The organism is Methylosinus sp. shoA (assembly GCF_059718125.1).
Map to the genome: position 1 here is coordinate 903,692 of NZ_AP046091.1, position 56,792 is coordinate 960,483.

Below are 56,792 nucleotides of genomic sequence, written 5' to 3' on the forward strand. Positions count from 1 at the left end.
TGGCGGCGACGAAAATTCTCGCTGGCAACTCCAATCGCGCTCTCGCCGAAACTATTGCCGCCTATCTCGGCGTTCCGCTGTGCCGCGCGCAGGTGCGGCGCTTCGCCGACATGGAGGTGTTCGTCGAGATCCAGGAGAATGTGCGCGGGCAGGACACGTTCATCGTGCAGTCGACCTCGGCGCCGGCGAATGATCACATGATGGAGCTGCTCATCATGATCGACGCGCTGAGGCGGGCCTCGGCGCGGCGCATCACGGCGGTGCTGCCCTATTTCGGCTACGCCCGGCAGGACCGCAAGCAGGGGCCGCGCACGCCGATCTCGGCGAAGCTCGTCGCCAATCTCATCACCCGCGCCGGGGCGGACCGCGTGCTGACGGTCGATCTGCACGCCGGGCAGATCCAGGGCTTCTTCGATATTCCCACCGATAATCTGTTCGCTGCGCCGGTCATGGTCGCGGACATCAAGCAACGCCAGAATCTGCGCGACGTGACGGTGATCTCGCCGGATGTGGGCGGCGTCGTGCGCGCGCGCGCCCTCGCCAAGCGCATCGACGCGCCGCTCGCCATCGTCGACAAGCGGCGCGAGCGCGCGGGCGAGTCCGAGGTGATGAACATCATCGGCGACGTATCCGGCCGCAATTGCATCCTGATCGACGACATCGTCGATTCCGGCGGCACTCTGTGCAACGCCGCGGAGGCGCTGCTGGCCGAAGGCGCGAATTCCGTCTCCGCCTATATCACTCATGGCGTGCTGTCGGGCTCGGCGACCGCGCGCATCGCCGCCTCCAAGCTGAAGGAGCTGGTGCTGACCGATACGATCGCGGCGACCTCGGCCGTGCAGGAGGCGCGCAACATTCGCGTCATCCCGATCGGCCCGCTGATCGGCGAAGCGATCGCCCGCACGGCGCGCGAAGAGAGCGTGTCCAGCCTGTTCGATTGACGGGGGCGTCTCCCCGGCTCGCCGATTGCCCTACTTCCGCGCCCAGGCGTCGAGCGCGTCGAGGAAGACGCGCTCGCCGGCGGGGCCTTTCTCCAGCGCGATCGTCGCCGCGCGGCCGTTCTCGAGCTGCATCGGCAGGTCGATGATCAGCGGCGCGCGCAGCAGCGTCAGATTGCGCGCCTCGGGATTGCCGGGCAGAAGGCCGATGAGAAAATTGTTCTCGGTGATCGGGACCAGGACGCCCGCCACCTGCTCGCCCGACTGCGCCTCGGGACGGCGCATCTGGAGAGACGCGATGGTCTTCACCCCCTTGAACTCGCCGCCCGGAGCGAATTGGAACGACACGTTGATCGTGTGCGAGGCGGAGAGCGCCGGATCGAGATTCTTCTGAATGACGAGCGCGGCTTTCAGCTGCGCGCCGGGAATATCGATGTCGCCGCGGATCGCCGGGGTCAGCGCCTGTCCGGCGCCGGCCGGCAGGCTCTCGAGCCGCCAGATCACAGTGCCCGGAAAGGTCTTGACCTTGCTCGCCTCCTCGGGCGCGGCGACCCACAGCTCGGCCTTCTGAGCCACGGCGACGGGCTGGGCCTTCTGCGCCTGTTCCGGCGTCTTGCCGGTCTCGACCGGCGCCGCCGGCTCGCCGCCGACGCGGTCGGCGAGTTTGCTCCCCTCCGCGGCCTCCTCGCCGGTTTGCGGCTCCGGGGTCAATTTGGCGAGATCCTCGGGCCGCTCGCGGAATTGCAGCGCCAGCAGCGCCACCAGCGCGACCACGGCGGCCAGCACGCCTCCGATGACCAGAATGCGCCGCGAATTGCCCGCCGGCTCGGGCAGAGAGGGAAGCGGCGCGGCCGGACGCTGCGGCGCCGAGGGCGGCGGCCCCTCCTCCCGCGCGGGCTCGGCGCGCGGCGGCGCTTCCGGAGCCGGCTGCGGCGCCGCGGCCGGCGCGCGCGGACCGGACGGCGGCTCGGACACAGCAGAGGCCGGCGGCTCGGCCGGTAGGGGCGGCGGCGGCGGGAACACGGGCTCCTTGCGCTCGGCGCCGCCGGCCGCGGCGCGAACCGCCTCCAGCTCCACTCTCGCAATGGCTTCGTCGAGCGCGCGGCCCTCGGCCTCTATGTCCTCCTCGGCGACCGGCGGCTGAATGCCGCGCAGCTGCTTGAACAGCGCCTTGCGCGCGCGCTCATAGACGGCTTGACGCGACTCGGGCGCAGATTGCGGCAGAGCGGCGACCGCGCGGGAGAGCAGCGAATAGTAGTCGGCCATGCGACTTCAAGAGCATTTCGGGCGATTCGCGTCAATCCTCGAACGGATTCTGCACGAGAATCGTGTCGTCCCGTTCCGGACTCGTCGACAGGAGCGCGACCGGAGCGCCGATCAGCTCCTCGATGCGCCGCACATATTTGATCGCCTGCGCCGGAAGATCGGCCCAGGAGCGCGCGCCGCCAGTCGTCCCCTGCCACCCCTCGATCGTCTCATAGACCGGAACCACGCGCGCCTGCGCCGCTTGCGAAGCGGGCAGACGGTCGATGCGGGCGCCGTCGAGAAGATAATGGGTGCAGACTTTGATTTCATCGAGGCCGTCGAGAATATCGAGCTTGGTCAAGGCAATGCCGTCGATCCCGGAGGTCTTGACCACCTGCCGCGTCAGCACGGCGTCGAACCAGCCGCAGCGACGCCTGCGTCCGGTGTTGGTGCCGAACTCGCGGCCGCGGTCGCCGATCAGCGCGCCGATGGCGTCGGTGAGCTCGGTCGGGAAGGGCCCGCCGCCGACACGCGTCGTATAGGCCTTGGCGATGCCGAGCACATAGCCGATCGCGCCGGGTCCGAGGCCCGAGCCGCTCGCCGCCGCGGCCGAGACCGTATTGGAGGAGGTGACATAAGGATAGGTGCCGTGGTCGACGTCGAGCAGCACGCCCTGGGCGCCCTCGAACAGGATGCGCTTGCCGGTGCGACGCTGCTCGGCCAGCAGCTCCCAGACTGCATCCATGAACGGCAGGATCTTCGGCGCGGCGCTGAGCAATTCTTCGCGCAGGGCGGCCGGCTCGATCTCGGGAAGGCCCAGTCCGCGCCGCAGCGGATTGTGATGGGCGAGCAGCCGCGTGATCTTGTCGTCCAGCGTATCGGGCTCGGCGAGATCCATCACGCGGATGGAGCGGCGCCCGACCTTGTCTTCGTAAGCGGGGCCGATGCCGCGCCTGGTGGTGCCGATCTTGACGCCGTTGCCGGCGGCCTCCTCGCGATGCGCGTCGAGCTCGCGATGCAGCGAGAGGATGAGCGGCGCGTTCTCGGCGATCTTGAAATTGTCCGGGCCGATCTCGACCCCCTGCTCGCGCAGCCGCTCGATCTCGCCGATGAGGAAATGCGGGTCGACGACGACGCCATTGCCGATGACGGAGAGCTTTCCGGGCCTGACGATCCCCGAGGGGAGCAGGGCGAGCTTGTAGGTCTTGCCGTTGATGACGAGCGTATGGCCGGCGTTGTGGCCGCCCTGGAAGCGCACCACGACATCGGCCTCGAGCGAGAGCCAGTCGACGATCTTGCCTTTGCCCTCGTCGCCCCATTGGGCGCCGACCACGACCACATTCGCCATGGGCTCCGCCTCGAATCCCCATAGAACGCGCGAAAGCCCCGGCGCGTAACGCCGGGGCTCGTTACCGCGATGATTTAGCGCAAAATGCGGGGTGAGGTCAAAGGGCTCGCCAGGAACATGTCGAGACTTGCGCCGACGCCGCGAACTCCGCCGCTGCGCCCCGCGCTTCCAAGCGCCGCGTCCACGGCGGCGCCGAAGCCGCGGCGAGCCGAGCTGCGGTTTCGCCGACAGAACGCGGAGACCATTTTTCAGCAGCGTCTCGCCGCACGAGGCGCGACGGGGCGCGCCTCAGGCTGTCCGCATTCCCCGCGCTGCGCTCAGAGCGTCGCACGGCCTCGACGAGCAGACAGTCGAAGACGTCCGCTTCGGACGGCCTCGAACAGGCCGCGCGCCGGCCGCTCCGACGCCATGCCGGCGAGCATGGCGATCACGAACACGATGATCTGCGGCTCGAGGAAAGCGAGACCGACGATCGCCGGCCCCGGACACACGCCCGCGAGCCCCCAGCCGAGGCCGAAGATCGCCGCGCCGGCGAGAAGCGGCGCGTCGACGCGGTCCTTTGCGGGAAGGCGCATCTCCTCGCCGAGCAGCGACCGCGCGCGGCGCTTCGCGAAATGGAAGGCGATCAGCCCGACGCCGACGGCGCCGCCCATGACGAAGGCGAGCGAAGGATCCCATTGGCCGGCGATGTCGAGAAAGCCTTTCACCTTGCTCGGCAAGATCATGCCCGAGACGCAGAGGCCGAGGCCGAAGACCAGCCCGATGAAGAATGCGGCGGCGGTCGATCTCGTCATGTCTCAGCTCGCGATATGGCGCAGCACGAAGACGGTCGCGACGGCGCTCGTGATGAATGTCGCGGTCGCGACGAGCGAGCGCGCCGACAGGCGCGAGAGTCCGCAAACGCCGTGCCCGCTGGTGCAGCCGCCGCCGAGGCGCGCGCCGAAACCGACGAGCAGGCCGGCGAGGATCGTCGCGCCATAGCCGACGTCGAAGACCGGCGTCGGCGTCGCGCCGAAAAGGCGCAGAACCGCGGCGGCGGCGACGAGGCCGAGGATGAAGGCGACGCGCCAGGACGCGTCGCCGCCTCTCGGCGGCAGCAAGCCGGCGACGATGCCGCTCACGCCCGCTATGCGTCCGAGCAGGAGAATGGCGAGGCCCGCCGCAAGTCCGATCGCCGCGCCGCCCAGCGCCGCGCTCCCGGGATCGAAATTCGCCCAATCGATCTGCATCGCCGCTCCGTCCTTCGCTCGCCTTCAGGCCGACGAGAAAGCGATCCTGCGAGAAAGGCGCCTGTCCCCTCGCATTCTCCAGAATAGACCTACCTTCCTTCCGGAAGGAAGGGCAAGCGCGCCCCGCCGCCATTGTCGCTGACATCGTCCTTGCATCAGGACGCGGAGATCGATCCGTCGGCGGAGCGCGAGACGTGAAGAAAGACTATATTCCGGAGCTGAGCGAGGTCCGCATGGTGCGGCGCGCGCCGGAGCAGCCCTATCGACTGAGCGGGGAAGATCGCCGCTATGTCGCCGAGCGCCTGCGCGACGTGGAGGAGGCCTTCGGTTTGGAGGGCTTTCCGGGCCTCGCCTTCGAGGAGATTCCCGGCCGCGACCTGATCGGCCGCTTCATCGACTGGTGGCGTGCGCTCGAGCCGCAGACCGAAGCGCAGCAGACCGCGCATGGGCGCCTGCCCGGCGCTATCCGCCTGCTCGACACACACTCCGCGCTGATGGAGGAACGGGCGCAGCGCTCCCGCTCCGCGCCGTGACGCGCGACACTCCTGTCCGAAATCGGACAGAAAGAGTCAGGCGAGCGCGTCGCGCAGCAGCAGCGCGATGTGGCGCGCCTTGCGGCCGCTGCCGTGCTCGATCTGGTGACGGCACGAGAACCCATTGGCGATGAGCGGCGCGTCGGCGGCGGCGCGCACCGCCGGAAGCAGCGCCAGCTCCGCCATCTGCATCGAGGCTTCGTAATGCTCGGCCTCGAGCCCGAAGCTGCCGGCCATTCCGCAGCAGCTCGTCTCGATGACGTCATAAGAGAATCCGGGGATCCAGCCGAGCACCTTGCGCGTCGCGCGCATCGCGCCGAAGGCCTTCTGATGGCAATGGCCGTGCAGCAGCGCCTTCGGCAGATCGAGCGGCTTCAGCCCCAGGCGCAGGCCATTGTTCTGATGCTCGCGCGCCAAGAACTCCTCGAGCAGATAGAGCTGCTTGCCGAGATCGCCGACCTCCGGCCCCAGGCCGAGGCTGTAGAGCTCGTCGCGCAGCGACAGGAGGCATGACGGCTCGAGGCCGATGATCGGCGTCTGCGCGGCGATCTCGTCGCGGAAGGCGGCGAGCACGCGCTTCGCCTCGCCCCGCGCCTTCTCGACGAGGCCGGTGGTGAGATAGGTGCGGCCGCAGCAGAGCGGACGGTCCGGCTCGGCGTCGGAGGGGGCGGGCTTTGCGACGCGCACTCCATAGCCGGCGCGCTCCAGCACCTCCACCGCCGCCTCGGCGACCTCCGGATCGAAGTGATGACAGAAGGTGTCGACGAACAGGATCACCTCGCCGCGCGCCCCTTTCGCGCCGGCCGCGGCGCGGCGGAACGCCTTTGCGGCGGGCTCCGGCACGAGACGGCGCGCCGTGATCCCGAGCCATTTCTCGGCGAGCCCGGCGAGCGGCGCGAAGCGGTTGCGCAAGAGAATGGCGAAGCGCAGAAGCGCGCGATGACGGCCGGTCCATTCAGGAACGCCGCCGAACAGGCGCGTGCGCAGCGGAGCGCCCAGGATCTCGTGACGCTGGGCGAGATATTCCGTCTTGATCAGCGTCATGTCGACGGCGCTCGGACATTCCTTCTTGCAGGCCTTGCAGGAGACGCAGAGATCCATCGCCTCGTCGAGCCGCCGATCGGCGAAGGCGCGCGCGTCGGACCCGTCGTTGAGCGCCGCCTTGAAGGCGGCGACGCGCGCCTCGGTCGAATGGGCGCGGTCGCCGGTGATCCGATAGCTCGGGCACATCACCCCCTTGCCGGTCTTGTGGCAGTCGCGGCTGTGCATGCACACGGCCACCGCCTTCGCGTAATTGCCGCCGGTGGCCGGAATGCCCGAATAGGCGTCGCCTATCCCATAGGTGTCATAGGCCGACCAATCGAGAAATGTTTTCATTCGAGTTTCCTCGCGCGCGGCGAGGAAGCAATATTCGCGCCTCGAAGGTCCCCTTCCCCTTCTCGAGTTACATCGAATTCACATCCGCGCCAGCTCGCTCTGCGGCGGGCGCAGGTCGCGGTCGTCGAATTTGGCGCGATAGACGACCAGATTCTCCATCACGCGCTGCACATAATTGCGCGTCTCGCTGATCGGAATGCGCTCCACCCAATCGACCGGATCGACGTCCTTGCGGCGTGGATCGCCATAGGCGTCGATCCATTCCTTCACCCTCTTGCCGCCGGCGTTGTAGGCCGCAAAGGTGAGGATATAGGAGCCCTTGTGCTCGCCGAGCAGCAGGCCGAGATGGGCGGCGCCGAGGCGGGCGTTGAAGGCCGGCTCGTCGAGCATCCGCTTCACGTCGAAACCGACGCCGGTCTGGCGCGCCGTGTGCCGCGCCGTCGATTCGATCATCTGCATCAGCCCCATGGCGCCGGCGCTCGAGACTGCCTTGGGATCGAAGGCGCTCTCCTGCCGCGCGATGGCGTAGACGATCGAGCGCGAGGCGGAGCCCGGCAGCGCCGCGAAAGCCGGAACGCCGAAGGCGGGAAAGGCCGCGTCGTCGATGGCGAAGCCGCGATAGGAGGCGAGCTTGCCGAGCGTCAGCGAGATCTTGGCGTCGCGCCGCCGCTCGGCGACCGCCGCCAGCGCGGCGAGCTGCGAATCGCTCTCCAGCGTCTTCGCCGCATCGGCGGCGAGCGGCGCGGCGAGCGCCCGCTCGTCGAGCGCGAACAGCAATTCCACGACGCGCACCGCCTCGCCACGGGCGTCGCCCACCGCCGGCGCCGGAGCGGGACGCAAGGGCGAATCGGCGAGGCCGAGCCGCTCGCGCGCGAGCTGTCCGTAGAAAGTGGTGGAATGCAGCGCCGCCTGCTCGAAAGCCCCGCGCGCCGCAGCGACCGCCTCGGGCGTTCCTTTCGCCTCGCGCGAGCGGCCGAGCCAATAGGCGCCGCGCGATTTCTGGATCGGCGTCTCGGCGATGCGCAGGATCGTCTCGAAGCGCCGCTCCGCCTCGGCCGGATCGCTCAAGAAACGCAGCGCGATCCAGCCGGCGTGGAACTCGGCCTCGACGCGATAGGAGAGCGAGCGCGCCGCATGGCCGGCGCAGAGCTCGTAGGCCTCGGCCGGCCGGCCGAGATCGAGCAGCTTGCGGGCGAGGAGCCGGCGCTCGACCCACCAGGCGTCGCCGTCGACGATCGCGCGCGGATCGCGCGGCGCGCCGCGCAGCAGCGCCGCCGCCTCTATGAATTTCTTGCGGTGGCGCAACGTATGGATGCGCGCGAACAACAAGCCCGGATCGTTCTGGAGCGCGGCGGGAACCGCGGCGAAACTCTTGTCGGTCGCGCTCTCGTTCGACGCCAGAACACGGGCGCGGGCCAGATCGAGAACGTCGGCGCCGGCATGGGCGGCGGCGCGCAGCGCGGCCGAGGTCTTCTCTGCGTAGAGCAGCCGGTCGGCGCGATATTTGTGGTCGGCGGCGTCGAGGAATGGCGAGAATTCCTTGCGCGCCGCCGTCTCCAGCGCCTCGTTGAAATCATCCTCCCGCCACATCGGCTTGATCAGCGCGGCGACCTCGAAAGGCTGATTGCGGCGCGCCAGCACGCGGGCGAGCGCCAGCTTGCCGGCCGGGGTCCGCGGCGGCTGCGCCGCGAAATAATCGGCGATGAGCGTGTCGGGGTGCTTGTCGCCGTAGAGCGCCTCCTCGACGCGCTGGCGCAGCCAGGCCGCCGCCGGCCAGCCGGGGTGCTCGGCGAGGAACTGCGACAGTCGCGCGAATCCCGCCTCGCGCGGATGCAGGCGCAGCCCGGCCCATTGCGCCGTCATGCGCGCGAGCGGCGCCTCGACCGAGGCGAGCGCCGCGTCGCCGGCGGAAAAATCCCCCGCCTTATAGGCCGCGAGCGCCAGGCTGAACGCCTCGAGGTCCGGACCGAGCAGAACGGCCGGGTCGAGCGCAGGAGGCGCCGGCTCCGCGTCGGGCGACAAGCGGCCGTCGGCAGGCGCGTAGGCCAACGCGGGAGCGTCTGCTGAAACGTCGCGGGCCTGCTCGCGACCATGGCCCACGAAATCGCCGAGCGCCGAGCGCGCCGAGGCCGTGGCCTCGGTCGGCGGCGAGACGGCGCGCGCCGTCTCGTCGGGACTTTCCGCCCGGCGAACCGAGAACGAATAGACGAACGCCGCGCAGAGCGCGGACACGCACAACACGAGGCGCACGGCGCCTCCAAAGCGTTTCGACATCGGCCCTACGCTCCGAAGCTCTACGAACCGTCAGCCTGCGACCATTTCGTTTCCGAAACCTCAACCACGAGTGAAAGTTTCGAGCCGGATAGACTTTTTATCCGAGGTTCGGCCCGAGCGGCGCGGGACCTTCGGCCGCCGCCCCGATGATTTTTTCGAGCAATTCGACGCCGCCTCGCCGATCCTGGCCCTTTCCTGATCTTCGCCTAGCGGCTATGACAAGGATCGAGCGCGCCTTTCGAGGCGGAGCGACGGCTCGGAAGGGGCGCGGCGGGCCGCGCCATCCGTAGCAGCGCGGGCTCGCCCGGCGAGGACGCGGCGCTTTCCTTCTCCGAGACAGTTCCGAATAATCTAGGCCGGCGATTGCGGCGCCGGCAAGGCGCAGTGAAAGCGACGGCATATGCAGGACAAGGCAGTCTTTCGCGGATCCTACACGGCTCTGGTCACTCCTTTCGCCGACGGCGCGGTCGATTACGCCGCCCTGCGCGCGTTGGTCGACTGGCAGATCGACAGCGGCACGGACGGCCTCGTCCCCGTCGGCACGACGGGCGAGAGCCCCACTTTGAGCCATGAGGAGCACAAAAAAGTCGTCGAGACGGTGATCCGGCAGGCGGCCGGACGCGTTCCGGTCATCGCCGGCGCCGGCTCCAACAACACGCGTGAGGCGGTGGAGCTCTGCCGCCACGCCGAAGAGGCCGGCGCGGACGGCGTGCTGGTGGTCACGCCATATTACAACAAGCCCAATCAGCTCGGCCTCTACGAGCATTTCAAGGCGGTGAGCGAGGCGATCTCGATCCCGATCATCGTCTACAATATCCCGCCGCGCTCGGTGATCGACATGAGCGTCGACACTCTGGCGCGTCTCGCGCGGCTGAAGAACATCGCCGGCGTGAAGGACGCGACCGGCAATGTCGGGCGCATTCTCCAGCAGCGCGCCGCGATCGGCCCGGATTTCGTCCAGTTCTCCGGCGACGACATTCTCGCTCTGGCGAGCGTCGCGGTCGGCGCGATCGGCGTGATCTCGGTCGTCTCGAACATCGCGCCGCGCCTCTGCGCGGACATGCAGAAAGCCGCTCTCGCCGGCGATTTCGCGGCCGCTCTCGCCATTCAGGACCGGCTGACGGCGCTGCAGCAGGCGACCTTCCTCGAGGCGGGCGTCACCGGCGCCAAATATGGACTGTCGCTGCTCGGCCGCGTCCGCGAGGAGGTGCGGTTGCCGCTCGTGCCCTCGAGCGAGGCGACGAAAGCGGCGATCCGCGCGGCGATGACCCATGCCGGTCTTCTGGACTGAGCCGAAGCCGTGGCCGAGAAGCAGACGCCGAATTTCAAAATCGTCGCCGACAATCGGCGCGCGCGCTTCGATTATGAGATCGGCGAGACCTTCGAGGCCGGCCTCGCTCTGACCGGCACAGAGGTGAAGTCGCTGCGCACCGGCAAGGCGACGATCGCCGAGAGCTACGCCCATGTCGACCGGCGGGGCGAAGCTTGGCTCGTCAACGCCAATATCCCCGAATATCTGGCCGGCAATCGCTTCAACCACGAGCCCAAGCGGCTGCGCAAGCTGCTGCTGAAGCAACGCGAGATCGCCAAGCTGGCGCAGGGCGTCGAGCGCGAGGGCATGACCATCGTGCCGCTGCGGCTCTATTTCAACGAGCGCGGGCGCGCCAAGCTGCAGATCGCGCTCGGCCGCGGCAAGAAGCTGCACGACAAGCGCGAGGTCGAGAAGAAGCGCGACTGGGGCCGCGAGAAGAGCCGGCTGCTGCGGGAGCGAGGGTGACTCCGTTTGGTCCCGCGAACGCTGTCATTGCGAGGAGCGCAGCGACGAAGCAATCCCCGGCCGCCCAACGGCTCTGGGTCGCTTCGCTCGCGAAGAACAAAGCGTCAGGCCCGCGCGTCCAACAATTCTCGCGCTCGCGCGAAGATCGCGCGAAACATCTCGGGCGTCAGCGCGCCGGTATTCGTGTTGAGCCGCGAGCAATGATAGCTGTCGATAAGAAACAAGCTGCGCATCAGCATATCCGACGAGACGACATGCTCGCGGCCATGCGCGAACGCATGGTCGCGCAGCCTGACCGATAGGGCGCGAAGCACGCCCTCATGCGCGACGCGGCCGAGCGCGACAACGCCGCGAAGCTCGCGCATCTTCTCGAAGGTCGCGACGAAGAAGGTCCGGCAGGCGGCGATTTCGGCGGGCAGGGGCCGATTCCCCGGAGGCACGCAGCGAACGACATTGGCGATGAGGCAGTCGTTCAGTTCGACGCCGTCGTCCGGACGCGCGTCATAGACGCCTCTGGAAAAGCCGAACTCCGCGAGAGTCGCGTAAAGAAGACGCCCGGCTTCGTCTCCGGTGAAGGCGCGGCCGGTGCGATTGGCGCCGCGCATTCCCGGCGCCAGTCCCACGATCAGCAACGGCGCGGAGCGCGGCCCGAAATCGAGGACGGGCGCATTATGCCATGCCGGCTCGCACCCGCGTAGATCGCGCCGAAGGGCGACGAGCCGCGGGCAGAGCGGGCAGTCTGGATCGGGCTCGCCCCCAGAGGGGCGAGACGGATCACTCGTGATCGTCTTCCGTCACGCCCTGGCTCACCGGCTGCGGCCGGCGCTCCTGGAAACGCTGCATGCGCTCGGCGCGCTCGCCCGGATCGCGGCCGATCTTGCCGACGAGATGGATGAGATCGACGAATTCGTCGGCCTGGCGGCGCAGTTCGTCGGCGATCATCGGCGGCTGGGTGGTGATCGTCGAGATCACCGAGACGCGCACGCCCTTGCGCTGCACGGCCTCGACCAGCGAGCGGAAGTCGCCGTCGCCGGAAAACAGTACCAGATGATCGATGTGCTCGGCCATCTCCATCGCGTCGACGGCGAGCTCGATGTCCATGTTGCCCTTGACCTTGCGGCGCCCGAGCGAATCGACGAACTCCTTCGTCGGCTTGGTCACGACGGCGTAGCCGTTGTAGTCGAGCCAGTCGATCAGCGGGCGGATCGAGGAATATTCCTGGTCCTCGATCAGGGCCGTGTAATAGAAGGCGCGGATCAGGCGTCCCTTGGACTGGAACTCACGCAGCAGGCGCTTGTAGTCGATGTCGAAGCCGAGCGATTTGGCCGTCGCGTAGAGGTTGGCGCCGTCAATGAATAGAGCAATGCGTTCCGGGTCTGCCATCTGTTTCGTTCTCGCTCATCGGGTTCCAGCCATCGGGAGGATCGCGGCTCGACGAATGCGCTGTGAAACCCTTCGATCGGCAGCGCTTCGTACGATTTTTCGTCCTTCGCCCTCGCGCGATGATTTTATCCGCGTCGTCCCGATGATTTCCCCGCGCTCCGCCCCGGCGTAGTCACTCATCGAAACTCGCAGACGCTCGCGCCTGCGGACTTAACACGTCCCTGACTGCTGTAAATCGGCCATGAAACGCCGGGCGTCAAGAGGGGAATACGAATTTTCGTTCTGAAATACCAAAACAATCATCAGTCACAGTTGTGGCGACATTGAGACATACGCGTTTTCCGCGCGTGCAGTGGCTTGGTTCATGCTCGCTCTCGTCGTTGCGTCCACACGAAAATTAGTGTAGCGCTCGCCGGAGCCAGAGATCATTCGAGGAGTCGTCGAAATGGCGCGCGTTACCGTCGAGGACTGCATCGACAAGATCGAGAACCGCTTCGATCTCGTTCTGCTGGCGGCGCATCGCGCCCGGCTGATCTCCTCCGGCCAGTCGATTCTCGTCGAGCGCGACAAGGACAAGAATCCGGTGGTCGCCTTGCGCGAGATCGCCGAGACCGCGCTCGCGCCGGACGATCTCAAGGAAGATTTCATCCATTCGCTCCAGCGCCATGTCGAGGTGGACGAGCCGGAGACCGAGGCGGCGCCGCCGCTTTCGGCGAGCGGCGCGGATCTCGGCGAGGGCGACGCGCAATTCGACCGCATGACGGAAGAGGATCTGCTGCGCGGACTCGAAGGGCTGGTGCCGCCGGCCGAGGTCGAGGACGAGGGCGAGTAATTCCGCGCATCTCGGCCTCCCGCGCGCACATCCCGCTGGAGCCGGCGCGCGAGCTGGTCTAAATTGAGCGCGAAACGCGGCCTCGGGCCGGCTTTCGGCTCTTTCTTCCTCGCCCCGTCTCACACCGAGAGTTCCGACAGGCCGCCGACGGTCCTCGAAGACATGATCGTTGGTCGACGCCGATGATGCGCCAATACGAGCTCGTCGAACGGGTTCGCAAATATAATCCGAAGGTCGACGAGGACCTGCTCAACCGCGCCTATGTCTACGCCATGAAGGCGCATGGGCAGCAGACCCGCGCCTCCGGCGATCCCTATTTCTCGCACCCGCTCGAGGTCGCGGCTATACTCACCGACCTCAAGCTCGACGACGCCACGATCGTCGCCGCGGTTCTTCACGACACGGTCGAGGACACGAGCTCGACGCTCGACGAGATCGAGCGGCTGTTCGGTCCGCAGATCTGCAAGCTGGTCGACGGACTGACCAAGATCGAGAAGCTCGATCTCGTCTCCAAGAAGGCCGCGCAGGGCGAGAACTTCCGCAAGCTCCTGCTCGCCGTCGCCGACGACGTGCGCGTGCTCCTGGTCAAGCTCGCCGACCGGCTGCACAATATGCGCACGCTGCATTTCGTGCCGCTCGAGAAGCGCGCGCGCATCGCGCAGGAGACGCTCGACATCTATGCGCCGCTCGCCGGCCGCATGGGCATGCAGCGCCTGCGCGAGGAATTGGAAGGCCTCGCCTTCCGCCATCTGATGCCCGAGGCCTATCTCGCGATCGAAACGCGCCTACACGAATTGCGCGCCAAGAACGGCCGCATCATCAAGCGCATCGAAAAGGAGCTGACGGAGGAATTCTCCGCGCGCGGAATCCATGCGGCTGTCACCGGCCGGCAGAAGACGCCCTTCTCGATCTGGCGCAAGATGGAGCGCAAATCCATCGCCTTCGAGCAGCTCTCCGATATTTTCGGCTTCCGCATCATCGTCGGCGAGGTCGAGGACTGCTATCGCGCGCTCGGCGTCGTCCACACCAAATGGCCGAGCGTGCCCGGCCGATTCAAGGACTATATCTCGACGCCCAAGCAGAACGACTACCGCTCCATTCATACGACGGTGATCGGTCCGGGCCATCAGCGCGTCGAATTGCAGATCCGCACCGCGGCGATGCACGAGATCGCCCGCTTCGGCATTGCGGCGCATGCGCTCTACAAGGATAGCGCGAGCGTCGAGGGCAAGGAGGAGCTCGCCAAGGAGAGCCGCGCCTTCAAATGGCTGCAGGACACGCTGGAATTGCTCGCCCACGGCGACAGCCCGGACGAGTTCCTCGAGCATACACGGCTGGAATTGTTTCAGGATCAGGTGTTCTGCTTCACGCCCAAGGGCGGGCTCATCGCCCTGCCGCGCGGCGCGACGCCGATCGATTTCGCCTATGCCGTGCACACGCTCGTCGGCAATTCGGCGGTCGGCTGCAAGATCAACGGACGCATCGCGCCGGTGCTCTCGCAATTGCAGAACGGCGACGAGGTGGAGATCATCCGCGCCGAGGGCCATGTGCCGCCGGCCGCCTGGGAGTCGCTGGTCGTGACCGGCAAGGCGCGGGCGGCGATCCGCCGCGCGACGCGCGAGGCCGTGCGCATGCAATATGCCGGGCTCGGCCGGCAGATCGTCGCGCGCGCCTTCGAGCGCGCCGGAAGGCCCTATTCCGACGACAAGCTGAAGTCGGCTCTGCCGCGCCTCGCGCGGCCCTCGCTCGACGACGCTTTCGCCGCGGTCGGCCGCGGCGAGATCTATTCGGGCGATGTGGTGAAGGCCGTGCATCCGGACTTCACCGACGAGCGCAAGGCGCCCTCGGCGCAAAAGCGCCTCGAGCCCGGCGAGCCGGGCTGGTTCGGCATAAAATCCAATGTCAATGTCGTGTTCAAGGCGCCCGGCGCGACCGACGAGGCGAGCGCCATTCCGATTCGCGGCCTGCGCGGCGACGTGCCGGTGCGCTTCGCGCCTGAGGGCGGCGCCGTGCCCGGCGACCGCATCGTCGGCATTCTGACGCCGGGCGAGGGCATCACCATCTATCCCATCCAATCGCCGGCGCTGACCGCCTTCGACGACCAGCCCGACCGCTGGCTCGACGTGCGCTGGGACATCGATCCCGAGCATCGCGAACTGTTCCCGGCCCGCATCCTGGTCACGGCGATCAACGAGCCCGGAACGCTCGGCGCCCTCGCGACGGTGATCGGCGAGGCCGGGGCCAATATCGACAATGTCTCCTTCAGCGTTCATTCTCCCGACTTCCGCGAAATGCGATTCGACCTTGAGGTCGCCGATCTGAAGCATTTGAACGACATCATCGCGCGCCTTCGCGCCAGCGCCCTGGTCAGCAAGGTCGAGCGCGTCAACGGGTGAGCTCGAAATGACACGTCACATCCGCCTCGGCGTGAACGTCGACCATGTCGCGACGATCCGCAATGCGCGCGGCGGCCTCGCGCCCGATCCCATCCGCGCGGCGCTGCTGGCGATCGAGGCCGGCGCCGACGGCATAACGGCGCATCTGCGCGAAGACCGCCGCCATATCCGCGACGAGGATATGGCGCGGCTGAAGGCGAGCATCGGCAAGCCGCTGAATTTCGAGATGGCGGCGACCGAGCAGATGCTCGACATCGCGCTGAAGACGAAGCCGCACGCCGTCTGCATCGTGCCCGAGCGCCGCACCGAGCGCACGACCGAGGGCGGGCTCGACGTCATCGGCGGCCACGACCATCTCGTTCCCTTCGTCGACGAGCTGAACCGCGCTCGGATTCGCGTGTCCCTGTTCATCGAGCCGAACCCGGACGCCATCGACGCGGCCGCGTCGATCCGCGCGCCGGTCGTCGAGCTGCATACCGGCGCCTGGTGCCATGCGGTCGAGACCGGCGACGCGGCGCTCGCCGAGCGCGAGTTCGCGCGCATCGCCGCCGCCGCCGCGCATACCACCGAGCAGGGCATAGAATGCCACGCCGGCCACGGGCTCGATTATGCGACGGCGCGGCGCGTCGCCGGCCTGCGGCAGATCGTCGAGCTCAATATCGGCCACTTCCTCATCGGCGAGGCGGTGTTCGTCGGCCTCGCCGAATCGATCCGGCAGATGCGCCGCGCGATCGACGAAGGCGTCGCGGCGGCCTCATGATCATCGGTTTCGGCAGCGATCTCTGCGACATCCGTCGCATCGAAGAGGCGCTCGAGCGCTATGGCGAGCGCTTCACCCGCCGCTGCTTCACCGATGTCGAGCGCGCCAAATCCGACGGACGGGCCGCGCGCGCGGCCTCCTACGCCAAGCGTTTCGCCGCCAAGGAGGCCTGCGCCAAGGCGCTCGGCACCGGCATAAAGGACGGCGTCACCTGGAAGACCATGGGCGTCGTCAATCTGCCCTCCGGCAAGCCGACGGTGGAGCTGACCGGCGGCGCCGCCGAGCGGCTCGCGCTGATCGCCCCGCCCGGCGCTCGGATCGTCGTTCATCTCACCCTCACCGACGAATATCCGCTCGCGCAGGCCCAGGTTCTCATCGAGGCGGTGACGTGATAGAGCGGGCCGTGGCGCGCCTCGTCGGCGCGCCCTCGACCAACACGACCGAAAGCGGCCTTCGGCCAAGAGGGAGTGACGCAGCTTGACCAGGAACGTCTCGGTCGCGGAACGGCGCGACGAAGGGGGTTTGCTCGAGACGATCAAGGTGATCGTCCAGGCGCTGATCATCGCGCTCGTCATTCGCACATTGCTGTTCCAGCCGTTCAACATCCCCTCGGGATCGATGATCCCCACTCTCTTGATCGGCGACTATGTGTTCGTCTCGAAATACGCCTACGGCTATTCGAATTATTCGCTGCCATCGCTGCCGGTGCTCGACTGGCGGCTCGACCTCTTCTCCGGCCGCGTGATGGGCTCGGCGCCCAAGCGCGGCGACGTCGTCGTCTTCAAGCTGCCGCGCGACAACGAGACCGACTACATCAAGCGCGTGATCGGCCTGCCGGGCGACCGCATCCAGATGGTCGACGGGCGCCTCTACATCAATGGCGAGATCGTGCCGCGCGAGCCCAAGGCCAAGGAACGCCAGGAGGGTCGCGACGGCCGCGAGATCGAGGTGGCGACCTATACGGAGACCCTGCCGGGGGGCGTCGCCCATACGATCATCGAGATCGAGGGCGATCACGGCTACAAGGACAACACCGAGCTCTTCGTCGTGCCGCCGAATCATTATTTCATGATGGGCGACAATCGCGACAATTCGACCGATTCGCGCTTCTCGGCCGACGAGGGCGGCGTCGGCTATGTGCCGTCCGAGAATCTCGTCGGCCGCGCCGAGATCATCTTCTTCTCGGTGCAGAAGGACGAATATGCGCTCGCCTTCTGGCGCTGGCCCTGGTCGGTGCGCTGGAGCCGGCTGTTCCAGCCGGCGCATTGACGCGCGCGCCCGAGCGATGGGAGCGTCGGGCCGCAAGGATCTCGAGGCGCTGGAGGCGAGCGTCGGTCACGGTTTCGTGAACCGGGGTCTGCTCGAGCATGCGCTGACCCATGTCAGCGCCTCGGCGGCGCGGGCGGATTCCTATGAGCGCCTCGAATTCCTGGGCGACCGCGTGCTCGGCGTCGTCGTCGCGCATATGCTCTACGAGAATTTTCCGGCGGAGAGCGAAGGGGAGTTGTCGCGCCGCCTCGCCGATCTCGTGCGCAAGGAATCCTGCGCCGAAGTGGCGGAGCGCTGGGGCGTCGGCCCCTTCATGCGGCTCGGCGACGGCGAGGCGCAGACGGGCGGGCGGAAGAAGCGCGCCATATTGGGCGATATGTGCGAGGCGATCATCGGCGCGGTCTATCTCGACGGCGGCGCGGCGGCGGCCGAGGCCGTGGTGCGCGAGGCCTTCGGCGCCCGCATGCAGACGCAAGGGCGCCGATTGCGCGACGCCAAGACCTCGCTGCAGGAATGGGCGCAGGCCCGGCGCCTGCCGACCCCGACCTATAGAATGAAATCGCGCAGCGGGCCCGATCATGCGCCCTTCTTCGAGGTCGAGGTGGATGTCGAGGGATTCGTCGCGGCCGAGGGCGGGGGCGCGTCGAAGCGCGTCGCCGAGCAATCGGCGGCCCAGGCCTTTCTCGATCGCGAAGGCATAGAACGGGAAGGGACATGATGATCCGCGCGACATGGACAAAACCAGTCCCTCACGCTGAGGAGCCGGCGAAGCCGGCGTCTCGAAGCGTCGAAGCCGCGCGCGCTGGAGCATCCTTCGAGACGCGCCCTGCGGGCGCTCCTCAGGATGAGGGGACGCATTGTGCCGGCGCTCCTCATCTGGACGAGGGGACTGGAGCATTCTCGTGACGCAAACCCGCTGCGGCTTCGTCGCGCTGGTCGGCGCGCCCAACGCCGGCAAATCGACGCTGCTCAACCGGCTCGTCGGCGCGAAAGTATCGATCGTCTCGCGCAAGGCGCAGACGACGCGGGCGCTCGTGCGCGGCATTGCGATCGCCGGCGAGGCGCAGATCATCCTCGTCGACACGCCCGGCATATTCGCGCCCAAGCGCCGGCTCGAGCGGGCGATGGTGGCGAGCGCGCTCGCCGGCGCCGGCGACGCCGACGCGATCGTGCTGCTCGTCGACGCGCGCCGCGGGCTCGACACGGAGGTCGAGGAGATCATCGCCAAGCTGCGCGAGCTCTCCGCGCCGAAGATTCTCGTCCTCAACAAGGTCGACGTCGTGCCGCGCGAATCGCTGCTGGCGCTGACGGCGGCGGTGACGCAGAAGGCGGATTTCACCGACACCTTCATGATTTCCGCGCTCGAGGGCGACGGCGTTTCCGATCTGCTCGCGAAGCTCGCATCGATGATGAAGCCCTCGCCCTGGCTCTATCCCGAGGACCAGCTCTCCGACGCGCCCTTGCGCTCACTCGCCGCGGAGATCACGCGCGAAAAAATCTTCGAGCGGCTGCACGACGAACTGCCCTATCAATCGACCGTCGAGACGGAGTCCTGGCAGAACCAGAAGGACGGCTCGGCGCGCATCGAGCAGACGATCTATGTTGCGCGCGACGGTCAGAAGAAGATCGTCATCGGCGAGGGCGGCCGCACGATCAAGGCGATCGGCCAGGCGGCGCGCCGCGAGATCGAGGAGGCCGCCGAGCAGAAGGTGCATCTCTTCCTGTTCGTGAAGGTGCGCGAGAACTGGGCGGACGATCCGGAACGTTATCGCGAGATGCGGCTCGACTTTCCGAAGGAGTGACCGGCCTGCTTCATGCGGCGTCGATCACTTCCAGGCGCAGCGTCTTTCCGAGCGCCGCGCGGGCGCGCTCCAGCGCGTCGAGACGCAGGAGCCCTTTTGGAATTTCCTTGGAGCCGCCGTGTTGCGGAAGGGTCGAACCTCTGCCGTTGAGCGTGACATGCAGATGCTCACCCTTGCCTGGAGCAAAGACCGCCCCTTTCTTCGCAAGATAGCGCTTGGCTTGCTTGCTGTTCATGAACACGCAACATATCTGTCGCGCTCCGGCAATTCGAGGCCGCTTCACCCGCCTGCCTTCAGCCGCAGCCCCTTCGGCACGAGCAGCGCTTCCGCCAGAGCGAACACGCCCTGCGCGGCGACCGCCATCAGCGCCGCCGGAACGGCGCCTTCGAGAATGAGCGCGAAATTGTCGAGCCGCACGCCCGTAAAAATCGGTTCGCCATAGCCTCCCGCGCCGATCAGAGCGCCGAGCGTCGCCGTGCCGATGTTGATGATCGCCGCTGTCTCGAGCCCGGCGAGAATGGCGGGCGAAGCCATGGGCAGCTCGACCAGCAGCAGCCGGCGCCAGGGCGAGAGGCCAATGGCGATCGCCGTATTGCGGATCGAGGCCGGAATGCTCGAGAGGCCGGTCGCGACGTTCCGCAGGATCGGCAGCAGGCTGTAGAGGAACAGCGCCGCGATCGCCGGCGCCGCGCCGAGGCCGAGCAGCGGAATCATGAAGACCAGCAGCGCCAGCGAAGGAATCGTCTGCAGGACGCCCGCCGCCGCGAGCGCGAAGCGTCCGAGGCGCGGGCGCCGGGACGCCAGCACGCCGAGCGGCAGCGCGACGACGGCCGCGGCCGTGAGCGAGACGCAGACGAGAAAGAGATGCTCGCGCGTACGCCGCCAGACGCGCTCGGCGAGGCCGCGGGAGGGCGGCGAGACGACGACTGCGAATTGCGTCGTGACGAAATTGGCCGCCGCTTCGCGCTCCGTGCGCAGCCCTGTCTTCACGGCGACATTCATCGCGACCATCGCAGGAGTCTCGATCCGTCCCTCGAGCCGCAGCATGGCGGCGAGCGCTTTCGGCGCGCGCTGCGCGAGATCGGCGCGATAGAGCAGCACGGCGCGATTCTCGGCGAAGAAACGCCGGTCGTCGTCGAGCACGAGGATGCGCCGGTCGGCGAGCTCCGGATCGGTCGTATAGAGGTCCATCACATCGATCGAGCCGTCCATCAGCCCCTTATAGGCGAGGTGATGATCGAGTCCGCGCACGGTGTCGGGGTCGAGGCCATAGGCCGAGCGCAGCGCCGGCCATCCGTCGGCGCGAGCGAGGAACTCTTCGCTCAGACCAAAGGTCAGCTCCGGACGACGCGCGAGATCGGAGATGGCGGCGAGGCGCAAGGCCTCCACCCTGTCGCGGCGCATGCCGAGCGCATAGCTGTTGCCGAAGCCGAGCGGCAGGCTCATCTTGAGCCCATGCTCGGCCAACGCCCGCTCGATCTGGGCCGCGGTCGAGACGTCGCGATCCGCGAGAATCTCCTGCTTCAACGTTCCCGTATATTCCGGATAGACGTCGATCTCGCCGGCGACGAGCGCGTTCCACAAGAGGCGTGTGCCGCCGAGTCCCAGGCGCCGCTCGACATCCGCGCCGGAGGCCGAAGCGAGATCCGCGGCGATCTCGGCGACGATCGCCGATTCGATGAAAGGCTTCGAGCCGACGCGCACATCGAACGATTCGCGCGCGCAGGCGCCGAGCAGCGCGAGGGTCAGCGCCGCGAGAAGAGCGGAGGCGCCGTTCACGGCGACCTCGCGGCGCCCGGCAGATCGCCGACCCGGCGCGTGCTGGCGCGCACGAAACGCGTGACGAAAGGTTCCGCCGGCCGCTCGACGAAATCGGCGAAGCGGCCGCACTGCACGACGCGGCCGTGATTCATCATCACGATCTCGTCGGCGAAGAAGCCCGCTTCGGAAAGATCGTGAGTGACGATGACCACCGTCTTGCGCAGCCGCGCGAAGATCGCGGCGAGATCGTCCTGCAGATCGGCGCGGATCAGCGGATCGAGCGCGCCCAGAGGCTCGTCCATCAGCAGAATGTCGGGATCGAGCATCAGCGCGCGCATCAAGGAGACGCGCTGGCGCTGGCCGCCGGAGAGCTCGGCCGGATAGCGGTCCAGCGCCGCGCCCGAAAGGCGTGTCAGCGCGCCGAGCTCGTCCAGCCGGATCGCGCGGCGGTCGGCGGACCAGCCCCCCTCCCGCGCCATCAGCTCGATGTTGCGACGCGCAGTGAGATGGGGGAACAGGCCGCCGTCCTGGATCACATAGCCCATCAGCCGGCGCAGATCGGGCGCCGATTTCGGCGTGAGCAGATGGCTCTCGACTTCGATGGTTCCAGCCTCCGGCTGCTCGAGCCCGACGATGAGCGAAAGCAGCGTGGATTTGCCCGAACCGGACGGGCCGATCAACGCTGTCGTGCGGCCCGCCGCGATCGTCAGCGTGACGCGATCGACGGCGCGGACGCCGCCATAGGATTTGCTGACCTCGTCCAGACGGATCATGGCGGTCGCCGCCTTCCGTGGCGTGCCGCTTATCTGGAGCGCGTGGGCGGCGCGCCAAGGGGCGCGGCGCACAGGAACGATAACGCGAGGAGGCCTTCGGCGCGGGCGCCGAGGCCTCCTTCGCTAGTCTATGATGTCGTCGTCATTTGAGCGGCAGCAGGGAGGGGGCTCCGCCGGAGATGTTGGCGCTGCTGTTGTGGTAGATGAGATTATTGCCGGTGCTGAACACCGCATAGGCGTTGGGATCGATGAGGAGGCCGGTCGTGTTGGCCATGGCGGTGGAGCGGGCGAGCTGGATCCAGCCGTTGGAGCCGGCCTTGAAGCCCATCCCGCTGTTGACGACGACCGTGTCGGTCACATCGGCATAGCTGAACTTTTCCGAGGCGACGCCGGCGCTCGTGGCGCCGTTGATCGAGACCCGGCTGATAATGCCGTCGGCGACATTGGTGTTGGCGCTGAGGAAAATGCCGTGGCCGCCGACCTTGGCGATGGTCGTGTCTTCGATGAGATAGCGCGACTTGCCGCCGGCGGCGCCGGCGGCGGAGAAGAGGACGCCCGTGCCCTTGAGATTGCGCAGATGGCAGTTCTTGATCGTCACGAAGCCTGCGGAATTGACCTTCACGCCGACGAAGCCGGTGTTGTTGAGGCCCTGGATGGTGAGGCCGCTGATGTTGACGGCGTCGGTGACGGCGGCGGTGACGGTGATCACGTCGAAGGGACCGCTCTGGCCGGCGCTGGCGCCCGGCACGCCGGTGACGGAGATCGCCTTGTTGACGAGGAAGGGTCCGAACTCTCCGGCGTCGATGGCCTTCATGTCGCCGCCCGGCGAGGTCTGGCCGATGGCGTAGGCGAAGGTGCGGCAGGCGGTGGCGGCGGTGGCGCAGGCGCCGGCGTCGGCTCCGGTCGCCGAGACATAGGTGACGGGCGAGGCCGCGAAGGCCGGAGCGGCGAACGCGCAGGGCAGGATCGCGAGCAGAGCGGAGCGAAGGGTCTTGGAAGCGAACATGGGGTCCTCCCGTTTCTCTGGTTTCGGAGCGGCCCAGCGCCGCTCTCGTCGATGACCCCGTTCTAAGTCTTGTTCGAAAAGGACAATGTGCGGCCCAGCACGCGCCTGCGCGGCCGGGGGCGAGCCTATCGCCGTGAGAGATTTTACGCGCCGGAACTCGCTCGAGGAGCGCGTGTCCGCGGAAGCCCTATGAGGGCTCGCCCGGCAGAGAAGTCTCCTCGCCGAGCGCGTCGCGGACATAGAGCTTGCTCACCAGAACGAACAGCATGACGGTGAGGGGAGCGGCGAAGACGGCGCCCGTCACGCCGAACGCATAGCCGATCGCCACGATGCTGAGCAGCATGACCGCGGGAGGGACGAACACCATCTGGCGCTGAATGAGCGGCATGATCAGCTGCCCTTCCGCCTGATGGATGGCGACATAAGCGACGAGCGTCCACAGCGCCGCCCCGGGATCGAGCGTCACCGCCACGAGTATGGCGGGCACGGCCGCGACGATCGGCCCGAGATAGGGCACGAATTCCGCCGCGCCCGCGATGGCGCCGAGCGCGAGCGGCGACGGCAATCCGATGAGCCAGACGGCGACGCCGGACATGACGCCGATGACGACCATCTCGATCATCTGGCCGAGCAGCCACAAACGCAGCGCGCGCGCTACCGCGTCGAGCGTTTCATCCACCTCTGTCCGCCATTCGCGCGGGAATAATTTGCTCAGCCCCGTGCGATAGAGCGACGGCTGCGCCGCGAGATAGACGCCGCCGGACACCATCACGACCAGTGCGATGACGATATTGGCGCTCACGCTGAACAGGCGTCCGAAGATTTCGGTGACGGGAAGATCGGCGCCGCGCATGCGGCTCAGCAGCATGCGGCCGAGCTCAGAGGATTGCAGCGAATGCGTCAGGTAGGACTGCGCCTCCTGCACGCGATTGACGACCTCCTGCAATTGCGCGGCGGTCGCCGTTCCGAAGAGACGGCCGACGCCGGCGACGACGCCGAGGATGAGGAGTCCCGCGAGGAGCAGGGCGAGGCCGCGCGGCAGCCTCAGCCAGCGGAACGGCTCGGCGACCACCTCGAGCAGCACGGCGACGAGCATCGCGCCGACGAAAATGAGCACGACATCGGACATGAGCCAGAACGCCGCCGCGATCAGCGCGAGGCTCGCGACGAGAAACGCGCGTTCGGCCAATTCTCGCGTGTTCGCCGCCATGGCCGTTCTCCCCTCGGGCGCGGCGGGAACAGCCCGCCGCGCGGGCGGATCGCCCGGCGGGGGAATATCGGAGCCCTCGACTTCCGCGTCCAGCCGGGGCGGCTCGCGGCCGTGCTTCCCGCCGCGCGCATTCCGCACTAGCTTCCATCCTCGAGCTGCGAGTCGGCGCCCGTCGCTCTCGGGCGCGCCGCCGCATTTTTTTAAAGAGGAGCGCCTCGAACCATGACGACCGAAAGCGTTCTAGAGACGATAGACGCAAGTCTTCCCGCCGCCACGGAGCGGCTGTTCGATTTCCTGCGCATCAAATCCATCTCCACCGATCCGGCTTTCGCCACCGATTGCCGCCGCGCCGCCGATTGGCTCTGCGGACAATTGCGCGAGCTCGGCTTCGAGGCGAGCGTGCGCGACACGCCCGGCCATCCGATCGTCGTCGGCCATGCGAAGGCGAAGCGCCCGGACGCGCCGCATGTGCTGTTCTACGGTCATTATGACGTGCAGCCGCCGGACCCGCTCGATCTGTGGGTGAGCGATCCGTTCCAGCCGCGCCTCGCCGAGGGCGAGCACGGCAAGGAGATCGTCGCCCGCGGCGCTTCGGACGACAAAGGCCAGCTCATGACCTTCCTCGAGGCCTGCCGCGCCTTTCAGGCGAATGGCGGGCTGCCCTGCCACATCGTCTTCCTGTTCGAGGGCGAGGAGGAGACGGGCTCGCCCTCGCTGCCCGGCTTCTTCGCCGCCAATCGCGAGGAGCTCGGCGCCGCCGATCTCGCGCTCGTCTGCGACACCGGCATGTGGAATCATGCGACGCCGGCCATCACCACGATGCTGCGGGGCCTCGCGCAGGAGGAAGTGGTGATCCACGGCGCCGGGATGGACCTGCATTCCGGCGTGTTCGGCGGTCCCGTCCTCAATCCGATCCATATCGTGGCGAAGATCATCGCCGATCTGCACGACGCCGAAGGGCGCGTCACATTGCCGGGCTTCTACGACGGCGTCGCCGAGCTGCCGGAGGAGGTCGCCGCCCAATGGCGCGCGCTCGAATTCGACGAGAGGGCCTTCTTGAAGCGCCTCGGCGTGTCGCGTCCGGCGGGCGAGATCGGCCGCAGCGTGATGGAGAAAGTCTGGTCGCGTCCGACCTGCGACGTGAACGGAATCTATGGCGGCTATATCGGGCCCGGGGCCAAGACGGTGCTGCCGGCCAAGGCCGGCGCCAAGGTCTCCTTCCGTCTCGTCGGCCGGCAGGACCCTGAAAAAATCCTCGAGAGCTTCCGCGCCTTCGTGCGCGAGCGCCTGCCCGCCGACGCCCGCGCCGAATTCGTCACCCATGGCGCGTCGCCGGCGCTGCAGCTTCCGTTCGACTCCGAGGCGCTGACGCGGGCGCGGCGGGCTCTGGGCGCAGAGTGGGGCAAGGAGGCGGCGCTCGTCGGCTGCGGCGGCTCGATCCCGATCGTCGGCGCCTTCAAGGACGAGCTGGGCCTCGACGCGCTGATGATCGGTTTCGCGCTCGAGGATGACCGCATCCATTCGCCCAATGAGAAATACGCCTTCGATTCTTTCCACAAGGGAACGCGCTCCTGGGCGCGCGTGCTGGCGGCGCTCGCCGCGTGAGCCTCGCCGCCCTTCTCCCGCGAGCGGGAGAAGGGGACGCCAATGACGACGCCCTCTATCTCTCGAAGCGCCTGCTCCACGTCCGCCGCGCTTCTCGCGGCCGGCCGAGCTATATATTCTTTATATTCTTTTCCGCCGCCCTCCCGCTCCGAGGTCCCGCTGACGCCGATGGTCTCTCCCGATTCGCCCTTCGTCGCAGAGCTGCGTCTCTCGCCCAATCACGGCGAGCGGCTGCGCCCGATCTCGGCGCTCATTCTGCATTACACCGGCATGCCGACGGCGGCCGGCGCGCTGCGATTGCTGACGAGCGAAGAATCGCAGGTCTCCTCGCATTATTTCATCGACGAGGACGGGACCATAGTGCAGCTCGTGCCGGAGGCGCGCCGCGCCTGGCACGCGGGCCGCAGCTTCTGGGCCGGCGAGGAGGATATGAACTCCGCCTCGATCGGGATCGAGATCGTCCATCCCGGCCATGACGATCCGCGCCCCTTCCCGGACCGGCAGATCGAGGCGGTGGCGACGCTCTGCCGCGACATCTGCGCGCGCAACGCCATCGTGCCGATGCGCGTGCTCGGCCATTCCGACATCGCCATCGGCCGCAAGATCGATCCGGGCGAGTTCTTCCCCTGGAACGCGCTGGCCGAGCTCGGCGTCGGCCATTTCGTCGAGCCCGCGCCGATCGTCGGCGGCGCGGCGCTGGAGCAAGGAGCGGAGGGCGCCGAGGTCGCGGCCCTGCAACAGGCGCTCGCCGATTACGGCTACAAATCCCCCCTCTCTGGCCGTTACGGCGACGATACGGCCGCGGTGGTCGCCGCCTTCCAGCGGCATTTTCGTCCGCGGCTCGTCGACGGCCGCGCCGACGCCTCCACCCTCGAGACGCTGCGCGGTCTCGCCGGGGCGCAGGACGCGCGCGCATGAGCGAGAAGCGCTCCGTCGTCGTCACCGGCGTCTCCACCGGCATCGGCCATGCGCTGCTCGAGACGCTGACGCGCGAGGGCTATCATGTCTTCGGAAGCGTCCGCGCGGAGACGGACAGCCGACGCCTCGCGGCGCGGTTCGGCGCCGGCTGCTTCACGCCGCTGCTCTTCGACGTGACCGATGGAGAAGCGGTGGCGCGCGCGGCGCGCGAGGTCGAGCGGCGCCTCGACGGCGCGACGCTCGCCGGCCTCGTCAACAATGCCGGCGCGGCCTTTCCCGCCCCGCTGCTCCATCAGCCGCTCGAGGAATTCCGGCGGCAGATCGAGGTCAATCTGATCGGCCAGTTCGCCGTGACGCAGGCTTTCGCGCCGCTCCTCGGCGCGAGCGAGACGCCGCGGCGCGGGCCGCCGGGGCGCATCGTCAATATGAGCTCGGTCGCCGGCACGGTCGCCGCGCCGTTTCTGGGCGCCTATGCCTCCTCCAAACATGCGCTCGAAGGCTTTTCCGACGCGCTGCGGCGCGAGCTGATGATCCATGGCGTCGACGTGATCGTCGTCGAGCCGGGCGTGGTCGCGACGCCGATCTGGGACAAGGCGGAGCAGGCCGATTTCTCCGCCTATGAGCGCACGGTCTACGGCCCTGCGGCGCGGCGGCTCGAGAAATGGGCGGTCGAGAACGGCCGCCACGGGCCGCCGCCCGATCGCGTCGCGGCGGCCGTGCTGCGCGCGCTGCGCGACCCGCGCCCGCCCGCGCGCATCCGCGTCGTGCCCAATTATCTCCTCGACTGGGTTCTGCCGCGCGTCCTGCCGACGCGCCTGCTCGACCGGCTCATCGCCCGGCGCGTCGGTCTGAGGCCGCAGGACAGGTGAGACGGCCCCTCCCGCCGCTGCGCAGGCGCAATAGAAAAATCTCGGCCTCGGCCACAGGATACGGATAAGCGCTTTCGTGATAAGCATTGCGCCGACCGACCGCAGCGCGAAGAGGTTCCGGCATGTCATATGATCTCGTCGTCATCGGCACAGGACCCGGCGGCTATGTCTGCGCGATCCGCGCCGCGCAGCTCGGCTTGAAGACCGCGGTGGTCGAGAAGCGCGCGACCCATGGCGGCACTTGCGGCAATGTCGGCTGCATTCCCTCCAAGGCGCTGCTGCACGCCTCGCACATGTTCGAGGAGGCGGCGCATGGGCTCGCGCCGCTCGGCGTCATCGTCGATCCGCCGCGTCTCGATCTCGCGGCGATGATGAAGCACAAGGACGAGACGGTCGCCGCCAATGTCGGCGGCGTCGCCTTCCTGCTCAAGAAGAACAAGATCGACAGCTTTCATGGCGTCGGCCGGATTCTCGGGACCGGCCGCGTCGAGGTCACGCCGGAGGAGGGGCCGGCCGAAACGCTGGAAGCGAAGAATATCGTCATCGCCACCGGCTCGGCGGTCGCGCCGCTGCGCGACGTCGACGGCAAGGAAATCGCCGTCGACGAGAAGACGATCCTCTCGTCGACCGGCGCGCTCGCGCTCGACCGCGCGCCCGATCATCTCGTCGTCGTCGGCGCCGGCGTCATCGGCCTCGAGCTCGGCTCGGTCTGGCGCCGGCTCGGCGCGAAGGTCACGGTGATCGAATATCTCGACCGCATCCTGCCCGGCGCCGATTCCGAGATCGCGACGCGCTTCCAGAAGATCCTCGAGAAGCAGGGCTTCTCCTTCCATCTCGCCTCGAAGGTCACCAAGATCGAGAAGACCGGCGACAAGCTCTCCGTCTCCTACGCCTCGACCAAGGGCGGCGGCGGAACGCCGATCAGATGCGACGCCGCACTGATCGCGACGGGACGCATTCCCTACACCGCCGGCCTCGGCCTCGAGGAGGCCGGAGTCGCGACCGAACGCGGGCGCGTCGTCATCGACGATCATTTCCGCACCAATGTGCCGGGCGTTTATGCGATCGGCGACGTCGTGCGCGGCGCGATGCTCGCGCATAAGGCCGAGGAGGAGGGCGTCGCCGTCGCGGAGATGCTCGCGGGCCAGGCGGGGCATGTGAATTATGGCGTCATTCCCTCGGTCGTCTATACGATGCCCGAGGTCGCCTGGGTCGGCGTGACCGAGGAGGAGGCCAAGACCGCCGGCCGCGCCTATAACGTCGGCAAGTTTCCCTTCTCGGCCAATGGCCGCGCGCGCGCCAACCGGCAGACGGAAGGCTTCGTCAAAGTGCTCGCCGATGCGGCGACGGATCGCGTGATCGGCGTGCATATTCTCGGCTCCGACGCCGGCGAGATGATCGCCGAAGCCTGCGCGCTGATGGAGTTCTCCGGCGCCGCCGAGGATCTCGGGCGCACCTGCCATGCGCATCCGACGCTGTCGGAGGCGATCAAGGAGGCGGCGCTCGGCGTCGCCAAGCGCTCGATCCACTTGTAGTCACATGATCGTCAGTGGAGATGAAACTCCTTGTCGACGAGCGAGAACTCCGCGGCCCGGATCAGTCCGCTGTGCGCGACATGAACGGAATGGAGCCTTCCGTCGAGGCTCTTCTCCCAAAAGGCCAGGAACTTGCGCAGCTGCGGGAAATGCGGCTGCAGATCATAGTCCTGCCAGACATAGGACTGCACGATCGCCGGATGATCCGGCAGACGGTAATAGATATTGGCCGTCGTCAAGCCGTATCCCTCGAGCATTTTGCGAAAATCGCGTGAGGCCATGGCGTCGTCTCCTTTCCGGCCGGCGAGCGATGATAGTCGCGCAATCCTCGAACATGCAAGGCACATGCCTTGATAGTGTAAATAAAACAATATAGTAGCAGCGTCGTCGGGCGAGTGCTGATCGCTCTGACGAGAGCCGCGTTTAGTCCCTCGCCTCGTGCGCACGCAGGAGGCGAAGGAAGGACTCCGCCTCCACGATCTCGCCGGCCTCGGCGGCGAAGGGCGGCTCGCCGAGGCTGCGCGGACGCGCGGACGCCATTCGGCGCAGCTGCGCGTCGGAGGCGACGCGGCGCGGAGGGAGCCCGCAACGCCGCGCGATATCGAGGCGCAGGCTCCGCAAAGCGCGCAGCAGCGTCTCGTCGGCGACCCGCAAGGGCGTCTCGGCCCCGTCTCGCCGCTCGAGCGCGACGCTGGCGGGCTCCGTGGCGTCCGCGGGCTCCTCTGGTCCCAAATCCTCGGCGCGCGCGACACGGGCGAGTGCGGCGACGCGCAGTCCGAGCCAGACGAGACCGGCGCGCCGCGGCAGCGACAGCAGCCCGCCCCTGCAATTATCGCACAGGCCGCAGCCCTCGCTCTCCTCGCCGAAGTCCCGCAGCAGCGTCCGAAAACGGCAGGACGGCGTGAGGCAGAGCCGCGCCATCGCACGGCGGCGGAGCGCGCCGGCCTCGGCGAAGCCGTCCTCCGTCGTCGGCGAGACGCTCCAGCGCGCGGCGAGCTCCCGCAGATCGAACAGGGCGAGCGCATCGGCCGGCAGTCCGTCGCGGCCGGCGCGGCCGATCTCCTGATAATAGCCCTCGATCGAGCCGGGCAGATCGGCATGGACGACATGGCGCACGTCCGTCTTGTCGACGCCCATGCCGAAAGCGATGGTCGCGACCATGGTCACGCCTTCGCGCGCGAAGAAGGCGTCCTGATGCGCGCCGCGGGCGCCGGCGTCGAGGCCGGCGTGATAGGGCAGAGCGTCGAAGCCGAACCGCCGCAGACGCTCCGCCGTCTCCTCCGTCTTGCGGCGCGAGGCGCAATAGACGATCCCGCTCGCCCCCTCCCGCCGGCGCAGGAAGCTCACGATCCGGCGCAGCGGGTCGCGCCGCCGTTCGAAAGCGAGGCGCAGATTGGGGCGCGCGAAGGAGGAGACGAAAATCTCCGGCGCGCGGGCGAAGAGTTTTTCGACGATGTCGGCGCGTGTCGCCGGCCCCGCCGTCGCGGTGACGGCGAGGATCGGCGGCGCGCCGAGCCGTGCGGCGATCTCGCCGAGCCGCGCATAGTCGGGCCGGAACTCGTGGCCCCAATGCGAGACGCAATGCGCTTCGTCCACCGCGAGCAGCTTCACCCGCGCCTCGCGCAGCAGCGCGATCGTCGTCTCCTGCGCCAGCCGTTCGGGCGCGGCGTAGACGAGCTTGGCGCGCCCGCCGGCGATGGCGGCGATCGCCTGGGCGTGCTCCGCCTCGGTCTGTCCCGAATGCAGGGCTACAGCGGCCGTGGCGGATGCGAGCGCGCGCAACTGGTCGCGCATCAGCGAGATCAGCGGCGACACGACGACGACCGGCGCGCGCCCCATCGCCGCGGGCAGCTGATAGAGCAGGGATTTGCCCGCGCCGGTGGGCATGACCGCGAGCGCATCGCCGCCGGCCAGCACCCGGGCGAGGACCTGCTCCTGACCAGGGCGGAACTCCTCGTGACCGAAGACCGCGCACAGGACGCGGCGCGCCTCGCCGAGGTCCGGCGGCGCGCTCAGCAAAGTCGGGAGCGCCGGGCGAGCAGCGACATGCGGACGAGATCGGAGAGACTGCCGGCGCGCATCTTCGCCATCAGATGAGCGCGATGCGCCTCAACGGTGCGGACGCTCGTGCCGAGCTCATGCGCGATGATCTTGTTCGAGCGGCCGCCGAGAATGCCGTCGAGCACCTCCTTCTCCCGTGCGGTCAGCGTCGCGATGCGCTCGCGGATCGCGATCGCATCGGGAGTCTCGCCGCGGTGGCGGGCCAGCGCCTTGCGGACGGCGCCGATCAGCGCCTCGTCGCCGAACGGCTTCTCCAGAAGATCGATCGCGCCCGCCTTCATCGCCCGGACCGCCAGCGGCACATCGGCATGGGCGGTGATCACGATGACGGGCAGGCCGAGGCGCCGCGTCTTCATTTCCTCCATCAGGTCGAACCCGCTCGCCTCCGGCATGCGGACGTCGGTGATGACGCAACCCGTCTCGTCCGGCGCGACGGCGGCGAGAAAATCACGCACGCAGGCATGGGCGCGCGCCTCCATGTCTTCGGTTCTCAGCAGCAGCCTCAAGGAGTCGCGGACGGCCGGATCATCGTCGACGATATGGACGATTCGCGCGCCGCTCATCGGTGCGGCTCCGTCTGTGCGGCGGATTCGAAGACGGCGGCTCGGCCCGACGCCGAATGCGGCATGGGATCGAGCGCGCGCGGCAAAGCCGGCGGGTCGCCAGACGATATGGGCGCCACAGTGTCTGTTCCGCTTTCTTCGAAACGGATCGCGCGTCCCCGGCCGGCGCCATGCTCGGGCGCGGCGCCGCCCGCCGCGCGACAGGCCGCGGATAGTGGAATCGGGCTCGCCCTTTGGCAATAGGCGGCGCGTCGACGACGTGAGACGCATTCGCTTCCGGACCCGCTCTCGCTTTTCGTTTGGAGCGAATTCCGATCGCTCGAACGATTCCGTTCGAGCGGAAAGCGCTCTAGACGACCTCGGCCGCGGCATAGCCCCGCTCGTCCTCTTCGGCCGGCGCGAGGCGCGCCGCCGCGAAGGGCTCGAAGCCGGCGAGCTTCACCACGGTCGGCGGCGGGCCGGGCGGGGCGACGGTCACGCCCGCCTCGGCGAGGCGGCGGAAAATATCGAAATGCAGATCGCTCTTGATCCGCGTCGACTGCTCGACGTCCTCGACATAGCACCAGAGCTCGAAGCGGAAGGCCGTCTGCTCCATCGACAGGAACATCACCGACGGCGCCGGGATGCGCAGCACGCCCTCATGCGCCTTGGCCGCGGAAAAGAGGATCGCGCGGATCTCCTCCGGATCGACGCCCGCATGCGGAGCGAGCGGAATCTTGATGCGGCCGATGCGGTCGTTGCGCAGCCAGTTCTTGACGACGCCGGAGACGAGATTGGAGTTGGGCACGATCATCGTCGCGCGGTCGAAGGTCTCGATTTCCGTCGAGCGCACGTTGATGCGCCGCACATAGCCCTGCTCGTCGCCGACGACGATCCAGTCGCCGACGCGGATCGCGCGCTCCCACAGGAGGATGAGGCCCGAGACGAAATTGCCGACGATCGATTGCAGGCCGAAGCCGATGCCGACCGAGAGCGCGCCCGCGACGATGGCGAGCCGCTCGAGCCCGAGGCCGAGCTCCGAGAGAGCGACGGAAATGGCGACGACGAAGCCGGCGTAGCCGACGCTCGCGCCGATCGAATGGCGCAGCCCCTTGTCCAGGCGCGTCAGCGGCAGGAAGCGCTGGTCGAGCCAGCGCCGCAGCGCCCGCGTCGCGCCATAGGTGAGCGCAAACAGAGCGAAGGCCGTCGCCATGCCGGACGGCGAGACGACGACGTCGCCGATCTCGAAGCCGGCATAGGCCGATTTGAGATTGCCGAGAATGTCGTCCGACTGGAAACCATAAGGGACGAGCACGACGAAGAGCGCGAAGGCGTAGAGCGCGAGCGACGCGAGGCCGGTCGAGAGAACGGCGAAGGGGCCGAGCGATTCGGGCCGTACGCCGAAGCCGGAGACGAGCATGCGGCCGAGCGGCGCCGATGGCCGGAACGCCTGCTCGGCGCCGGCCTCGACGAAAGCGAGCAGCAGAGCGAGGGCGGCGCCGACGGCGGCGAGCCAGGCCATCTGCATCAGCAGGAAATTGGCGAAAGCGATATAGCCCGCCGCCAGCGCGCCGATGATGACGACGATTTCCATCCAGGCCATGAGGCGCAGAAGCGTGGACCAGTCGCGGGCGTTCTCCGGCGCGCCGGAATCCTCGGCGAGGCTCTCATGGCGCGTGGCGACGACGACGATCAGGAAGACCAGCGCGATGACGAGCGCGCCGGCGCCGCGCGTCAGCACGACCACGGCAAGTCCGGCCTGGACGAGTTCGGCGATCTGCTCGAGCACGCGCGTCGTCGCGGCCACCGCGCCGACCAGAACGGCAAGATAGAGGAGGCGACGCGACAGCCGCTCGCCGATGCGCGGCAGGCGCCATTGCGGCAGGCCCGGCGCCAGCAGGCCGCGCGCGAGAGCGTGGGACACGGCGACGAAGGCGACCGCTTCGGCGAACCGCCGGCCGAGCGGGGCGAGCACCGGATCGTCGAGATCGAACGCCTCGAGCGCGAGCGTGACGGCGGAGGCGGCGGCGATCGGAATGGCGGCGCCGACCACGGCCGCCCACAGCCCTCCGGCGGCTTTGTGGAAGCGGCTCGGCTCCGCGGTCTCGGCCGCGCGCGCCGCGATGCGCCGGGCGAGGACCGACGCCGCGCCGACGACCAGCAGGATCACGAGGGCCGCGGCGAGAAAGCCGGCGAGCTGCCCATCGCGCAGCCGCGCCGAGACGACGCGTGCGCGCTCCTCGATCAGCAGGGCGAAGACCTTGGCGTCATAGGGCGCCTCCTGCAGCGCTGCGCTCCACAGCGCCGGCGAGAACAGGCCGCTCGTGCGCAGGAACAGGGCGCCGGCGAAGAGCGCGCGCTGGCGGGCCCGGATGGTCGAGGCGGTCTGCTGCGCTTCCAGCGCGAGCGCGCGGGCGCGCTTCAGCGTCGCGTCGGTCTCGTCATAGAGCTTTTTCTGCTCCTCCCATTCGGCGTTGACGCTGGCCGCCGCGAGCGAAGCGCCATCGGCGGGCGGTCGAGGAGCCGGAGCGGGCCCCGGCTTCGTCTGCGCCGAAACCTTCGCCGCGGCGAGCTTGTCCGCCGCCGGTCCCTGCGCGCCTTTTCCCGGCGCCGGAACGGCCTCCTCGCGCTTTTGAGGCGCGGGCGCCTCGGGCTTCTCCTTCGCGCCGGTCGCGGGCTTGGCGGGGCCGGCGAGCTCGTCGAGGCGGGCCTTCAGGCCGGCGAGGCGCGGGGTCAGCCCGTCGATCACGTCCTGGAGCTCGATCGGCAAGGCGTCGATCCGATCGCGCAGGCTGCGCAATGTCGCATCGTTCAGCGACGGATCGGCGAGCGATTTCTCCACATCGTCGATCGTCGCGCGCGCGGCGTCGAGCCGCTCGTTGAAGCGCTCGAGCGTGGTCTGCTCGGCGGCGAAGGCGGCGCCGGAGAGGAGGGTGGAGAGGGCGAGCGCGAAAGGGAGCAGAAGACGACGCAAGGCGAAGCTTTCGTTGCGGAAACGATGCCGGGAATTGCCTAGAGGCTTCAGAATTCCGCCATTCTCGGGGCGCCTCGGTCCGCGCTCTCGCCCGGATAGGCGTGCGCGCGCCCGGCGCGGTCGCGGACGAGCCAGCCGCCGGCCGGATTCCGTTCGAGATGGGGCGGCTGCAACGGAATCTTACCGTGGCCGCCGGGAATGTCGAGGACATAGGCGGGCAAGGCGATCCCGGAAATCCGCCGCGCCAGCTCGGCGTGGAGCGCGCGCCCCTCGTCAATCGAGACGCGGAAGTGCGAGGTGCCCGGGGCGAGGTCCGGATGGTGCAGATAATAGGGTTTTACGCGCAAGGACGTCAAAGCGCGCATCAGCCGCTCCAGCGTGTCCGCGTCGTCGTTGACGCCGCGCAGCAGCACCGTCTGGGCGAGCGTCGCGACGCCCGCCGCCTGGATGCCCGCGATCGCCTCCCGCGCACGCGGCGTCAGCTCGCGCGCATGATTCACATGCAGCGCCATATAGACGGCCTTGCCGCTCGCGGTCAGCGCCGCGAGCCGTTCGGGCGTGACGAGATCGGGAGAGGCCGTGGGCGCGCGCGTGTGGACGCGCAGCACGGCGACATGCTCCATGTCCCGCAGCCGTTCGGCCACGTCGCGCAGCCGCCGCGCCGACAGCGCCAGCGGGTCGCCGCCGGTGAGGATCACCTCGAAAATCTCCGGCCGCTCGGCGATATGATCGAGCGCGCGCGACAGCGCCGCCTGCGAGAGGGGCGCGCCTTTGCCGGGCCCGACGCTCTCGCGCCGGAAGCAGAAGCGGCAATAGACCGGGCAGACCGAAAGCAGCTTCAGCAGCACGCGGTCGGGATAACGATGGACGAGGCCCTCGACCGGGCTGAAGGCGTCGTCGCCGATCGGATCGGCGAGCTCCTCGGGCCGCGTGTCGAGCTCGCGCGCATCGGGCAGGAATTGGCGGGCGATCGGATCGCGCGGGTCGGCGGGATCGACGAGCGCCGCCATTTCCGGCGTCACCGCGACGCTGTAGCGCGTCTCGACCCTGCGCAGCGCCGGCGCCTCGGCCGGGGCGACGAGGCCGGCGGCGACGAGATCTGCGACGGATTTCAGCGTCGCCGCAGCATCGGCGTCGCGGCGCGCGGAACCGCGCGGGCCGGCGGAACGCGGAGACCGCCGGAGGGCGTCGTCGTCGCTGCGCTCCTCGGGACGACGCGCGCTGTCTTCGATCATGGCGCTGCTTATAGAGACGAATCGGCGGCCGCTCAAATCTCCGGCGCTCGATCCGATAGGAGGCGGAAGGCCTCCGTCTCGGGGTCTCGGCCGGCCGGCGAGGCGGCCCATACCGCCGCCGTCTTGCGACCGCGGGCATAGACGGCGATGCGGCTGCCGGGACCGACGCCCGAATGGCCGAGCGGGCGAGTCTCGGGCGCCGTGGCCGAGAGCATCAAGCCGAGCCCATAGGCCGGATCGGGATGGACGACGCTGCGGTGTTCGGGAAGCGCCCGCGCTTCGAGCATGGCGGCGAATGTCGCCGGCCGGAGCAGTGCGCCCGAGGTCAGCATCCGCAGCAGACGCGCGGCGTCGGCGGTCGAGCCGATCGCGAGGCCGTGATAGACCCAGCCCGGATGATAGCCGACGGCCGCGCCCATCCGCACCTCGGCGAGATCGTCCGGCGTCACGGCGAGGCGCGCCGTCGTCAGACCGGCGGGCGCGAAGACGAGACGGTCGAGCGCCTGCGCCAATGTCGCGCCGCACGCCTGCTCGACGAGGCGTCCGACGTGCAGATAGCCGATGTTCGAATAGGCCCAGCCGGCGCCGGGCTCGTAGCGCAGCCGCCGCGCGTCCGCCTCGGCGAGCAGCCGCTCGACCGGCCAGGGCGGGCGGGCGGCCGCGACATCCTCATGATAGCGCGGCAGCGATCCATAATCCGGCAGACCCGCTTCGTGCCTCAGAAGCTGCCGCAGGCTGTAGCGCTCGCCGGCGATCGGCTCATGCAGGGTCAACGATCCGCTTTCCACGAGGCGCAGGGCGGCGATCGAGAGGACCGTCTTCGTGAAGCTCCACCAGGGCGTCGGCTTGTCATGCCCCGAAAGCGAGGTCGCGCCGGCTTCGTCGATGACGGCGATGGAAATCAAGCGGCGCCTCCTTCGTGCGAGGTCGACGAGCTATTTGTATGTGAAGACCGTGCCGCAGCCGTTGAGCCCCTTCGGGCAATTGGCGCTGCGATCGCCGCCGGTCAGCGTGGTTCCGTAGATCACGCCCTTGTCCAGGGCGATGTCGGCGTAGGGAACGTCTCCTCCCGCGTCCATCGGCTTGAAGGAACGGAGAACCTTCATGGTCCATTGCGTCCCGGACTTGGGCGGACTCAGCCGATAGAGCGTTCCGCCTCCGCTGGTTCCCCCGCCGGCGCTGGTTCCGTAGAGATTGCCCGACGAATCCCGCACGAATCCGGAATGGGGCAGATTGGGCAGGGCGGGCGACTGGCCGAAGACATAGATCTGCTTGTAGGTCCAGGCGCCTCCGGTCGCCGCCGGCGGCTTCAGCGAAAAAGCGGTTCCATAGCCGGTGGCGTTGCCGCCGAACGTCGTCGCGCCATAGATCGTTCCGTCGGGGCCGAGCGCGAGGCGCCCTTCCGGATTGGCGCCGTCGCGCGACTGGGGAATCTGATAGATCCCCTTGAAATTATAGATCAGGGAATAGGCGCCGGCCTTGGTGATGCGGAACACTGCGCCCTGATTATATTTGCCGCCGCCGAAGGTCGTGCCGTAGATCGCCCCGCCCTTGCCGACCATCAGCTCGCCCTGCGGGCCCGAGTTGAAATTGCCCGGGAAATTATAGAGGACGCTATAAGTCCCGCCGGGGCTGATCTTGTAGATCACCCCGGACTGATGCGAGCCTCCGCCGGAGGTCGTTCCGTAGATCGTCCCGTCCGAGGTCACGAGCACGCCGCCGATCGGCGTCGTTCCACGCGTGCGGTCGAAACGGTGGATCACCCGATAGGCATAGGTCGATCCGGAGGGGGTCAGCTTGAACACCTCGCCGCATCCGCAGGCGGGATCGGCGCCCGCCGAGGTCGTTCCGTAAATCTTGCCCCCGGCGATGGTCAGCGGGCCAGTCGGCGCGATTCCGTCCGGCCCGAGCTCGAATTTGTGCAGAATTTTGAACTTCCAGCTCGTCCCCGTCGTCGGCTCGACCAATTCGTAGATGACGCCGCAGGTCGAGCAATTGCCGCCGTAGAGCGTCGTCCCGAAGATGTTGCCGGCGGAGTCGACGGCGACGCCGCCGCGCGGCCAATTGCCGTATTTGGAAAATTTGTGAATCGTCGAGAAGACGCCGGCGAATTGCGGCGACGCCTCCTGCGCGAGCGCGCATTCGAAGGCTCCGAGGATCGGGAAAAGAGCCGCAATGGCCTGCCGCGCCGAATGCATCGGTCCTCCGTCGCATGAAAAAGACCCATCCAATCGCGCTCTATACTGAACGGAAGCGTCGTCGAAGGCAATGCTCGCGGTTCGAGGCGTCGTCGTCGGAAAGCCGGTTTTCAGGCGCGCGTCACAGCCTCGTTCAGCAGGGACGGGACGAGCGCGGCGACGCGGCGCGCATAGGAGGAGAGCGAGAAATTCTCGTCGTAGAAGCGCCGCGTGTCGCTCGCGGCGCGCTCGGCCTGCGACGGAATGCGCGGATCGGCCGCCGCGGCGCGCAAGGCGCGGGCGAAACCCTCGGCGTCGTCGGCGATCACGACATTGGAAAAATTTGCGCCATCGGCGCGCATGCCGCGAAACGCGTGGCGCGTCGCGATCAGCGGCAGGCCGCTCGCCATGGCCTCCACGGTCTTGATCGACAGTCCGTGGCCGCTGATCGTCGGCAGCAGCACGAGGCGCGCCGCGGCATAGACGGCGGCCGGATCTTCGACGCGCCCGACGAAGCACGCCTGCGCGGCTTGGTAGAGCGAGGGCGCGCGCGCCTTCACGCCCGCATCCACATTGCCGACGATTTTCACGCGAGGCGCGCCGGCGCGGCCGAACGCCTCGCGCAGGAACCAGATCACGCTCTCGACATTGGCGCTGTTGTTGCTCGCGACCAGCACGATGTCCGGCCCGCCGGGCCCGAGCGGCGTGTCCGGCGCGCCGGGATAATGCAGCGCATGCGTCTTCTCCGGAAGAAGCGCACGGAAATCGTCGTATTCTTCCGCGTTGAGATGCAGCAGCAGATCGGCGCCGCGCATCCATTCCAGTTCGCGCGCGAGCATCTGCTCATAGCTCACGCGGGGAGAGAGGAGAAAGGCGCGCTCGTTCATGAGAGCGAATTGGCGCGCCTGCAGATCATGCGTGTCGAGCAGGATCGGCGCACGCTGTTCGGCGAGCCGGGTCGCGACCGGCATCAGAAAGAAATGATTGCAGTGCACGAGATCGAAGCGGCGTCCCGCGAGTTCCGCGGAGAGCCGCGCGCGCTCGGCGATGCCGGCGCGGATGATCGCCTGATCGCCGTGCAGATAGGGCCAGAGGACGTCGCGCAGGAAGCGCGGCGCGGCGAAGGCGCGAAACGGCGCGCCGCCGAACCAGCGCTCGCCCTGCGAAAGCTCCGGCGTCGCCGCGACGAAGCCGCGCCAGCGCCACGCGCGCTCGGGCGTAAAGCCCGGAAGATCGCTGACGGCGATGGGGGCGACGCGCGCGCCGAGCGCGCGATAGGCGGCAAGCTGCGCGAGCACCACGCGATAGGTGCCGCAGGAATGCCACGCCGGATGGACCAGCGCGACGTCGCGGCCGGCGAGCGGCGGTCGCTCGTCCTCGCTCAAGCGCGCAGCAGCGGCGCCGCCGCCTCCTCGAGCGCGCGCGCATACGCGTCGAAGCTGAATTTCTCGTCATAGAGGCGGCGCGTGTCGGAGAAGGCGCGCGCCGTCGTCTCGGGGCGCGTCCCGATCGCGCGCAGCGCGGCGGCGAAGCTTTCCGCATCGTCGGCGAGCGTCACATTGCGCAGCGTCGACGGATCGAATCCCATGCCGCGGAAGGCGCGTCGCGTCGCGATGAGCGGCGCCCCGCTCGACATCGCCTCGACCGTCTTGATCGAGAGGCCGTGTCCCTCGATCGTCGGCAGCAGCACCGCGGCCGATTGCGCATAGACGGCGTTCAAATCCTCGACGCGGCCTTTCAGCAGGCCGCGATGCGCCTGGTGCAGCGCTCTGTCGCGGGACTTCAGGCCCGCGTCTATATTGCCGTAGACCTCGAGGCGAACCTGCGGCGCGAGCGGCAGAACGTCCGAGAGCAGCCAGCGCAGGCTCTCGCGATTGGGGAAATTGTCGCTCGCGACGAAAATGACGCGCTCGCCGCCGGCGCCGCAGGCGACGGGCGCGATCGCCGGATAGACGAGGCGGTGCGAGGCTTCTGGCAGCAGCCGCTCGAAATCGGCGTGCTCTTCCGCGTTCAAATGGATGCAGCGGTCGGCCTTGCGCATCCAGTCGAGTTCGACCGCGAGCATATCTTCGTAGCGCGCGACCGGCGGAACGCAGAAGCGCGTCTCGTTGCGCAGCACGAATTGCCGCGCCTGAATATCCTGCGTCTCGAGCAGAACCGGCATGTCGCGCGTCGCCTTCAGCCGCGCGACCAGCGGCAGGGTGAAGAAGTGATTGGCGTGGACGAGATCGATCCGCTCGCCCTCGATCCCGTGCGGAAGCGCGACGCGCTTCGTCATCTCGACGAGATAGCCCGCCTCGTCGCCATGGATCACGCGGCGCCATGCAGGCAGGCCCATGCGGCTCGGCCCGCAGAAATAGCGCGCGTCGGCGGGCAGGTCGGCGGTCGCGGCGATATAGGGCGGCCAGCGCCCGCCGTCGGGCGGCGGCGCGGAGGGAGCATCCATCACCGCGATGGAGATCACGCGCGCGCCGAGCGCGCGATAGGCGAGGAGCTGGCTCACATTGAGCTGATAGCTGCCGCAGGAATGCCAGGCGGCGTGAACCACCGCGACCGTTCTGCCGGCGAGCGCCCGGCCGGCGGCGGAAACAGCGCCCGAAGCAAAGGTCTCTATCGCGGCCTCCCCCGCAACCTCCGAAGCGCAAAGGGAAAACCCCATCGCCGGCGTCCCCTTGCTCGGAGGCGTAATTTCCAAGTAGAAGGCTTATATGAGCGCCGGCCCTGCAAATCCACCCCCTTCCTCCGCCGAGCCTGTCGAGCCAGAAGAGCGCGCGCCCGCCGTCGAGGCGAAACGCTACGGGATCGCCATCGTCGGCAATGACAAGATCATCGACTGGCTCCTGCCCTTCCTCGAGAGCTATCGCGCGACCAATGCGCATCTGCCGCTCTATCTCATCCCTTACGACGAGAATGTCGCGCAGACGCGGCGCGCCGCCGATGTCTACGGCGCGCATTTCGTCGAGGATGCGCCGACCGAGATCGACAGGCTCGCGCTCGAGCTCTATCCCGGCTTTTTCAACAGCCATCGTCGGCGGCTGCGCAAGCTCCACGCGCTCGCCCTTCCGCTCGACGAAGTCGCCTATGTCGATGTGGACGTCGTGCTGTTTCGCGATTTTTCGTCGATCTTCGGGCGGCTCGAGACCGGCAAGACCGAATTCATCGTCGCCTCGGCGAGCCTCGAATATGTCTACAACGAGAAGCGGGCCAATTACGATTTCCTGCGCGACGCCTTCCTCTTCAACGACGGATTCTGGATCACCTCGAACAAATATTTGACGATCTCGCATTTCGTCGAGACGATCCGCGAGGATGCGGAGATTTTCCACGAGGTGCGCAAGCGCGGCCAATTATTCGCGCAGCCGCTCGTGAATTTCGTGACGCATCGGCGCGGGCTCGCCATTGCCGCTCTGCCGAACTGCGTCGAGAAAGCCTCGTCGGAAAGCTTCTACAAGGCCAAGGGAATCACATTCGAGGACGGCAAGCCGCTCGATCCTTGGGGCGGCGAGATTTATTTCTGCCATTGGGCGGGCGCGACGCTACTGCCCTCGACTCGCGTTTTCGACGCGGCCTGGAAAGACTATTCGCGCCGGGCCTGGGAGCGATTTCGCAAATAGGCCGAATTCCGCTATTCATATTCGCGGATGCGGCGGCGCCCCCCTGACGGGGCGCCTCGCCACGCCGCGCCGGAACGGGATCCATGCCTCGCTTATTGTTCGCCTATCTCGCCCGGCGCATCCTGTTCAGCATGGCGGTGGTGCAATTCGCCCTCAGCGTGCCGGTCGTTCTGTCCTATCTGCTGTATACGCTCACTCCGGCGGCGATTCGCGCCGGGCTGCTCGCGCCGGCGCTGATCGGCACGACGCCGACGGTCGCCTATATCACTTTGCCCATGGCGATCGGCGTCGCGACGGCGCTCGAATTCGCGCGCATGTCGAGCGAGGGCATGATCGCCGTCCTCTATGCGCTGCGGCTCTCCGTATGGTCCGTGTGCCGTCCGGCGATCGTCTGCGCCGGGGCGATGGCGCTCCTCGGCTACGGCCTCGCCAATTTCATCGCGCCGCATTATGCGGGCGCGCTGCAGGACGTCATCAATGTCGTGCGCAACACGTTGAACCACCGCATGCTGGAGGCGGCGCGCTTCTACACGTTCGACAATGGTCTGAAGACTCTCTACCTCGAGCGCTGGGAGACGCCCGACATCGCCGTCAATCTGTTCGTGCGGCAGATGTCGCTGACGAAGAGCCAGGAGGAGACCATCACCGCGGCGCGCGCCGAGTTCCGCCGCACGCCGACCGGAGTCGTCCTGGCTCTGTCGCGCGGCAGCATTCAGACGCGCCCCTTCGACAGCGACGAGGTGCGCATCGCCGGCTTCGACGAATACGCCATGGCGCTGCCGATGCAAGGCAGCGAAGCCTTGCCGGCCCGCAATTGGCGCGGGGTCTATGAGATGGGCCCGCTCGAATTCTTAGGAGATTGGAGCGCGGCGCGGCTCGACAGGCGCCTCTCCGGCGAATGGGCGGCGGAGGCGGCCAAGCGCTTCGGCATCCCGCTCCTCTCCATCGCCCATACGCTGCTGGCGATGGCGCTGGTGCTGACCTTCGGCAATGTCACCGGACGGCGCGGCGCCTCGAGCAGCCTCGTCATCATCGCGGTTCCGGCGGCGCATATCTTTTTTCTGGTGGCGCTCGAAACCCTGCTGCGCGCCGACCCGCTCTTCGCCATTCTGCTCGCCGCGCTGATCGCGGCGGAGATCGCGGCCGCCGTCGCGATGATCTCGAGGCGGCACATGAGCGCGAGCCCGATGCGCCGCCTCTCGGATTATGAGCGCGGCGCCGCGCCCGAGAAGGAGAGCCTCGCCGCTTGAGCCGCGCTCCGAGAAGTCCTCACCCGTGCTCGGGACGCACCATGTGCTCCTTGAGCACCTGCTCGCTCGTCGCATCGATCTCCTGGAGCAGCACCTCGTAGCCCCAGAGATTGGCGAGGTGGCCGAGCACCATCGAGGCGTTGGCGAGCTCGAGCATTTTTCCGTCTCGAACGCGGTGATGCAGCACGAGCTTGCGATTGCCGGCGAGATCGACGTCGACGATCTGAATGTCCGGCGCATAGCCGCCGACGTCGTATTGCGCGGAGAGGCTGCGGCGCAGATTGCGATAGCCGCGCTCGTTATGGATCGACGCCACTTCGAGATGCGGCTGCTCGCGATCGTCGACGACATGGAACAGCCGCCAATTGCGGATGAGCCGCGGGCTCAGGAACTGCGCGATGAAGCTGTCGTCGCGATAATTCGCCCAGACGTGGCGCAGCACCTCCATTTCGTCGCCCGTCCCCGCGATCTCGGGGAACCAATAGCGGTCCTCCTCGGTCGGCTCGCGCACGATGCGCTCGATGTCGCGCATCATGTCGAAGCCCAGCGCATAAGGGTTGATCCCGCCGTAGGACGGGCTGTCGAAGAACGGCTGGCGCGTGGCGTTGGTGTGCGAGGTCAGGAATTCGAGGAAACTGCCGTCGCCGATCTGCCCCTTCTCGTGCAGGCGATTGAGAATGCGGTAATGGCAATAGGTCGCGCAGCCCTCATTCATCACCTTGGTCTGCTGCTGCGGATAGAAATATTGCGCGATGAGCCGCACGATCCGCAGCACCTCGCGCTGCCAGGGCTTGAGGCGCGGCGCGACTTTTTCCAGAAAGTAGAGGATGTTCTCCTGCGGCAGGCCGAGCAGGGCGCGGCGCTTGTCGCTGGCGAGCTGGCGCGAGCCGCGCGTGCGCCCGGGCACGGTGCGCCAGAGATCGTCATAGAGCCGCTCGCGCTCCTCCTTGCGATCCTGCTCGCGCTTCTCCTCCAATTGCAGATTCATCGGACGCTTGCGCGGATAGCGGTCGATGCCCTGCGGCATCAGCGCATGGGCGGCGTCGAGCAGGCGCTCGACCTCCGCATGGCCGTAACGCTCCTCGCAATTGGCGATGTAGGACTTGGCGAAGGAGAGATAATCCAGAATGCCTTCCGGATCGGTCCATTGCCGGAACTGGTAATTGTGCTTGAAGAAGTGATTATGGCCGAACGCCGCATGGGCGATCACCAGCGTCTGCATCGTGGCGGTGTTCTCCTCCATGATGTAGCTGATGCAGGGGTCGGCGTTGATCACGATCTCATAGGCGAGGCCCTGCAGCCCCATGCGATAAATGCCCTCGTGCTGGGCGAATCGCTTGCCGAACGACCAATGCTTGTAGAACAGCGGCATTCCGGTCGACGCATAGGCGTCGAGCATCTGCTCGGCGGTGATGATCTCGATCTGATTGGCGAACGTATCGAGGCCGAGCTCCTTGTGCGCGATCGTCTCGGTCGCGTCATGGACGCGCTGGATGGTCTCGAAATCCCAGTCCTTGCCGTCGAAGAGCAATTCGCCGCGCATCAGGACGCCTCCGCTGTCTTGGCGACGCGCCGCTGGAACAATTGGCGGAACACGGAATAGATATGCTCGCGGCGCGAGACGCGCCGCATCTGGAACTTGTCGGTCTCCTTCTGCAGAGAGGCGTAGGTGATCCACAGCGAGCTCTGGCCGTGATGAGGCACATAGCCGTGCGTCTCGGCGTTCGGCCCGCTCACTTCGACATAAGCGAAATATTGGCAGAGCGGCAGAATATGGCTCTGCAGCAATTCGCGCGTCTGCGGATTGTCGCTCGACAGATTGTCGCCGTCCGAGGCCTGAGCTGCGTAGATGTTCCACACGCCCGGATCATAGCGCTCGCGGATGATGCGCGACATCTCCTGAAGCGCCGAGGACACCATCGTCCCGCCGGTTTCCGCTGAACGGAAGAACGTCTCCTCGTCCACCTCGCCGGCTCGGTCGGTATGGCGAATGAACACGATCTCGACGCGCTTGTAGCGGCGCGTGAGGAACACGTGCAGCAACATGAAGAAGCGCTTGGCGAGATCCTTCATATGCTCGGTCATCGAGCCGGACACGTCCATCAGGCAGAACATGACCGCCTGGGTGACCGGCTTGGGGAAACGCTCGAAGCGGCGATAGCGCAGATCGATCGGATCGAGATAGGAGATGCGCGCCCGCTTCTGCCGCAGGGCGTTCAGCTCCTCGCGCAGGCCCTCGGCGTCCGGGCGCCCGAACCGCGCCGCCTCCTCTATTCTGCGCTCGAGCTCGTCGATCGCCGCCTGCTTCGGCCGTCTCAAGGCGATGCGGCGCGACAGGGAAGTCTGCAGCGTCCGGTGCAGAGCGAGATTGGCGGGCGTGCCGCTCGTCGTATAGCCGGCGCGGCGCAGCCCCTCCTTCTCGGTCTGGGCGACGCGCCGCTTGGCGAGATCGGGCAGCTCGAGATCGTCGAGGAAGATGCTCAAAAATTCATCACGGGTGAGGATGAAACGGAAGGCGTCCTCCTGGCCGTCGCCGCGGCCGACCTGGCCTCCGGCGCCCTCCCCCTCGCCTTCGCCGCGCGGACGCTCGATGAGGTCGCCCTCGACATATTCCTTGTTGCCGGGCAGCACGAGGTCGCGACGCGCGCCTTGCGTGTGACGAAAGGTGGGCTCGCGCGTCCCCTCGGAGGGGATGGAGATCTCGCCGGGGCTCTCGAGGTCGCCGATCGCGCGATCCTTGCTCGCCTCGCGAACCGCCTTCTCCACCATGTCCTTGGCGCGGCGCAGAAAGCGCTGGCGGTTGGCGAAGCTCTTGCTTCCGGGGTTCAACCGACGATCGACGATGTGCATCGTTCCATCACCCGTTCTTCGCCGGCCTCCCTCTCCGTCAGCCGGCCTGTTTGACGCGCATGTACCATTCGACCAGACGGCGCACCTGTCGCTCCGTATAGCCGCGGGCCATCATGCGGCTTACGAATTCTGCATGTTTTTTTTCTGTCTGCGTGTCTTTTTTCGATCCGAACGAAATGATCGGCAAAAGCTCCTCGACCTGCGAGAACATGCGCCGCTCGATCACGTCGCGGATCTTCTCATAGCTCGCCCAGGACGGATTCCTCCCCTCGTTGGCGGCGCGCCAGCGCAGCGCGAACTTCACCACCTCGTTGCGGAAATCCTTCGGATTGGCGATTCCCGCCGGCTTCTCGATCTTGGTGAGCTCCTGATTGAGCAGGTCGCGGTCGAGCAGCTGTCCCGTGTCCGGATCCTTGAAGTCCTGATCCTCGATCCAGGCGTCGGCGTAGTCGATATAGCGGTCGAACAGATTCTGCCCGTAATCCTGATAGGATTCGAGATAGGCCTTCTGGATCTCGTTGCCGATGAATTCGGCGTAGCGCGGCGCGAGCTCGGCCTTGATGAACTCGAGATAGCGCTTCTCGACCTCTGGCGGCAGCTGCTCGCGGCGCAGCGACTGCTCGAGCACATACATGAGATGCACAGGATCCGCCGCGACCTCGACCGTGTCGTGATTGAAGGTCGCCGCCAGAACCTTGAAGGCGAAACGAGTGGAGAGCCCGTCCATGCCTTCGTCGACGCCGGCCGCCTCCTTGTATTCCAGCATGCTGCGCGCGCGCGGATCGACCTCGCGCAGGCTCTCGCCGTCGTAAACGCGCATCTTGGAGAAGAGGTTCGAGTTCTCGTGCGCCTTCAGGCGCGAGAGCACGATGAAGCGGGCGAGCATCTCGAGCGTGCTCGGCGCGCAGCTCGCCTCGGCGAGCTCGGAGCCGCGCAGCAGCTTCTCATAGATGCGCTGCTCCTCGGTGACGCGCAGGCAATAGGGCACCTTGATCACATAGATGCGATCGATGAAGGCCTCGTTGTTGCGGTTATTCTTGAAGCTCTGCCATTCCGCCTCGTTGGAATGGGCCATCACGATGCCGGAGAAGGGAATGGCGCCGATGTTCTCGGTTCCGATGTAGTTTCCCTCCTGCGTGGCGGTCAGCAGCGGATGCAGCATCTTGATCGGCGCCTTGAACATCTCGACGAATTCGAGCAGGCCCTGATTGGCGCGGTTCAAGCCGCCCGAATAGCTGTAGGCGTCCGGGTCGGCTTGCGCGAGCGTCTCGAGCTTGCGGATATCGACCTTGCCGACCAGCGAGGAGATGTCCTGATTGTTTTCGTCGCCCGGCTCGGTCTTGGCGATGGCGATCTGCCGCAGGCGCGACGGCGTGAGCTTGACCACGGCGAAGCGGGTGATGTCGCCGCCGAATTCGTCGAGCCGCTTCAGGCACCAGGGGCTCATGAGGCCGGTGAGGCGCCGGCGCGGAATGCCGTAGCGCTCCTCGAGCATGTCCCCGGCCGTCGCCGGATCGAACAGGCCGAGCGGGCTCTCGAACACAGGGCTCAGCTCGTCGCCGGCCTTCAGCACATAGACCGGATTGACCTCCATCAGCGCCTTCAGCCGCTCGGCCAGCGACGATTTGCCGCCGCCGACGGGACCGAGCAGATAGAGGATCTGCTTGCGCTCCTCGAGGCCTTGCGCCGCGTGACGGAAGAAGCTGACGATCCGCTCGATCGTCTCCTCCATGCCGAAGAATTCGGCGAAGGCGGGATAGACGCGGATCGTGCGGTTCATGAAGATGCGGCCGAGCCGCGGATCGCGGGACGTGTCGATGAGCTCCGGCTCTCCGATGGCGTCGAGAATGCGCTCGGCGGCGCTCGCGTAAGTCTTCGGATTTTCGCGGCAGAGGTCGAGATAGTCGGAGAGCGACATCTCGATCGCTCGCCTCCCTCTGTAGGTCCGCGCAAAATCAGAGAAAACGTCCGAGTTCGTCATGGGGGCACCTGTCGCCTTACGCGCTGCGGCTCATCGTTCCGACGGCGCCGGACATTCGCTCCGGCCCGCCTCGTCGCCAGTTCCGGTCGACTGCCCCACCCTCGTCGACCGAGAGCATCCGAGGCAAAGATTGTGCCGGGCCGGCGGGAAACCTCGCTTACCGTCCATATGAGCATCGGATCGGGCTCAGGGTAGACGTGACGGTTGATTCCGTCATCAGTTGGGGCGCCTCGCCGAATATTGACGAAGATCGCCCGTCGCGTCGACATGATTCGTCGCGAGCATGGTAAAGTTCTCGACTGCGGCGCAGTCCCGGTCACGCTTCTCCCTCGGCCTCGGAGCAGCGCGCGCAGCGGCCGGCGATCTCGAGGACGCGCGTGCGGGGCTCGAATCCGACAGCCGAGCTCGAGCTCGCGAGGACGCGCGCCAGCTCGGGCGAGGTCGCCTCGCGCACTTCGCCGCATTCGTCGCAGATGAAGAAGATCACCGGCTCGCCGTCCTCATGGGCGTGGCCGCAGACGACGAAAGCGTTGCGGGAGGCGAGGCGATGGGCGAGCCCCTGGTCCAGCAGATAGCCGAGCGCCCGATAGACCGAGATCGGAGCCGGACGCTTCCCGTTCTCCTCCGCCAGCAGGTCGATCATCTCATAAGCGCCGACCGGGCGATTGGCTCTGGTGAGAATGTCCAGCGCCGCGCGGCGCGCGGGCGTGAGGCCGCGTGGCGGCGTCCGCTTCGTGTTCATGAGTCATGATAGCGCGCCGGCGCATCGATGACGAGCGGAACGGTGGGCGCGGCGCAGGAAGACGGCGTCCCTGCGCCCTCGAGATCGCCCGAGATGCGGTTCTCGATCATCGCCATTCGGCCGAGCCGACCAGCGCGCGAAAGCGGAAAGGAGGTCCACGGCGGCGCCGAAAACCTCCTCCTCGGGAGAATTTCATTACGAGCTCACTGCATGCCGACCGCGCTGATCGCGCCCGCCACATTGGTGTCATTGTCGCGGAAGAAATTGTTGCCGGCGCTTTCGACCGTCGCCACGTTGACGAGCCCGCCCCCGTTCTCCCGCGCAGAGGAATGGGCGATCTGGACCCGGGCATGTCCGGCGACCGCAAATCCGTACTTGCTGTGGACGACCACGCTCTCGGTCACGCTGACGCGATTGTAAGCGTCGACCCAGACGCCGGCGTTTCCTGCGCCGTTCACCGTGACCCGATGGAGCGCGCCGGTGGCGATCGCGGGCGTCGCCCGCACCGCGACGCCATGCTGGCCGACGTTGGTCACGGTCGTATCCTCGACCAGGAACTTTGTTTTATTGGTGAAAGTGATCCCGTGGAACACGAAATCGCGGATGATGCAGTTCTTGACCGTCAGCGAGCCGACGGAGACGGCGTTCACGCCGTTGGCGGCGGGCGCCGGGGTCTTGCTGCCGACGCCCACGAGCTCGAGCCCGATGATGTTGACGATGTCGGTCGCGCCGGCGGCGATGTTGATCGCGTCGCCGAGCCCGTTCTGCTTCACGGTGGCGCCGTCCACTCCGGCCACGGTGATCGACTTGGCGATCTTGACGGGGCCGAAATCGCCCGCGTTCAGCGCCTTCATCTCGCCGCCCGCGGATGTCTGGCCGATCGCATAGGCGAAGGTGCGGCAGGCGGCGGCGGCGGTCGCGCAGGCGCCGGCGTCGGCTCCCGTGGCCGAGACATAGGTGATCGGCGAGAGCGCCCAGGCCGGGGCCGCGAAGGCGCAGGGAAGAACCGCGGCGAGAAGCGCGGAGCGAAGAGCAGTGGTCTTGCGAGCGAACATGGCGAACTCCTGTTTCATTGATCGGGACGCCGCGGCGTCGATGAGCGGAGTTCTAGTCGGCCTGAGCGGATGAAGGATGTGCGGCCGGGCACGCGCCCTCGGCCCCGGAGAGGCGTCGCGAGGCCGCGAGCGGCGCCGGCCGCTTGCGCCGGCGGCGCGCGCCACTATAGTCGCGCCGCGATCTTCGCCGCGGCCACGCCTTCAAGGAAAAGAGAAGCCACCGACATGTCTCGCCAGAAGAAAGACATCAAGCGCGTCGTCCTCGCCTATTCCGGCGGCCTCGACACCTCGATCATCCTCAAATGGCTGCAGACGACCTATGGCTGCGAGGTCGTGACCTTCACCGCCGACCTCGGTCAAGGCGAGGAGCTGGAGCCCGCGCGCGCCAAGGCGGAGCTGCTCGGCGTAAAGCCCGAGCACATCTTCATCGAGGATCTGCGCGAAGAATTCGTGCGCGACTTCGTCTTCCCGATGTTCCGCGCCAACGCCCAATACGAGGGGCTCTATCTGCTCGGCACCTCGATCGCCCGCCCGCTCATCGCCAAGAAGCAGATCGAGATCGCGCGCAAGCTCGGCGCCGACGCCGTCTGCCACGGCGCGACCGGCAAGGGCAACGACCAGGTGCGCTTCGAGCTCGGCTATTATGCGCTGGAGCCCGACATCACGGTCATCGCTCCCTGGCGCGAATGGGACCTCGCGTCGCGCACCGCGCTCATCGACTTCGCCGAGAAGAACCAGATACCGATCGCCAAGGACAAGCGCGGCGAGGCGCCCTTCTCGGTCGACGCCAATCTCCTGCACACCTCCTCCGAGGGCAAGGTCCTGGAGGACCCGGCGCAGGAAACGCCCGATTACGTCTATTCGCGCACCGTCGATCCGGAGAAGGCGCCCGACGTCGCGCAATATGTCGCGATCGACTTCGAGAAGGGCGACGCGGTGGCGGTCGACGGCGAGCGGCTCTCGCCGGCGGCGCTCTTGACGAAGCTCAACGAGCTCGGCCGCACGCATGGGATCGGCCGGCTCGATCTCGTCGAGAACCGCTATGTCGGCATCAAATCGCGCGGCATGTACGAGACGCCCGGCGGCGCCATTCTGCTCGTCGCCCATCGCGGGATCGAGAGCGTGACGCTCGACCGCGGCGCCGCGCATCTCAAGGACGAGCTGATGCCGCGCTACGCCGAGCTCGTCTACAACGGCTTCTGGTTCGCGCCCGAGCGCGAAATGCTGCAGGCGCTGATCGACAGGAGTCAGGAGTTCGTCACCGGCCGCGTGCGGCTGAAGCTCTATAAGGGGAGCGCTTACGTCGTCGGGCGCGAGAGTCCATATTCGCTCTACGACAAGGAGCTCGTCACCTTCGAGGAGGGCGCGGTCGCCTATGACCATCGCGACGCCGAAGGCTTCATCAAGCTCAATGCGCTGCGCCTGCGCACGCTCGCCAAGCGCAACGCCCGCGGCGCGAAGGGAGGTTCGTAATTTCATCGGTTCGCCTTGGAGAATTCCAGATTCGGTCGCACAATGCCGGCACATTCGGCTTCGTGACCGAGGCTGACCCATGATGAGAATCCTTCTCGCCGTCGTCACTGGCTGTCTCGTCGTGATCGGCGGCGTCGCTGCGGGGCTCTACGCCTATAATCGCCCGACCGAGCTGCGCGTCGCCGTGGCGCAGGGCGCGCAGGACTTCCGCCTGCTGACGGCGGCGGCGCAGACCTTCGCGCATCAGCGCGAGCAGGTGCGCCTCAAGGTCGTCCCGGTCGCCGACGCCGCGGCCGCGGCCGCGGCTCTGGAACATGGATCGAGCGATCTCGCCGTCGTGCGCAGCGACGCCTTGCCTCCGGCCGCGCGGGCGATGGTCGTGCTGCATCGAAATGCGGCGCTGCTGGTCGCTCCCGGCGGCGCGAAGTTGAAGCGGATCGCCGATCTGCGCGGCAAAAAGATCGGAATCGTGCAGGAGATCGCCGGCGCGAACTCCAATCTGCGACTGCTCGAGACAATTCTGGATCAATATGACATTCCGCGCGACAGCGTGACGGCGACCGCCATCGCTCCCGGCGCGACGGAAGAGGCGTTGCGCTCGCGCGCGGTCGACGCGATTTTCCTGGTCGCTCTGCCGCAGATCGGCGTCGCCAGCGACGTCGTCGGCAAGGTCGCGGCCAGCAATGGCAAGCCGCCGGCGTTCCTGCCGATCGCCGAGGCCAAGGCGATCGCCGAGCGCTTCCCGACGCTGGAGACGACAGAGGTGCTGCGCGGCGCGCTCGGCGGCGATCCCCCGCGGCCGGCCGAGACTCTGGAAACGCCGAGCGTCGCGGTTCTGCTTGTCGGGCGCCCCAACACAGATGCGAGCGCCGCCGGCGAGGTCACCCGCCAGTTTCTCATCCATCGTGCGGCGATCGCCGTGGTGGCGCCGCTCGCCAATTACATGGAGGCGCCGTCCACCGACAAGGATTCGGCCGTGCCCGCGCATCAGGGAACGATCGATTTCATCGACGGCAACGAGCACGGCTTCTTCGACAAATACAGCGACTTTTTTTATCTCGGCGCGATGCTGATGTCGCTCGTCGGCTCCACCGCGGCGGCGCTCGCGAGCCGGCTGCGCGTGTCGACGCAAGAGCGCTCCGAGCAGCTGATCGCGCGTCTGCTCGAGATTCTGCCGTCGGCCCGCGCCGCGGCCAGCGCCGCGGAGCTCGACGAATTCCAACGCGAACTGGATCAGGCGATCGTCGACGCCATGGCGGATGTGCGGCTGCGCAAGATGGCGGCGACCGAGCTGCACTTGGTGTCGCTGGCGCTCGATCAGGCGCGCCTCGCCATCCGCGAGCGTCGTCGCATATTGAGCGAGACGCGCGCGGAGGTCACGCCCTTGCGCAGCCTGCGCGAGGTGCGGGCGGGAGACTAGGGTCTGTGGAGCGACGTCGAAGAGCGCAAAACGACCTTGATTTTTCAAAGTAAATGCGCAGGATCGCACAGGGAGCGTTGCGCCGCGTCTCGTCGGCGCAGACCTTCGTTCGCATAAGCGCGAGCGTTCCTTGCGAGGCCCGGTGACGTCCGCTCGTCTCTATCTCGAGGATCTCGCCGTCGGCCAGCGCTTTCGCGCCGGCCCCGTCGAAGTGACGCGCGAGGCGATCGAGGCTTTCGCCGCACAATTCGATCCGCAGCCCTTCCATCTCGACGCGGAGGCGGCGCGCGCGAGCCTGTTCGGCGAGCAGGTGGCGAGCGGCTGGCACACGGCCGCGCTGACCATGCGCCTGCTCACACAATGCGCGCCGCTCGCCGGCGGACTCATCGGAACCGGCGGCCGCATCGAATGGACGCGCCCCGTGCATCCGGGCGACCGGATCGCCGTCGAGGCCGAGATCGTCGGCGTCGCCGCCTCGCGCTCGCATCCCGATCGCGGCATGGTCGAAATCCGCGTGACCACGTCGAATCAGCGCGGCGAAACGGTGCAGAGGCTGACCGCGAAAATACTCGCCTTCGCCCGTCCGTAGATTAGAAGCGCGCCGCTATCCAATTGAGAAAGCATCGCCATCCGCAGCTTCGGCAAATACGCGCTTACATTCGCGCATTCATTGCCCTTTTGTCGCCGCGTCCGGCGCGGGTTCGGCCACGAGTCAATCGAAACCGGAGCGGCAGATGCGAAGAACGGGCGCGGGAGCCGCAATCGCAGCGGCGCTGGAGACTCTGGCCGTGTCGGCGGCCGGAGCCGCGAGGGCGGAGGATATGGCCGCCGAAATTCGTCTGCTCAAGGCGCGGTTGAAGCAGCTCGAGCCCTTGAAGACGCGTCTGAAGAAGCTCGAAGCCAAGGTCGAGGCGCAGGATCGCAAGGACGGGGACAAAAAGAAGCAGGGCAATATTCGCAACGCGGCGTCGCCGGCCGAATGCAAGGACGGCGACTGTCCTCCCTCTCCCCCGCCGGTTTTCGTCTCTTTCAAGAACGGGCTCGCCGTCGAGACCGAGAACCATGATTTCAGCTTCAAGGTCGGCGGGCGCATTTTCGTGGACGGAGGCGGCAGCACGCGCACCTACGGCGCCGACCTTCAGACATATCCGGCTTTTCTGAACGCGTTCTACCAGTTGACCGGGCCTGCGGCGTTGCCGACCGGTCCCGTCATCGGCGGCGCCTATCCCGGCGGCTTCGTCGACCAGGTCGGCATCCGGCAAGCGCGTCTCGAGGTCGAAGGGAAGGCTTTCAAGCATTGGTTCTACAAGTTTCAATATGATTTCGCTCAAGGCGGCGTCATTCCCGGATTTCGCGACGTCTTCTTGGCGCTCCGCTATTTCGAGCCCGTCACGTTCCAAATCGGCCACATGTTCGAGCCGAGCGGCCTCGAGCGGCAGAACTCGTCGAAATATCGGGACTTCCTCGAACGCGCGCTGGCGAGCGAGTTGCTCACGGGCAATCGCCATCTCGGCCTCGCCGCGGTGGTCGGCGGCGAAGCTCCCGGACTTGTCGGCAAGCCCAACTGGACCGCGAAGGCCGGTATTTTTTCGACCAGCTTCGAAGACTTGAGCCTGACCCCGCTGAACGCCGGCCGTCAGTATTTCGACTTGGCGGCGAGGCTGACCTACGCGCCGATCTCGAGCGCCGAAGCGCTGCTTCATCTCGGCGGCTCCATGCGCTACGAGAGGGTGAACGATTCGACGGTCCTGAGCAACGACAAGGTCTTGGCGCCCGGCCACACCTTGAGGACGGAAGCGGGAATCGTCGGCGAAGGCCTGCTCGGAACTCCGGCGCTCTCTTGCTCGGCGATAGCGGCCACCCCGGCGACCAGCCCCTTCGCCGTCGCCCAGAGACCGGGATGGAATTGCACCAGGGACGTGCTGACATACGGCGCCGAACTGGTCGCTTCTTACGGTCCCGTCTCCGTGCAGAGCGAGTATTTTCACCAGACGTACAACCGAACGCCTTGGCTCATAGCGGCATACGGGGCGCCGGGGGGAGCGACGCTCGATTTCAGCGGCTATTATGTCTATGCGACTTGGTATCCGACCGGCGAGTCGCGCGCCGCATCGTATCTGACATATCCGAAGGAGTTCAACACGCCGGCGACGTTCGGCCAGATCAATATCGAAAAGCCCTTGAGCGCCGGCGGCTTGGGCGCCCTCGAGATCGCCGCGCGGCTCAGCGAGATCAATTTGAATTCCGCCGGAATCATCGGAGGGAGGGAGACGGACTTCACGTTCGGCGTCAATTGGTACCCCGAAAAAGGATTCCGCTTCATGGCGAACTGGATCAGAACGTTGCGATTGTCGCCGCCGTTCGATCGGCCTTATCTCGACGGCATTCATCCGAACATTTTCGTGATGCGCGCTCAAGTCGATTGGTAGACCTCCCGAAAGCGGCGTCGATCGCCCGTCGGCGACGATCCCCTGCTATCTGTTCTTCTGAAAGGCTCGCAGCAGGCGTCTCAGTCCGACGAGTCCGGCTGCGCGCGTCGGGTCGTAGGTGGGATTGCCGTTGCAGAAGCCGGCCGCATAATCCGTGACGACGGCCACGCCCGCGAAGGGCAGAGCGAATCGCCGCGCCAGAATGGCCTCCGGCGCGATCGACATTCCGATCGCGTCGGCGCCGAGCTGGCGCGCCATCTTCGCTTCCGCGGGCGTCTCGAAGCTCGGTCCCGAGAACCACATCATCACGCCCTCGCTCAGCGAAACGCCGGCCGCGGCGGAGGATTGCTTGAGGCGGCGCATCAGGCGCCTGTCGTAGGCGGCGTTCAAATTGACGAAATTGTCGCCCGCGCCGCCGATCAGCGGATTGAGGCCGGTGAAATTGATGTGATCGCTGACGCTCAGCAGCGACGGCGGCAGAATGTCGGCGTTGGTCGAGGTCACCGTGCCGGTCGAGAGCACGGCGCGGACGCCGAGAAGCGACAGCGTCTCGAAGGCGCTCGACATGAGGCTCGGATCGCCGCTGGCGTAGAATTCCGACCGCCCGCGGAAGAACAGCATCGGCGAGCCTTCGACGAGCCCGAGCGTCAGCTCGCCGCCGGGGATCGGAGGGAAGCCGGGCAGGTCGACGTAAGCGACGCTCGCCGCTTCCTCGACAATGTCGGCGGCGGCGAGAAAATCCCGCCCGAGGACGACCGCGGTCTCCACCGGGCCGGGCCGGGCGAGAGCGCCGATCACATCGGCGGCGGCGCGCGCAGGGGTGCTCATAGGTCGCCTCGCAAGGTCGAATCGCGGACAGAGAGCTTGTCAGCAGCGCGCGCCCGCCACAAGGGGAGACGCAAGCGGCGAACGGATCCGACGCGGGTCGCTCCGGCGCCGCGGATCGCCATGGCCGCGGACGACCGCGCCCGTCGCACGGAGCAGCAGGCTGCCGCCTCGGGAAACCGGCCACGGCGCTGGAGGAGATCACAACGACGCCCGGCAGAACGCGTGCTCGCCGGCGACGGATGAACGAATGGCGGAGTTCTGAGCGCTTCCGCCCGATCCGATATGAGAAGACCGCCGAAGTCGGTTTCTTCGGCGGTCTTATTTCTTGCTCGGCGGCGCGCTCGAGCCGATCCGGCTCAGCCCTTGGCCGCGGCGGCGACCTCGGCGGCGAAGTCGCTCGTCTCCTTCTCTATGCCCTCGCCGAGCGCATAGCGCACGAAGCCCTCGATCGCGATCGGGGCGCCTGCCTTGCCCTCGTGCTCCTTCAGCGTCTGGGCGATGGTCTTGCCGCCGTGATCGGGATGGTTGGAGATCTGATCGAGCAGCACGACCTCCTTGTAATAGGTCTTGAGGCCCGATTCGATGATCTTCTCCAGCACATGGGCCGGCTTGCCGGCGTTCTTCTCCGCGAGCAGCGCCTTCTCGCGCTCGACCGTCGCGGGATCGAGGCCCGAGGCGTCGAGCGCCAGCGGATTGGCCGAGGCGACATGCATGGCGATCTGGCGCGCGAGCGTCGACAAAACTTCCTTGTTCCCCTTCGACTCGAGCGCGACGATCACCGCGATCTTGCCGAGGCCGTCGGAAACCTGCGTATGCACATAGCGGTTGACGGCGCCCTCGACCGAAAGACTCGCCGCGCGGCGCAGCGTCAGATTTTCGCCGATGGTGGCGATGCCGCTGGCGATCGCCTCGGCGACCGTGCCGCCGCCCGGATAGGCCGCGGCCGAAAGCTCCTCGGCGTTCTGCGCGCCGGTCGCGAGCGCGACCTCGGCGATGTTGCGGACGAGCTTCTGGAAATCCTCGTTGCGGGCGACGAAATCGGTCTCGGAATTGACCTCGACGACGACGCCGGCGCTCTCGCCGACATTGGCCGCGACGAGGCCCTCGGCGGCGACGCGGCCGGACTTCTTGGCGGCCTTCGAGAGACCCTTCTTGCGCAGCCAGTCGACGGCCGCCTCGATGTCGCCATTGGTCTCGTTGAGGGCGGCCTTGCAATCCATCATGCCGGCGCCCGTGCTCTCGCGCAGTTCCTTGACGAGAGCGGCGGTGATCGTGGCCATGGGTTCGACCCCTTGTATGAGCGTTGGGCGCGCCGTCGAGC

At 67.3% G+C, this 56,792-nt stretch carries 50 protein-coding genes (1 of these 50 cut by a window edge); 21 read left to right on the forward strand and 29 right to left on the reverse strand.

The annotated features are described in order from the left end of the window. Positions 1-941, forward strand: the 3' portion of a protein-coding gene (locus AC6IW9_RS04210) for a ribose-phosphate pyrophosphokinase (protein WP_497769384.1). 1 nt of this gene lie to the left of the window's left edge; only the last 941 of its 942 coding nucleotides appear in the window; only part of the start codon is in view: it crosses the left edge, with 2 bases visible at positions 1-2; its stop codon occupies positions 939-941. 30 nt (positions 942-971) lie between these two features. Here the strand turns inward: AC6IW9_RS04210 and AC6IW9_RS04215 are convergent, their stop codons facing one another. From AC6IW9_RS04215 to AC6IW9_RS04230, 4 genes are all read right to left on the reverse strand, one after another. After that, a complete protein-coding gene (locus tag AC6IW9_RS04215) occupies positions 972-2,204 on the reverse strand; it encodes a hypothetical protein (RefSeq protein WP_497769386.1) in 1,233 nt (410 codons plus the stop codon). 31 nt (positions 2,205-2,235) lie between these two features. Beyond that, the gene (locus AC6IW9_RS04220; protein ID WP_497769389.1) at positions 2,236-3,531 is read right to left on the reverse strand and encodes an adenylosuccinate synthase; all 1,296 of its coding nucleotides are present in this window, start codon (positions 3,529-3,531) and stop codon (positions 2,236-2,238) included. 317 nt (positions 3,532-3,848) lie between these two features. Then, complete coding sequence (locus tag AC6IW9_RS04225) at positions 3,849-4,325, reverse strand: DUF6691 family protein (protein WP_497769394.1); 477 nt, start codon at positions 4,323-4,325, stop codon at positions 3,849-3,851. A 3-nt stretch (positions 4,326-4,328) separates the two neighbouring features. Next, a complete protein-coding gene (locus AC6IW9_RS04230) occupies positions 4,329-4,760 on the reverse strand; it encodes a YeeE/YedE family protein (protein ID WP_497769395.1) in 432 nt (143 codons plus the stop codon). A 194-nt stretch (positions 4,761-4,954) separates the two neighbouring features. Here AC6IW9_RS04230 and AC6IW9_RS04235 point away from each other — a divergent pair, with 194 nt between their 5' ends. After that, a complete protein-coding gene (locus tag AC6IW9_RS04235; protein ID WP_497769396.1) occupies positions 4,955-5,293 on the forward strand; it encodes a hypothetical protein in 339 nt (112 codons plus the stop codon). A 36-nt stretch (positions 5,294-5,329) separates the two neighbouring features. Here AC6IW9_RS04235 and AC6IW9_RS04240 read toward each other — a convergent pair whose 3' ends face one another. Continuing rightward, the gene (locus AC6IW9_RS04240) at positions 5,330-6,670 is read right to left on the reverse strand and encodes a (Fe-S)-binding protein (RefSeq protein WP_497769397.1); all 1,341 of its coding nucleotides are present in this window, start codon (positions 6,668-6,670) and stop codon (positions 5,330-5,332) included. Positions 6,671-6,748: 78 nt separating this feature from the next. Further along, entirely contained in the window at positions 6,749-8,944 is a 2,196-nt protein-coding gene (locus AC6IW9_RS04245) for a lytic transglycosylase domain-containing protein (RefSeq protein WP_497769398.1), read from the reverse strand. A gap of 400 nt (positions 8,945-9,344) precedes the next feature. Between AC6IW9_RS04245 and dapA the strand changes: the two genes are divergently transcribed. Together dapA and smpB are read left to right on the forward strand one after the other, a co-directional pair. Next, positions 9,345-10,235 carry a 4-hydroxy-tetrahydrodipicolinate synthase gene (gene dapA / locus AC6IW9_RS04250; protein WP_497769399.1) on the forward strand — a complete coding sequence of 297 codons (891 nt, stop codon included), beginning with the start codon at positions 9,345-9,347 and terminating at the stop codon, positions 10,233-10,235. Positions 10,236-10,244: 9 nt separating this feature from the next. Then, complete coding sequence (gene smpB, locus AC6IW9_RS04255) at positions 10,245-10,721, forward strand: SsrA-binding protein SmpB (RefSeq protein WP_497769400.1); 477 nt, start codon at positions 10,245-10,247, stop codon at positions 10,719-10,721. A gap of 104 nt (positions 10,722-10,825) precedes the next feature. On the opposite strand, the gene AC6IW9_RS04260 is transcribed toward smpB, so the two are convergent. Both AC6IW9_RS04260 and AC6IW9_RS04265 read right to left on the reverse strand, forming a co-directional pair. Continuing rightward, positions 10,826-11,506: a uracil-DNA glycosylase gene (locus tag AC6IW9_RS04260; protein ID WP_497772441.1), complete on the reverse strand. Its 681-nt coding sequence runs from the start codon at positions 11,504-11,506 to the stop codon at positions 10,826-10,828. Further along, complete coding sequence (locus AC6IW9_RS04265; RefSeq protein ID WP_497769401.1) at positions 11,496-12,104, reverse strand: LabA-like NYN domain-containing protein; 609 nt, start codon at positions 12,102-12,104, stop codon at positions 11,496-11,498. Before AC6IW9_RS04265 ends, AC6IW9_RS04260 begins: the two co-directional genes overlap by 11 nt. A 445-nt stretch (positions 12,105-12,549) precedes the next feature. On the opposite strand from AC6IW9_RS04265, the gene rpoZ reads away from it, so the two are divergent. From rpoZ to era, 7 genes are all read left to right on the forward strand, one after another. Beyond that, positions 12,550-12,936: a DNA-directed RNA polymerase subunit omega gene (gene rpoZ, locus AC6IW9_RS04270; RefSeq protein ID WP_497769402.1), complete on the forward strand. Its 387-nt coding sequence runs from the start codon at positions 12,550-12,552 to the stop codon at positions 12,934-12,936. Positions 12,937-13,118: 182 nt separating this feature from the next. After that, a complete protein-coding gene (locus AC6IW9_RS04275) occupies positions 13,119-15,332 on the forward strand; it encodes a RelA/SpoT family protein (RefSeq protein WP_497769403.1) in 2,214 nt (737 codons plus the stop codon). Between the two features lie 7 nt (positions 15,333-15,339). Then, entirely contained in the window at positions 15,340-16,092 is a 753-nt protein-coding gene (locus AC6IW9_RS04280; protein ID WP_497769404.1) for a pyridoxine 5'-phosphate synthase, read from the forward strand. Then, entirely contained in the window at positions 16,089-16,484 is a 396-nt protein-coding gene (gene acpS, locus AC6IW9_RS04285; protein ID WP_497769405.1) for a holo-ACP synthase, read from the forward strand. The genes AC6IW9_RS04280 and acpS overlap by 4 nt, the downstream gene beginning before the upstream one ends. Before the next feature lie 85 nt (positions 16,485-16,569). After that, the gene (gene lepB / locus AC6IW9_RS04290; RefSeq protein WP_497769406.1) at positions 16,570-17,361 is read left to right on the forward strand and encodes a signal peptidase I; all 792 of its coding nucleotides are present in this window, start codon (positions 16,570-16,572) and stop codon (positions 17,359-17,361) included. Between the two features lie 16 nt (positions 17,362-17,377). Then, complete coding sequence (gene rnc / locus AC6IW9_RS04295) at positions 17,378-18,079, forward strand: ribonuclease III (RefSeq protein WP_497769407.1); 702 nt, start codon at positions 17,378-17,380, stop codon at positions 18,077-18,079. A 184-nt stretch (positions 18,080-18,263) separates the two neighbouring features. Further along, positions 18,264-19,163, forward strand: coding sequence for a GTPase Era (gene era, locus AC6IW9_RS04300; RefSeq protein WP_497769408.1), 900 nt, complete (start codon positions 18,264-18,266; stop codon positions 19,161-19,163). 10 nt (positions 19,164-19,173) lie between these two features. Here the strand turns inward: era and AC6IW9_RS04305 are convergent, their stop codons facing one another. The 5 genes from AC6IW9_RS04305 to AC6IW9_RS04325 all read right to left on the reverse strand — a co-directional run bounded on the left by AC6IW9_RS04305 (position 19,174) and on the right by AC6IW9_RS04325 (position 23,913). Further along, complete coding sequence (locus AC6IW9_RS04305) at positions 19,174-19,404, reverse strand: type II toxin-antitoxin system HicA family toxin (protein WP_497769409.1); 231 nt, start codon at positions 19,402-19,404, stop codon at positions 19,174-19,176. Positions 19,405-19,442: 38 nt separating this feature from the next. Further along, positions 19,443-20,942, reverse strand: a complete 1,500-nt coding sequence (locus AC6IW9_RS04310) for an ABC transporter permease/substrate-binding protein (protein ID WP_497769410.1) — start codon at positions 20,940-20,942, stop codon at positions 19,443-19,445. Next, positions 20,939-21,697, reverse strand: a complete 759-nt coding sequence (locus tag AC6IW9_RS04315; RefSeq protein ID WP_497769411.1) for an ATP-binding cassette domain-containing protein — start codon at positions 21,695-21,697, stop codon at positions 20,939-20,941. The genes AC6IW9_RS04310 and AC6IW9_RS04315 overlap by 4 nt, the downstream gene beginning before the upstream one ends. Positions 21,698-21,839: 142 nt before the next feature. Next, positions 21,840-22,703: a right-handed parallel beta-helix repeat-containing protein gene (locus tag AC6IW9_RS04320; protein ID WP_497769412.1), complete on the reverse strand. Its 864-nt coding sequence runs from the start codon at positions 22,701-22,703 to the stop codon at positions 21,840-21,842. Positions 22,704-22,890: 187 nt separating this feature from the next. Next, the gene (locus AC6IW9_RS04325) at positions 22,891-23,913 is read right to left on the reverse strand and encodes an AI-2E family transporter (RefSeq protein WP_497769413.1); all 1,023 of its coding nucleotides are present in this window, start codon (positions 23,911-23,913) and stop codon (positions 22,891-22,893) included. 222 nt (positions 23,914-24,135) lie between these two features. Between AC6IW9_RS04325 and AC6IW9_RS04330 the strand changes: the two genes are divergently transcribed. From AC6IW9_RS04330 to lpdA, 4 genes are all read left to right on the forward strand, one after another. Further along, entirely contained in the window at positions 24,136-25,518 is a 1,383-nt protein-coding gene (locus tag AC6IW9_RS04330) for a M20/M25/M40 family metallo-hydrolase (RefSeq protein ID WP_497769414.1), read from the forward strand. A gap of 168 nt (positions 25,519-25,686) precedes the next feature. After that, positions 25,687-26,436, forward strand: coding sequence for an N-acetylmuramoyl-L-alanine amidase (locus AC6IW9_RS04335; protein WP_497769415.1), 750 nt, complete (start codon positions 25,687-25,689; stop codon positions 26,434-26,436). Then, complete coding sequence (locus AC6IW9_RS04340) at positions 26,433-27,305, forward strand: SDR family oxidoreductase (protein ID WP_497769416.1); 873 nt, start codon at positions 26,433-26,435, stop codon at positions 27,303-27,305. Before AC6IW9_RS04335 ends, AC6IW9_RS04340 begins: the two co-directional genes overlap by 4 nt. 122 nt (positions 27,306-27,427) lie before the next feature. Next, complete coding sequence (lpdA, locus tag AC6IW9_RS04345; RefSeq protein WP_497769417.1) at positions 27,428-28,840, forward strand: dihydrolipoyl dehydrogenase; 1,413 nt, start codon at positions 27,428-27,430, stop codon at positions 28,838-28,840. An 11-nt stretch (positions 28,841-28,851) separates the two neighbouring features. Here lpdA and AC6IW9_RS04350 read toward each other — a convergent pair whose 3' ends face one another. The 9 genes from AC6IW9_RS04350 to AC6IW9_RS04390 all read right to left on the reverse strand — a co-directional run bounded on the left by AC6IW9_RS04350 (position 28,852) and on the right by AC6IW9_RS04390 (position 40,488). After that, positions 28,852-29,121, reverse strand: a complete 270-nt coding sequence (locus AC6IW9_RS04350) for an usg protein (RefSeq protein WP_497769418.1) — start codon at positions 29,119-29,121, stop codon at positions 28,852-28,854. Positions 29,122-29,263: 142 nt separating this feature from the next. Further along, positions 29,264-30,859, reverse strand: coding sequence for a RecQ family ATP-dependent DNA helicase (locus tag AC6IW9_RS04355; protein ID WP_497769419.1), 1,596 nt, complete (start codon positions 30,857-30,859; stop codon positions 29,264-29,266). Next, positions 30,853-31,464, reverse strand: coding sequence for a response regulator transcription factor (locus tag AC6IW9_RS04360; RefSeq protein WP_497769420.1), 612 nt, complete (start codon positions 31,462-31,464; stop codon positions 30,853-30,855). Before AC6IW9_RS04360 ends, AC6IW9_RS04355 begins: the two co-directional genes overlap by 7 nt. A 349-nt stretch (positions 31,465-31,813) precedes the next feature. Continuing rightward, positions 31,814-34,417 (reverse strand): DUF3772 domain-containing protein, encoded by a 2,604-nt coding sequence (locus AC6IW9_RS04365; protein ID WP_497769421.1) that lies wholly within the window; start codon positions 34,415-34,417, stop codon positions 31,814-31,816. A 47-nt stretch (positions 34,418-34,464) separates the two neighbouring features. Beyond that, on the reverse strand, positions 34,465-35,652 hold the full coding sequence (locus tag AC6IW9_RS04370) for a lysine-2,3-aminomutase-like protein (protein ID WP_497769422.1): 1,188 nt from the start codon (positions 35,650-35,652) through the stop codon (positions 34,465-34,467). Between the two features lie 32 nt (positions 35,653-35,684). Beyond that, a complete protein-coding gene (locus AC6IW9_RS04375; protein WP_497769423.1) occupies positions 35,685-36,557 on the reverse strand; it encodes a serine hydrolase domain-containing protein in 873 nt (290 codons plus the stop codon). Between the two features lie 30 nt (positions 36,558-36,587). Beyond that, positions 36,588-37,850, reverse strand: a complete 1,263-nt coding sequence (locus tag AC6IW9_RS04380; RefSeq protein WP_497769424.1) for a choice-of-anchor tandem repeat GloVer-containing protein — start codon at positions 37,848-37,850, stop codon at positions 36,588-36,590. Positions 37,851-37,960: 110 nt separating this feature from the next. Beyond that, complete coding sequence (locus tag AC6IW9_RS04385; RefSeq protein ID WP_497769425.1) at positions 37,961-39,214, reverse strand: glycosyltransferase family 4 protein; 1,254 nt, start codon at positions 39,212-39,214, stop codon at positions 37,961-37,963. Beyond that, complete coding sequence (locus AC6IW9_RS04390; protein WP_497769426.1) at positions 39,211-40,488, reverse strand: glycosyltransferase; 1,278 nt, start codon at positions 40,486-40,488, stop codon at positions 39,211-39,213. The genes AC6IW9_RS04385 and AC6IW9_RS04390 overlap by 4 nt, the downstream gene beginning before the upstream one ends. A 49-nt stretch (positions 40,489-40,537) precedes the next feature. Between AC6IW9_RS04390 and AC6IW9_RS04395 the strand changes: the two genes are divergently transcribed. After that, entirely contained in the window at positions 40,538-41,443 is a 906-nt protein-coding gene (locus AC6IW9_RS04395; protein ID WP_497769427.1) for a hypothetical protein, read from the forward strand. A gap of 83 nt (positions 41,444-41,526) precedes the next feature. Continuing rightward, positions 41,527-42,693: an LptF/LptG family permease gene (locus AC6IW9_RS04400; RefSeq protein ID WP_497769428.1), complete on the forward strand. Its 1,167-nt coding sequence runs from the start codon at positions 41,527-41,529 to the stop codon at positions 42,691-42,693. 19 nt (positions 42,694-42,712) lie between these two features. Here AC6IW9_RS04400 and AC6IW9_RS04405 read toward each other — a convergent pair whose 3' ends face one another. The 5 genes from AC6IW9_RS04405 to AC6IW9_RS04425 form a co-directional block, all read right to left on the reverse strand. Further along, positions 42,713-44,236, reverse strand: a complete 1,524-nt coding sequence (locus AC6IW9_RS04405) for a SpoVR family protein (RefSeq protein ID WP_497769429.1) — start codon at positions 44,234-44,236, stop codon at positions 42,713-42,715. Continuing rightward, positions 44,236-45,543 carry a YeaH/YhbH family protein gene (locus AC6IW9_RS04410; RefSeq protein WP_497769431.1) on the reverse strand — a complete coding sequence of 436 codons (1,308 nt, stop codon included), beginning with the start codon at positions 45,541-45,543 and terminating at the stop codon, positions 44,236-44,238. Before AC6IW9_RS04410 ends, AC6IW9_RS04405 begins: the two co-directional genes overlap by 1 nt. A gap of 37 nt (positions 45,544-45,580) precedes the next feature. Next, on the reverse strand, positions 45,581-47,524 hold the full coding sequence (locus AC6IW9_RS04415; protein ID WP_497769433.1) for a PrkA family serine protein kinase: 1,944 nt from the start codon (positions 47,522-47,524) through the stop codon (positions 45,581-45,583). A gap of 316 nt (positions 47,525-47,840) precedes the next feature. Continuing rightward, positions 47,841-48,266, reverse strand: a complete 426-nt coding sequence (locus tag AC6IW9_RS04420; protein ID WP_497769436.1) for a Fur family transcriptional regulator — start codon at positions 48,264-48,266, stop codon at positions 47,841-47,843. A gap of 203 nt (positions 48,267-48,469) precedes the next feature. After that, positions 48,470-49,321, reverse strand: coding sequence for a right-handed parallel beta-helix repeat-containing protein (locus AC6IW9_RS04425; RefSeq protein ID WP_497769439.1), 852 nt, complete (start codon positions 49,319-49,321; stop codon positions 48,470-48,472). Between the two features lie 225 nt (positions 49,322-49,546). On the opposite strand from AC6IW9_RS04425, the gene AC6IW9_RS04430 reads away from it, so the two are divergent. The 4 genes from AC6IW9_RS04430 to AC6IW9_RS04445 all read left to right on the forward strand — a co-directional run bounded on the left by AC6IW9_RS04430 (position 49,547) and on the right by AC6IW9_RS04445 (position 54,643). Continuing rightward, on the forward strand, positions 49,547-50,794 hold the full coding sequence (locus AC6IW9_RS04430) for an argininosuccinate synthase (protein WP_497769442.1): 1,248 nt from the start codon (positions 49,547-49,549) through the stop codon (positions 50,792-50,794). 79 nt (positions 50,795-50,873) lie between these two features. Further along, complete coding sequence (locus AC6IW9_RS04435) at positions 50,874-52,214, forward strand: TAXI family TRAP transporter solute-binding subunit (protein ID WP_497769445.1); 1,341 nt, start codon at positions 50,874-50,876, stop codon at positions 52,212-52,214. Positions 52,215-52,356: 142 nt separating this feature from the next. Next, complete coding sequence (locus AC6IW9_RS04440; protein ID WP_497769448.1) at positions 52,357-52,803, forward strand: MaoC family dehydratase; 447 nt, start codon at positions 52,357-52,359, stop codon at positions 52,801-52,803. A 145-nt stretch (positions 52,804-52,948) separates the two neighbouring features. Beyond that, positions 52,949-54,643: an OprO/OprP family phosphate-selective porin gene (locus AC6IW9_RS04445; protein WP_497769451.1), complete on the forward strand. Its 1,695-nt coding sequence runs from the start codon at positions 52,949-52,951 to the stop codon at positions 54,641-54,643. 45 nt (positions 54,644-54,688) lie between these two features. On the opposite strand, the gene AC6IW9_RS04450 is transcribed toward AC6IW9_RS04445, so the two are convergent. Further along, on the reverse strand, positions 54,689-55,471 hold the full coding sequence (locus AC6IW9_RS04450; RefSeq protein WP_497769453.1) for a phosphorylase family protein: 783 nt from the start codon (positions 55,469-55,471) through the stop codon (positions 54,689-54,691). A 356-nt stretch (positions 55,472-55,827) separates the two neighbouring features. Beyond that, positions 55,828-56,751, reverse strand: a complete 924-nt coding sequence (gene tsf, locus AC6IW9_RS04455) for a translation elongation factor Ts (RefSeq protein ID WP_497769457.1) — start codon at positions 56,749-56,751, stop codon at positions 55,828-55,830. Between the last annotated feature and the right edge of the window lie 41 nt (positions 56,752-56,792).

What these genes read in the sequence shown, in the direction of transcription:
- AC6IW9_RS04395 (WP_497769427.1), top strand. Translation starts at nt 40,538, where the DNA reads ATGAGCGCCGGCCCTGCAAATCCACCCCCTTCCTCCGCCGAGCCTGTC.
- AC6IW9_RS04215 (WP_497769386.1), bottom strand. Translation starts at nt 2,204, where the DNA reads ATGGCCGACTACTATTCGCTGCTCTCCCGCGCGGTCGCCGCTCTGCCG.
- AC6IW9_RS04405 (WP_497769429.1), bottom strand. Translation starts at nt 44,236, where the DNA reads ATGCGCGGCGAATTGCTCTTCGACGGCAAGGACTGGGATTTCGAGACC.
- tsf (WP_497769457.1), bottom strand. Translation starts at nt 56,751, where the DNA reads ATGGCCACGATCACCGCCGCTCTCGTCAAGGAACTGCGCGAGAGCACG.
- AC6IW9_RS04370 (WP_497769422.1), bottom strand. Translation starts at nt 35,652, where the DNA reads ATGATCGAAGACAGCGCGCGTCGTCCCGAGGAGCGCAGCGACGACGAC.
- AC6IW9_RS04380 (WP_497769424.1), bottom strand. Translation starts at nt 37,850, where the DNA reads ATGCATTCGGCGCGGCAGGCCATTGCGGCTCTTTTCCCGATCCTCGGA.
- AC6IW9_RS04245 (WP_497769398.1), bottom strand. Translation starts at nt 8,944, where the DNA reads ATGTCGAAACGCTTTGGAGGCGCCGTGCGCCTCGTGTTGTGCGTGTCC.
- AC6IW9_RS04425 (WP_497769439.1), bottom strand. Translation starts at nt 49,321, where the DNA reads ATGTTCGCTCGCAAGACCACTGCTCTTCGCTCCGCGCTTCTCGCCGCG.
- AC6IW9_RS04435 (WP_497769445.1), top strand. Translation starts at nt 50,874, where the DNA reads ATGATGAGAATCCTTCTCGCCGTCGTCACTGGCTGTCTCGTCGTGATC.
- AC6IW9_RS04400 (WP_497769428.1), top strand. Translation starts at nt 41,527, where the DNA reads ATGCCTCGCTTATTGTTCGCCTATCTCGCCCGGCGCATCCTGTTCAGC.
- AC6IW9_RS04410 (WP_497769431.1), bottom strand. Translation starts at nt 45,543, where the DNA reads ATGCACATCGTCGATCGTCGGTTGAACCCCGGAAGCAAGAGCTTCGCC.
- lpdA (WP_497769417.1), top strand. Translation starts at nt 27,428, where the DNA reads ATGTCATATGATCTCGTCGTCATCGGCACAGGACCCGGCGGCTATGTC.
- AC6IW9_RS04240 (WP_497769397.1), bottom strand. Translation starts at nt 6,670, where the DNA reads ATGAAAACATTTCTCGATTGGTCGGCCTATGACACCTATGGGATAGGC.
- AC6IW9_RS04445 (WP_497769451.1), top strand. Translation starts at nt 52,949, where the DNA reads ATGCGAAGAACGGGCGCGGGAGCCGCAATCGCAGCGGCGCTGGAGACT.
- AC6IW9_RS04230 (WP_497769395.1), bottom strand. Translation starts at nt 4,760, where the DNA reads ATGCAGATCGATTGGGCGAATTTCGATCCCGGGAGCGCGGCGCTGGGC.
- AC6IW9_RS04450 (WP_497769453.1), bottom strand. Translation starts at nt 55,471, where the DNA reads ATGAGCACCCCTGCGCGCGCCGCCGCCGATGTGATCGGCGCTCTCGCC.
- AC6IW9_RS04415 (WP_497769433.1), bottom strand. Translation starts at nt 47,524, where the DNA reads ATGACGAACTCGGACGTTTTCTCTGATTTTGCGCGGACCTACAGAGGG.
- AC6IW9_RS04350 (WP_497769418.1), bottom strand. Translation starts at nt 29,121, where the DNA reads ATGGCCTCACGCGATTTTCGCAAAATGCTCGAGGGATACGGCTTGACG.
- AC6IW9_RS04390 (WP_497769426.1), bottom strand. Translation starts at nt 40,488, where the DNA reads ATGGGGTTTTCCCTTTGCGCTTCGGAGGTTGCGGGGGAGGCCGCGATA.
- AC6IW9_RS04280 (WP_497769404.1), top strand. Translation starts at nt 15,340, where the DNA reads ATGACACGTCACATCCGCCTCGGCGTGAACGTCGACCATGTCGCGACG.
- AC6IW9_RS04275 (WP_497769403.1), top strand. Translation starts at nt 13,119, where the DNA reads ATGATGCGCCAATACGAGCTCGTCGAACGGGTTCGCAAATATAATCCG.
- AC6IW9_RS04320 (WP_497769412.1), bottom strand. Translation starts at nt 22,703, where the DNA reads ATGTTCGCTTCCAAGACCCTTCGCTCCGCTCTGCTCGCGATCCTGCCC.
- AC6IW9_RS04335 (WP_497769415.1), top strand. Translation starts at nt 25,687, where the DNA reads ATGGTCTCTCCCGATTCGCCCTTCGTCGCAGAGCTGCGTCTCTCGCCC.
- AC6IW9_RS04360 (WP_497769420.1), bottom strand. Translation starts at nt 31,464, where the DNA reads ATGAGCGGCGCGCGAATCGTCCATATCGTCGACGATGATCCGGCCGTC.
- AC6IW9_RS04330 (WP_497769414.1), top strand. Translation starts at nt 24,136, where the DNA reads ATGACGACCGAAAGCGTTCTAGAGACGATAGACGCAAGTCTTCCCGCC.
- dapA (WP_497769399.1), top strand. Translation starts at nt 9,345, where the DNA reads ATGCAGGACAAGGCAGTCTTTCGCGGATCCTACACGGCTCTGGTCACT.
- AC6IW9_RS04340 (WP_497769416.1), top strand. Translation starts at nt 26,433, where the DNA reads ATGAGCGAGAAGCGCTCCGTCGTCGTCACCGGCGTCTCCACCGGCATC.
- AC6IW9_RS04225 (WP_497769394.1), bottom strand. Translation starts at nt 4,325, where the DNA reads ATGACGAGATCGACCGCCGCCGCATTCTTCATCGGGCTGGTCTTCGGC.
- AC6IW9_RS04265 (WP_497769401.1), bottom strand. Translation starts at nt 12,104, where the DNA reads ATGGCAGACCCGGAACGCATTGCTCTATTCATTGACGGCGCCAACCTC.
- AC6IW9_RS04430 (WP_497769442.1), top strand. Translation starts at nt 49,547, where the DNA reads ATGTCTCGCCAGAAGAAAGACATCAAGCGCGTCGTCCTCGCCTATTCC.
- AC6IW9_RS04220 (WP_497769389.1), bottom strand. Translation starts at nt 3,531, where the DNA reads ATGGCGAATGTGGTCGTGGTCGGCGCCCAATGGGGCGACGAGGGCAAA.
- rpoZ (WP_497769402.1), top strand. Translation starts at nt 12,550, where the DNA reads ATGGCGCGCGTTACCGTCGAGGACTGCATCGACAAGATCGAGAACCGC.
- AC6IW9_RS04420 (WP_497769436.1), bottom strand. Translation starts at nt 48,266, where the DNA reads ATGAACACGAAGCGGACGCCGCCACGCGGCCTCACGCCCGCGCGCCGC.
- AC6IW9_RS04325 (WP_497769413.1), bottom strand. Translation starts at nt 23,913, where the DNA reads ATGGCGGCGAACACGCGAGAATTGGCCGAACGCGCGTTTCTCGTCGCG.
- AC6IW9_RS04315 (WP_497769411.1), bottom strand. Translation starts at nt 21,697, where the DNA reads ATGATCCGTCTGGACGAGGTCAGCAAATCCTATGGCGGCGTCCGCGCC.
- rnc (WP_497769407.1), top strand. Translation starts at nt 17,378, where the DNA reads ATGGGAGCGTCGGGCCGCAAGGATCTCGAGGCGCTGGAGGCGAGCGTC.
- acpS (WP_497769405.1), top strand. Translation starts at nt 16,089, where the DNA reads ATGATCATCGGTTTCGGCAGCGATCTCTGCGACATCCGTCGCATCGAA.